The sequence below is a fragment of the Exiguobacterium sp. s189 genome, assembly GCF_018617615.1.
Classification (GTDB): Bacteria; Bacillota; Bacilli; order Exiguobacteriales; family Exiguobacteriaceae; genus Exiguobacterium; species Exiguobacterium aestuarii_A.
Genome location: NZ_JACSKM010000010.1, coordinates 1 through 56648 on the forward strand (window position 1 = coordinate 1; position 56648 = coordinate 56648).

Genomic DNA, 56648 nt, shown 5'->3' on the forward strand with positions numbered 1-56648 from the left:
CCGTGACATCAACGCGAGCATCAACCTATTGATGTTGGCCGACTGACAATCCTTCAGGGTGGGAACCACCCGACGAGCTTGGTAAACAACCGTGGCTAATAAGAGCACGGTCTTCCCAAGAAGCTCCCACTTCAATTTGCAAAGCAAATAAGTGGCGAGTAGTTCACTCATTCTCCTCTTTTTTCAACTTGCGTTGTCTAATACGCCACATCATCGACGTTATAAACGCCGCCCATCCACCGAGTACAAGGATATAAATTGCCAAGAAAAACACAAATTCTCCATAGTCTTCGAGCTTTTCAAATGGATTTTGAATAATCATCGGTTCGGATAATATACCGACCATCATCAATGGAATGAAGAAAAGTAAGAAACGTTTCCAAAAGTAGTGTTTGTATGGTTGTGAGAATGTCTGCTCCATAATCGTACCTCCTCAATTGAATTACACTTATTTACATATATGATAGCATGTTCTCAATTAATGTTGGATGATTGGTCTTTATTTTTTAGGCAATTTCAATTGAAAAGAGGGTGGCCAATTTGTTCAGCCACCCTTCAGTCAATTCATTCACTCGTTACAGCCAGTTCTCCAGTCCCGAACGTCGCACTAAAAGCACGGCACCAAATCACTACGGTGCTATATTCTGACAGATCGATATCTGCCGGAACTAAATAGTTTTGGTTTCCTGTATTCCCTTTAAGTGCTCCAAGTCGAATCCCTTCGGTCGTCTCTTGTCCGGGTTTCATCAAATAGACGAATAAATCAGGTCCGTTTGTCGTCTCGAACTCTTCAAATCGAAGATACGTCCCGTCTTCTGCCTCGACGGAGCGAATCGTGCCGGTTGTCTCATAATTTTTCTCCCCGTCCATGAACACACCCGCTACTTCGGTTTGACTCGGTTGTGCTTCCGGTGTCTTTTCCTCTGTCTCTTCTTCTGGAGCAGGCGTCTCAACAGCTGTCGGTGGTAATCCTTCATCGACTGTCTCTGTCAAGAAAAGCGGTGAGATGAGCCACCAGGCGACGGCGATCACGGCTATGCCGATCACACCGATGATGAGTTTCGTACTTGTATTCATGTATGAGTCCTCCTTTTCGGATGTATGAACCATTATTAGCCTTTTCCCGATTATTGGGCTTATAAAAAGACGCGAATGCTAACATTCGCGCCTGATGACCGTTATACGGTTTCGGTCCAGTTCTCCTCAATGAACTCGTCACGTCCCGAGATGGCCCGGTCTTCTTTATAGTGTTTTGGATTCTTTTTGTGGTAATCCTGGTGATACTCTTCCGCTTCGAAGAATGTCGTCGCCGGAGTGATTTTTGTGACAATCGGTGCGGTGAAACGACCACTTGCAGCTAACACATCGCGACTCGCCTCAGCCGCGATTCGTTGTTCCTCCGTGTGATAGAAGATGGCTGGGGCATACTGAGGCCCACGGTCTTGAAATTGACCACCGTCATCGGTCGGGTCGGTCTGAATCCAATATAGCTCGAGGAGACGCTCATATGAGAACAGAGATGGGTCATATGTGATTTGAACGACTTCTAAATGACCAGTCGTTCCCGTTTTGACTTCTTCATACGTCGGATTGTCGACCTCTCCGCCCATATAGCCGGATACGATTCCTTCAATCCCTGGTAGTTCTTCAAAAGGTGTTACCATGCACCAAAAACAGCCACCTGCAAATGTTGCTTTTTCCATCTTGTCGTTCCCTCCAAATCGTATTTCAACAAAAAAGCGCTCACGTCGGATGACATGAGCGCTCTCGTCATATCGTCCAAGGTTTCCCTTGCTGGTCGTAGCACCTTGCCTGTGGCAGGTTGCTGTGAAGTCATGGAGCCAGATCTCTCGTTCACTCTTGATATCGATATGTAGTTGGTGAGAGCATCATACCACCCTCAAAATACTTTCGTCAATGATTCGGTTTTCGCTTCAGCTGAAAAATCGTCAAGACGATGATGAATCCAATCAACCCGATTGAAATGAACGGACCATAGGGCACATTTTCTCCGTATAACTGCAAGAAAAATAGACCGAAGACAGCGAGTAGCACGAATATGTAGGAGCGTGTCATAGGAACCTCCTGTTTTTTCTTAAGTGTAACAAGAACACATCGACTTGGCGATACGAAAAGGAAATCAGGCATAGAGCACGAATAAAGTGGGAGAGATAAAGGAGGAATGTAGGATGGAACAAATCCAATTACATGAACTGACGATTGAACGTGCACATCGTGGATATAAAGAAGGACAATTCACGGTACGAGACATAACAGCGTATTATCTTAGAAGGATTGCTGCATATAATGAGCGACTTCATGCCGTCATCCAGGTGAATCCGGACGCCCTGTTCGAGGCAGAGGCGGCAGACCGGGCCTATAAAAAAGGAGTACGCAAACCACTCCTCGGCATCCCCGTCTTAATTAAGGACAATATCGAGACAGCCGGTCTGATGCGTACGACAGCAGGTGCCGCCGCCATGCGACATCATTTTGCAGGTCGAGATGCCGAGCTCGTGAAACGATTGCGAGCTGACGGGGCAATCATTCTCGGAAAAGCGAACCTGTCCGAGTGGGCGAACTTTTTAACGGAAGATATGCCGAATGGTTGGAGTGCTGTTGGCGGACAAACGAAGAACCCTTATGGCAACCAATTAGATGTCGGGGGATCGAGTTCTGGATCGGCTTCGGCGGTTGCGGCGAACTTGACACTACTTGCCGTTGGATCTGAGACGAGCGGCTCGATTGTACACCCGAGTGTGCATAATAGTATCGTCGGAATCAAGCCGACCGTCGGCTTGATCAGTCGTTCAGGAATCATTCCAATCTCACGTTCTCAGGATACGGCTGGACCGATGGCGCGTACCCTTCGTGATGCGGTCGTTGCCTTGCAGACCATGTGTGGTGAAGATTCGGCTGATCCTGCGACATGGGAAACTCCAGTCGGACCGCCTTATGTGACATGTCTCGATGTCCGTCAAGCGGTCGGGATGCGTGTCGGATTTATCAAGCCAACTATTTCAGACGAAGAAGTCGGTTTGTATGAACAGGCACTTCGATTGTTGCGTCAAGCCGAGGTTGAACTCGTCGAGATCACGTTACCGAAACACGATGCATTAGAACAGGCAGATATTTTGTTTGATGAATTCAAGCTTGGGATTGAGGCGTACCTTGCGAACACAACTGTGCCATTTAAGACGCTTTCCGACTTGATCGAATGGAACGCGGACCACCCCGAATCGATTCCGCACGGGCAGACCATCTTTGAACAGTCAGATGCACGTTCAGGGCGTCTCATCGAAGCTAGTTATCTCGACCGTCGGATTGATGATGTTCATTTCGCAAAAGTGGACGGAATGGATGAGCTATTAAAAGGGCAAAAACTGGACGCAATCGTCCTGCCACATGACATGAACTATGACATGGCTGCGAAAGCAGGACACCCGACAATCACGATCCCTTATAAACGAAAAGAGAGTGGGGCCCCGTTCGGTCTATCGTTCACGGGAACGAGCTTTGCGGAACGAGATTTGATTCGTGTCGCTTATGCGTTCGAACAGTTCATCACACGACCGACGCCTCCAGATTATTCGTAAGTTGCACCCGTCTCTGACGTCCGCTACAATGGTACGTATGCGGATTAGAGAAAGGACAGGTTAGAATGAAATCATCTATATACGGGTTGACGTTCGATCAGCTCACAAACGAGTGCACGGAAGCAGGATATGGTGCCTTCCACGCACGTCAAGTCTGGGACTCGCTCTACATCGATCGAGTCAAATCGATGGACGCGCTGAACGTCCGTGACGAAGTACGCGATTACTTAACTGAGAAATATGTCATCTCGACACAAGAACTGTTCGTCAAACAAGAAGCGGGCGATGGAACGGTCAAATTCTTACTTAAATTGCATGATGGTCACTATATCGAGACGGTGCTCATGCGTCATAAATATGGTCGCTCGGTCTGTGTGACGACACAGGTCGGTTGTAACATCGGCTGCAGCTTCTGTGCGAGCGGCTTGTTGAAAAAGACACGTGATTTGACGGCTGGTGAGGTCGTCGAGCAGATCATGACTGTCCAACATTTCCTCGATGGAGAAGGAGAAGGGGACCGTGTCAGTCATATCGTCGTTATGGGAATCGGTGAACCGTTTGACAACTTCGATAACTTGGTCGACTTCTTGCGCGTCGTCAAAGATGAGCGTGGTCTTGCAATCGCCCCACGTAAAATCAACGTGTCGACGAGTGGTCTTGCGGACAAGATCTATAAGTTTGCGGACCTCGACTTACGCATCAATTTGGCGCTATCTCTGCATGCGCCAAACGATGAATTACGTACACGCATCATGAAAATCAACCGGGCGTTCCCGCTTGATAAACTCATGCCGTCGATTCGCTATTACGTCGAGAAGACGAATAAGCGAATCACATTCGAGTATATCCTGCTCTCGAAAGTGAACGATTTACCAGAACACGCGGAAGAACTTGCGGACTTGATTGAAGACATCAAGGACAAGTCTTACATCAACTTGATTCCGTACAATCCGGTCAACGAGCATATTCAATATGAGCGAAGCACACCGGAAGATATCATGGCGTTTTATGATATCTTGAAAAAGCGTGGCGTCAATACGGGTGTCCGTCTCGAACATGGCACAGACATCGATGCAGCTTGCGGTCAGCTCCGCAGTAAGCATATGAACGTCGAAGGCGCGAAGTAATCAAATGGCCTCTCCGAATTTTTCGGGGAGGCCATTCGCTTATCGTTTTTGTCCGACATATTGAATCACAGCTGATTCGCCGTGATGCAGTGTTCCTTCTTCTCGCCATACGACATTCTCGTTTAAGACGAGAGGAATGAAATTGTCTTCGAGTTGGTGGAACATCTCTTCGGTGTATAGAAGTGAGAGGTCTTTTGGTCCACCTGTCCCGTATGCGAGTTGATGTGTAGAGTACACTTCAGTCAGGAATACGCCACCAGGTCGTAGTGTTTTTTGAATACCGGCGAGCACCTTTTCTCTGACATGTGGAGGAAAGTGGCCGAAGATGCAGATAACTAGGTCATACGTTTCTTGCGACCAGACCGCTTCATTCAAGTCAATCTGCTTCGTCTGAAGGGAGACGCTTCGTGAAGTCGCCAAGCGCTTCGCTTTTTCGAGTCCTACTTTCGAAGCGTCCCACATCTCGACGTCGAAGCCGAGCGTGGCGAGCCAGACTGCGTTTCGCCCTTCCCCCTCAGCGATGGCCAATACATGTTTTCCTTCAATTTGATGAGACGTGATCCATTCGCGTAAAAACTCGTTCGGCTCTGTTCCATACACATAAGCCTCCGAGCTAAATCGTTCATCCCATTTAGACAAGACATTCACTTCCTCTCTACTTTTCTTTCACTATAGCAAATCGAACGGACGACGGTGAAAATCCATCACGATTTTCTGAATTCATGCATAGTCGAGATGGGAGAAGGGAATAGATTTCTGAACTAATGGATAGAGTGGAGGCTAAGTAATGAAGAGAGTAGATGCGTCGTTATGGATTCGGGTACGAAATACGCTTGGTGAAGGTCCTTGTTGGGATGCTGAGTTAAAGCGTTTTTATTGGGTAGATATCGAAGGTCATACGTTATGGTGGTATGACGAGCGAGAAGACGAGATTTCTTCATTCGAGGTCGGAAAACAGGTCGGTTTTGTCATTCCAAAAGTGACAGACGGTGTCGTCCTTGGATTGAAAGATGGAATCTATGAATGGGATGAAATTAATCGAGACCTAAATAAGATTGTCGAGTTGGATGACCCTGATGGTCGATTACGTTTCAATGATGGGAAAGCTGATCCATATGGTCGTATTTTTGCAGGTACGCTCCATCTTGAGGATGAAGAAAACCAAGCGACATTGTATCGAGTCGATCGAGATGGAACGACAACATCACTCATGGATGAATTGACACTTTCGAACGGGTTGACATGGTCGCCTGACCATTCCGTTTTTTATCATATCGATACACCGACTGAAAAAATTCGGAAATATGATTTTGATTTGAAGTCAGGTACGTTATCAAATGGAAAGGTCGTCATCGATTTCGCGGACGAGGATGGCTTCCCGGATGGTATGACATCAGATACGGAAGGATGTTTATGGATTGCACATTATGCTGGTGGACGAGTGTCACGTTGGGACCCATCGACAGGTAAAAAATTATTGGAAGTGCATGTTCCTGCGCCGAATGTCACTTCATGCGCCTTTATCGGGGATGGGCTGAATCGATTAGCCATCACGACGGCTCGTGAAGGAATGGATGAGGAGGCGCTTGCCGAATATCCGGATGCGGGATCGGTATTTATTATCGACACAGAAGTGAAAGGGATGCCATTGTATCGTTTCGGTCGCTGAGGAGGAAATACGATGGTGAAACGACTGTTGGTTCGAGCAGGTATTGGGTTGGCAGTTGCTGCAGCAGTTAAGATGGGGATTCAAAAGATCCAAGAAAACCGAGCGCGTGAAGAAGATCATTCGTACCTCGACCCGAAGTGGGATGAGGTGCCGAGCGTCGATTCAGACAAAGATGAGGATGAAGTCGGATTGACTCAACTCGACTCGATTTATCGGGCTGAATGGCAGGCGAACGCTTATCCGCGCTCGGAAGCCGAAAGAAGGGCACTTGAAGAATAAATTCCCACATATTCAAAAACACGTCGTTGGACGTGTTTTTTTGTTGACAAAAAGATGTTCCCATTCCATTATATAAAGAGTAATCATTACGATTTAAATGGAGGATATATCATGAAACGAATTCCAATTACGGTACTCTCGGGGTATCTTGGTAGCGGCAAGACGACGCTGCTTAACCACATCTTACATAACCGGGATCACAAGAAATATGCCGTCATCGTGAACGATATGAGTGAACTGAATATCGATGAGAAGTTGATCGAGCAGGGAGGATTCTCCCGGACCGATGAAAAATTAGTCGAACTTTCGAACGGATGTATCTGTTGCACGCTTCGCGAAGATTTGTTGACAGCCGTCTATGAATTAACGAAAGATCGTGAGCTCGACGGCATCATCATCGAGTCTTCTGGTATCTCTGAGCCGATTCCTGTTGCGCAGACGTTCACGTATGCCGATGACGCGCTCGGAATCGATTTGACGAGCCGTGTCTATATCGATGCGATGGTCACGGTCGTTGATGCGTACCGCTTCTTCAAAGATTTCAATTCCGGTGAATCGCTTATGGAACGCCAACAAGCCGTCGATACAGGTGACGTACGTGAAGTCGTCGACCTTCTCGTCGACCAAGTCGAGTTTGCGGACATCATCGTATTGAACAAGGCGGACAGGGTATCTGAAGAAGAACTGCAGGAAATGAAGGGCTTACTGAAAACGCTCAATCCGAGTGCTAAGTTGTTGACGTCGACCTACTCGAATGTGGCGTTAGATGACCTGCTTGACGTCCGGTTGTTCAATTTTGACCAAGCGATGCGCGCTGCAGGTTGGATTCAAGAACTCGAGTCGGAAGAACATACGCCGGAAACGGAAGAGTATGGCATCAGCTCGTTCGTTTACCGTCGGCGTCGACCATTCCATCCTGAGCGTTTGATGAATTGGATGGAACATTACCCTGAAGAAATCGTTCGTGCCAAAGGTTTCTTGTGGATTGCGACACGAAACGACCTTGCTTGTCTGTTTTCACAAGCTGGGTATGCATCAACGCTCGAACATGCGGGGCGTTGGTTAGCGACACTTCCGGAGAGCGAACGAGAGGCTATGTTTGCAACCGAACCGGAACTGCGCGAAGACTACATCGAACCGTACGGAGACCGACAGAACGAATTGGTCCTCATCGGTCAACGAATGGACCGTGAGACGGTCGAGCGGTCACTTGACGCTTGCTTGTTGACGGATGAGGAGATGGAAGCATCGTGGGATTCGTTCCATGACCCGCTCCCTGGTACAGGTCAATTCGTCACATATTCAGATTGACCGTTTACAAAGCTTCGAAACATCGCTATACTGTGACTGCATAAGTAACCGCATATTAATGACTGCACTAGGGGTGCTTCGGCTGAGATGAGAGCATGGCTCCGATCCCTTATAACTCGATCCAGATAATACTGGCGTGAGGAAGTGCGGCACTTTCTCTATGCAAGTTTGTATAGATTTTGCTGCTGCATTCTCATGAATGCGGCTTTTTTTATGCAAACACATTTAGAGGGGGAAATAGAATGAATGAATCATGTGGTACGAGTCCGATTGTCGGGTTTCGATTCACACTAAGCCCGATGACAGACGATTTTGTCGGGACAATCAAAGGTGCACTAAAACGAACGGATCTGTCAGGTGTGTGGAGACATACGGATGATGTGTCTACGGTCATCCGTGGACAAGTCGAGCACGTGTTTGACGTCGCTCGAACGGTGTTGAGTCTTGCTTCGGAGGAAGGAAAGCACGTCTCGATGAGCGGAACGTTCTCTGTCGGTTGTCCGGGAGATTCGACGGGAGACGAGGCACTCGAGGCTCCGAGCGAACCATCAAACAGTGCATCAAGAGACCAGTATGTGTCTTCGCAGTTCGCACTCTATCCGATGGGTGCTGACAATTATATGGAGCTTATCTATGAGGAAATCGAGCAAGCAAAACAGGCTGGTGTCTATAACGAGTCGATGCATTATGCATCAGGCATCCACGGAAACTTAGATGACGTGTTCTCATACTACGAGGCGGCCTTTAAGCGGACGCGCGAAAAGAACCGACATGTTGTCATGACGGTGACGTTCAGCGTAAATAGTCCGTCACATGGAGGGCGACATGCTTAAATCGTGGAAATTGAAAGAAGTCGTCCTCGTCTCCGTATTATCTGTTGTCTTCGCGGTCGTCTATTTATTGTTCGTTCATATCGGTAACTTGTGGGCAGGGTTGATCGGTCCCATCGCCTACGAGTGGATCTTTGGCATCTGGTTTATCGTATCGATTATCTCGGCATACATCATTCGTAAACCGGGGGCAGCATTCATCTCAGAAGTGATGGCCGCAACGATTGAGATGTTGATTGGCAATGCCATTGGACCGCGCATCATCTTGGTCGGCATCGTACAAGGTTTAGGGGCAGAAGCCGTCTTTGCGATGACGGGCTATAGACGTTATGAGCTATGGGTTCTCATGCTGGCCGGATTTGGGTCGGCTGTCACGAGTTTCGTCTATACATATTTCATGAGTGGCTTCGCGATGTTAGAGCCAGGCTATGTGGCGACGATGTTCGGGCTGAGAGCCGTCAGTGGGATGGTCATCGCTGGAATCGGTGGGAAGTTGCTCAGTGACCTATTGCTGAAGACAGGATCACTTCGCGGTTATGCGATTTCACGAAGTGGGAACGTCCATGGTTGAGACAGAGTCACTTCATTTTCGATTCCCAGAGAGTTCTGAGGCGATTCTTAAGGATGTCACGGTATCGGTTCGGCAAGGTCGTACGATGTTATCTGGAGCGAGTGGGAGCGGGAAATCGACGCTTCTCGCGCTATTCAACCGTCTCTATCCGGAGAATTGTGACGGAATCCTTGATGGTAGACTCGAACTACTTGGACGATCATACGACGACTATGCACCTGGCGAGATCAATCAGCAGGTCGGAACGGTGTTTCAAGACCCGGATACGCAATTTGTCATGGAGCGGGTGGAAGAAGAACTGATTTTCACACTTGAGAACTTGTCGGCACCTGTCTCAGACATCGAGCAACGCGTAACGGAAATCCTCGAATCGTTACAGTTGAGTGATTATCGAAACCGCAAAATCGATTCGTTGTCAGGCGGACAGAAACAGCGGATCGCTGTCGCTTGCGCTTTAGTCGGAAGGCCTCAGTGGCTTCTGCTCGATGAACCATTGACGCATCTAGACCCAGTGACCGCAGAAGAATTTGTAAAATGGCTCGACAAGATGAAAGACCTGAATGTCATTGTCGTGGAGCATCGTCCCCATCTATGGGGAGATTACTTTGACTGGCATATTGAGTTAGAGCGAGGGTGTGTCGTTAGGCATGAATCATTCCGTCCGGTCGAGGATTTTGCATTCGTGAAGTCGAACGCGTCACTCTCAGCTATTCAACGCTACAAGGTTAAAGAGGTCAGACGTGATTCGTTTCAGCTCAACGAGACGATGCTCCACGTCCGGACTGGTGAAGTGATTGCCATTCTCGGACCGAATGGGAGCGGGAAGTCGACATTTTTAAGAAGCTTAACTGAACACGATCATCGGGTCGGACTCGTGCCACAATCACCAGAACATCTATTTTTTATGAACTCCGTTGAGCGAGAGTTGCAGTTTGGTCACGAAACATCAATTGAGACCGTGTTATCTGACATGGAGCTTCATAATCAGAGATTCCTCCATCCGTTATCCCTTAGCCATGGTCAAAAACGGAGGCTCGCAGTTGGAATCCAGTCGCTATCGAATAAGCAATTGCTTGCATTCGATGAACCGACTGCAGGTCAGGACGAAGCGTCACTCCATGCCCTCGAGGCGCTGATGAAGCGGCATGCGGAACAAGGGCAGACCATCCTGTTCGTTACGCATGACCTATCGTTCGCCAACATCGCCAATACATTCTATCTGATGAAGGACGGGGAACTTTCGGGACCGTTCGGGGATGAACTATGGCAGAACACAGAGAGGCTCCTTGATTATCGATTGCAAGGGAGGGGAGAACGATGTCACTCCATGACATGAATCCGACAGTGAAATTTGTGACATTGACGCTCATCATGTTCGGTCTGGCACTGTTTTACAACCCTTGGACCCCGCTCGTCATCATTGTCGGTACGCTACTGATTCAACTTGTGGCGACAGACGTATCGTGGAAGAAATGGGGAATGTTCTTGATTCCATTTCTCATCACGGCGATCGGTACGTTTTGGACGACGCTCGTGTTTGGGAAAAATCTTGAGGGAGAGACGTGGATGACTATACTCGGTCAGGACATCACAGTTGAAGAGAGACGTGTCGCCGTTGCCCTTAGTCTTCGCGTCCTGGCGTTCACGGTCCTCTCCCTTCTTTTCATGATGACAACAGATTCAAAGCGATTCGTTATGAGTTTGATGCAACAGGCGAAGTTATCGCCAACAATCGCCTATAGTGCCCTTGTCGGGTTCCGCTTCATCCCTTTGTTGCAGCGTGAGCTACAGCAACTCCAATATGCACATCAGCTGCGAGGTGTACCGTTCAACACGAAATGGGAACGCCTTCGGCACGTTCCGAAATTACTGTTGCCACTCCTGGCAGGTTCGATCCGACGGGCCGAACGCATCGCCTTTTCGATGGAAGCGAGAGGGTTCACGAGTGGAAAACGAACGATTTATGACAAGGTTGAGGTCAAATCAAGTGATTTTGTTTGGTCAGGTGTATTACTCACGTTATTTGGAATCGCCATCTGGGCAGGCATATAAAAAAGGAAGGTGACTCACATGGAGTCATCTTCCTTTTTCGTTTCCTTCACAATCCGAAACTTTGGTTTTACCGATTCATTGTTGAACGCCTCGAGTACCGTGTTCTCGTTGGCCATACGAATCTGTTGCGGTTCGCCTTTAGCAGTCGTACCGATACAGTACATATTGGACTCGTAATCGGCAAAGAGCGATTTATAGGATGTCGCATGGTGCATTAATCGACCAGGCGAGCCCCAACCGACGATAATCATTCCGCCGCTCGCCTCCACCTCTTGTAACGTCTCTTCGACATAGTGATAATTCGTCTCGTCGAGCTGCGATTCCACATATGGAAGATTATCATTGATGGCAAGTGTTGGCACGAGACTGATGACACGCATCTCCCGAATCGGTTGCGACAAATGATTTTGCATCAACATATAAGCACGTTGCGTTGTCGTACCTGATAAAAAGGCATCGCTCATACGCGGTGAATAGATGATGACGGCACAAATCACTCCATCCTCGACATCCGTGAACTCATACGTTCGCAAATAACGTTTCGTTTTGTCTTCGTTGAAAATCGTTTTTACGCGGATGGTTACTTCTTCTATATGCGTATTCATTTCCATTCCTCACTTTTTCATGTAAGCATCAGCCGAGTGTCTTAAACCACTCGACGTATCGAATCGTATAATAGGCGACATGTTGGCTGAAGGTGTCCCGTTCATCCGGGATGACCGTCACACTTGATTCATAATTCTCATAGTATGTCATGACATCAGTGACATACTGCTCACTTCGATTGTACTCGAAGATGGCGTTCCGTATCGATGTGACTGAATCTGTCTTTTTCCCGCCGTGTTCACTTAAATAATACGCCGCCGTGTGGGCAGAATCAACAAGACTATGCGGGTCTGCTTTGCCATCGCCATTTCCGTCACGACCGAGACCTCCGTATTGATCGATTAAAGCTAGATCCGTCAGATCGACTTCGTCTTCAGGAACATCGCCTTTTTGATCATCCGTATCATATTCCCAACCTAGCCAAGTGCGGGGCATAAATTGAAATGGTCCGATTGCCCCAACAGAGGAGCGCATCGAAGAACTGTGCGAGAAGATCGTTTCGACGCGATGTACAGCAGCAAGCAGACGCCAGTCCACGTCGTATGCCTCCGCGGCGTCCTGATACACAGCGAGATTAGCGTTCGGCACGCCGTGTTCGCCGTAATAGGTTCGATACAATCCATTGTTTACTTTATCATGTTGACCGAGCCAGCCAATTGCCCCGAGCAAAAGCACGAGTACAATGATGAAACCGGTCAGTCGCAGCATCATACGTTTCAAGATACCGCCTCCTAGCTTTTAGACAATACCCGAATAGTGTAGCATATAGCTAAGAGGAAGGACAGGAGTGGATATGGATGCTCGAACGATTGATTTTTACAACCATTATTGGGTATATGTTGGTCGTCCAAATCTTTAACGCAAAACTGATTCGTCCATTGATTGAGACGAAAGGACGGACGTGGGTATACGACCAAACCGTTAAATCAGCATGGGGACTGACCTTGTTGATTGTAGCTCTCATTTTTTTATTTCAAGTACCGCCATCGGAAGTAGGTTTGACATTTTCGCCAGAACCAGGCAACGAACAGGCGTGGCAAGTCTTTTTCCTATCATGTATTCTCGTCACAGTAACACTCGTTTTTTATTTGTTAGTCAAGACCTCATCCCGACTACGAGGTATCCTACGTCCTTACTATGAGCTTGATTTAGAAAAGCTTCTTCTGCCTAGAACGAAGAAAGAGGAACAGGAGTGGAGTGCCGTCTCGGTCACAGCAGGTGTGACCGAAGAGTTCATCTTTAGAGGCGTTCTACTTTATACGATCACACTCTATATCGATGGGTCGAACGTCACTCTTGCACTAATTGGTGGAGCACTCTTTGGCATCGCGCATGCCTATCAAGGCCTCAAAGGAATCTTGACGACTGGCACTGTCGGTTTCGGTCTCGGTCTACTATATTTAGGTATGGGTGTCTTATGGCCGGTCATGGTCTTGCATGTACTACTTGACTTGATTGCTGGACCAATCCATGTCGATGCAAAAAGCGATTGACCGCATCTTCATATGCAGGGGCGTCCTTGATCATACAATCTGTATGTTCTGCTCCGTCAATCAAGAGCAAATCGTTTTGGCGGTTCAACGCGTTCATCTCGACTGACATCCACGTCGGGACGAAATCATCTTTTGAGCCGTGTACGAATAAGATTGGGGTCGTCGTTTCAGTGACGGCCTTTTTTGGTTGTACTTGCTTCATGGTGAATCCGGCACGAGACCATAAGAAATAATTGATTCCGGGAATGAAGAACTCTGCCGGTATCCGGTGCAATTCTTTCAATTGGTATCGCATCAATTGCCCCATATCGTCAAACGGACATTCTGCGATGACAAAATCGACGTCTGTGAGCGGAGTCGTTTGAAGGACCGTCGCTGCACCCATCGAGACTCCGTGAAGACCGATTTGTTCGACTGTTTCATTCGTTTTCAACCATTCGACCCAATCAATCATATCGATTTTTTCATGATATCCGTAAGAGGCATAAACGCCTTCGGATTCCCCGTGTGACCTTAAGTCGACAGCAAGCAAGTTATATCCGAGACGATGGAACATGGCGAGATGAGGCGCCATGAAGCTATGTGAAGCGGTATAACCATGTACAAACACAATCCATTTCGTCGAGGCGTCATTCCGATAAATTCGACCATAGAGTCGATAATCGTCCCTCGACTGTATGGAGACGTGTTCAAATGGGACATCATGATAGAAAGCACGGTCCTCTTCCGTGTATGGAGCAAGTAACATCTCCGGTGTTTTCCGTTTCCCTCGAGTCATCCGTTTGAAAGCATAGTAGCTGATTGCGTAATAACCAGTGAAAAGTGAAGCTAATCCGATTTGCCATTTTCGTTGCATATGATCGACTCCTTTCAACGTAATTGTACCCGAAACGAAGAGAAATCGTGCTGTTTTCTGACGTAAGTTGGACTCTTACGTGCCATAACCTCAAAGTTTGTATGACGATACTCTTCTCGCATCACATAAGGATACACGCTATGATCGATAAACAATCTATAAAGGGGATCAGAACAGTGATGGAACGAGCGGATAGCTATCGAATGATTCAATGTGTGTTGAGTAATCCAAATGGAACGCTCGAAAGCGGTGTGACCTTTAGATGGACATGTGACGGCGACGAACGAATCGTCGGTCTCGTGTTCGATTTGTTGCTCGATCGTTATTTTCTACATAACAAATCGAGCCTACACACCGAGGTTCAGGAAATCGCAATGTCGACGGGATGTCGACCAGAAGAGGTCGTCCGTGCGTTTGCCTGTCTCTCGGGTATACGACTCGAATCAAATCATATTGCGGAGCGGTTCATGGTCATTGAAGGTGCCGACATCTCTCAACAGGGAGAAATCGGGGTCACCGTACGTTTCGGTGGCTGGCTTACGCATCAGCTTCGTCAAATCTGTCAGCGTGAACCGATGCTCAGCTATTGACCTCGGTCAACGTACCATCGATGACGCGCAGTATACGATCACATACATCGAGCATACGTTCATCGTGCGTGATGACGACGACGCTACGTCCTTCACGATGTGCTTGTTGTGACAGCAACTCCATCACACGCCGTCCGTTCTCGTAATCTAGACTCGCCGTCGGTTCATCTGCCAAAATGAGTTGTGGTGAATTAATTAAGGCTCTAGCGACGGCGACGCGTTGTTTTTCTCCTCCAGAGAGTGTCGTCGGGAGATGATGTAATCGATGTTCTAATCCAAGCTTCACTAGTAACTGTTTTGCATCGGTATCTTTATTTTCTTGAATGAGCTCGAGCTGTTCGAGTACTGTCAGATAAGGGATCAGATGTGCTTGCTGAAATACGAACCCGACTTCATGTAATCGGAGAAGCCGTCGCTGTTCTTCGTCTAAATCAAACACATCTTGTTCATTCATGGAAAATGTTCCTTGATCTGGTTTTCGGAGTAGACCGAGAATATATAATAACGTACTCTTTCCACTCCCACTTGGACCGACGATGGCGATACATTCTCCAGGTGACACGTGTAAATGAATATCATTTAGAACGAGTTGACCATCGAATTGATGAGATATATGTTCTAGTCTCATGATGCTTTCCCTCCTATAATTTCAATCGCGTCGATTTGGCGAAGCTTCCAGAGCGGAAGGAATGCACCAAGAATCGATAAGATGATGAACATGGAACCAAATAGTGAAACGTGACCGATATCGACGATAAACGGCATCGACGATGGAATCACGGCATCAGCGATATACATCATCCCGATGGACGCCGCGACAGCGGATGATACGATGACGATGACTTGGAAGAGCAATGCCTGTCCGATGATTCGTGGGGAGAGACCGATTGCTTTCAAAATACCGAGTTCAGGTAGCTTTTGTAAGGTGAACAGATAAAAGAATGCGGTCAAAATAAAGGTTCCAATCACCAGTAAGAATGCCCGCATCATCGTAAATGTGCTCTGCTCGGCGCTATAACCGGGAACAGATTCGATGATTTCCTGTTGACTCATTGTGAGTGTATCGGATGCCGTAGCGTTTGCTCCAATCTCGGCAGATACATATGGACGTTGTTCGGAGTAACGTAAATAATCGAACCACGTTTCATTCGTCGTATAGAGGACGGGCCCATGGCTGTATCTTCCAAGGGCTTCACCAGCGATTGTAAAGTCATACGCTGACACGAAGTCGGTCAGCGTATCGCCAATCTTTACGTTCTCTGAAAGGCTCGAATCGAAGACCACTTCACCTTTTCGTAGACCTTCGACTGGTCCAATCTTGCTCCCGCTAGGAAGGGCGAAGAGCGTCACCTCCTCTTTCTTTCCATCAATCGTGACTGTGAGCGGGCGGACACTCATCGTTTCAGTTGAAGCATCAGTTGGGACGTCCAAAAAGGAACGCGTCAACTGACCATCTGAATCTTTGTCGAGTCTATACGTTGAAACGTTCAATTCGTGTAGGGCAGAACCGTTGTCATATGCTAGTCCGTCTGCAAGCCCCGTGATCAAGGTCGTTAACATGACGATCATGAGGGTGATCACGAACAGCATCGAAAACTTTCGTTTTTGTCGCCACATCTCTTTCCATCCTAATTGCATAAAAAAACCTCCTTCGAGTTCTATGAAGGAAGTGTAATCGTTCAATATGAACGGAATATGAACAGCATCAAAAATGAAGATGGAACGTCGTCCCGATTCCTTTAGTCGATTCAAGGGTGATCTGTCCACCGTGCAAAGCGATGATGTCTGATGTGATGGCGAGGCCTAACCCGGTTCCTTGAGTCGTTCGTGCGGCATCGCCTCTGAAAAACCGGTCAAATACATGACGTTTCGTCTCCTCATCCATTCCGATTCCTTCATCGATAAAGGAGACACATATCCGAGGATTGACGGTGCATGTGATTCGGATTGTTCCACCATCGTTTGAGGCATGGATGGCATTGACTAATACATTGTTCCACACTTGTGCGAGGAGGACAGGGTCACTTTTCAATTCGACATTAGACGGGATGTCGGTCATGACGGCAATCCCTTTTTGGTCGAGCAAAAAGGCGTTCATCTGTATGACCTCTGAGATAGACTGTAACACGTTCACATCCGAAGCAAGGGTCGGTGGATGTTCATCTAGACGAGATAACAGTAAAAGTTGTTTGGTCAATTGAGATAAACGTCTCGTTTCTTGTTCGATGACGTGTGCATATTCTTTCGATACACCGTCGGTACCTTCAGCCAACTTTTCCGCATAGCCGACGAGTGACGTCAAAGGTGACTGAAATTCATGAGAAACGTTCGAGACGAATCGACGTTGCCGTGCTTCGGTCTGCTTGATCACATTCGTCATCTCTTGAAACTGTCTCGCTAACGTTCCGATTTCATCTTTTCGTTCAATAGGCAAATGTTTCGGCTCTAGTCTCATGGCCACGTCAGTCGTCGCGGCTGTGAGCGTTTTTAACGGTCGAACGAGTGAACGAGTCGACATCGCAATCAAGCTGAACGCGAGAATGGTTACGAGTGCGAAGAACATGCCGACGAAAAGGTGAAGCTCTCGGATTTGGGCACTCAGGTCAGGTCGAATGAAGACGACATCCCCATTGTCGAGTGTCCATCCGTACGTATTTGTCAATTCATTATCAAACAGCCCTAAAAGGAACAGATGAAATGGGAAATCACGCATTCCTTGATAAGGTGTGCCTGCACGGACAGATGAAATCACATCGTCAGGAATCGATTCATCTCTAAACGAACCACCATAGCGCGATCGTGTATTTGTCGAATCAATCACAACCAATTGGTAACCTGTTGCAGCCAAAAACGAATAAAATGCGTCTTCGTCTGCATCGGTATGTTCTGAGAAATAGGTCGACGCCTGTTTTGCGATTGTCTCGGTCTTCTCACTATAGGAAGGTTGCCACCACGTATAGTATGCGACATTACTAATCAATAAAGAGATGGCTCCAGAAATGAGCAGAATAAAAAACATGGTGAGAATGATTCGAGTATATAATGTCTTCATTTCAATACCTCGAGTGAATATCCGACACCTCGTACTGTTCGAATCGAGAGTGCGGGGTGGTCGAACCTGTGACGGAGTCGTTTGATGTGCACATCGACGGTTCGTTCATCTCCTTCGAAATCAAAACCCCATACGAGTTCAATCAACTCTTCGCGACGATATACCCTGCCTGGGAATGAAGCGAGCTGAAACAATAGTTCAAACTCTTTTTTGGGAAGGTAGAATAATTGGTCGTCGAGCTTCACTTCATATTCGGTTAAATCCAACTGTAGCGGTCCTGCTTGAATACGCGAAGCAGAAGAGCGGTTATAACGCCTTGAAACGGCTTGTAATCGGAATAGTAGTTCCTCCGGGATGAACGGCTTTGTCATATAGTCATCTGCCCCGTGCTCAAACCCTTGACGTTTATCTTCCCATTCGCCGAGTGCCGTCAATAAAATGACAGGAATATCAAGTTCCGTTTTCATGCGGCGACAAACTTCCCGACCATCTAAACCCGGTAACATAATGTCGATAATCGCTGCATCAATCGGCTGAGTCATATATAGCTGCTCGCCTGATTTCCCGTCTGTTGCAATGAAAACATCGTGACCTGCATCTTCAAACGTCTCTTTCACAAGACGTAAAATTGAAGGGTCATCTTCCACGATGAGTAAACGCATGTCAATCGTTCCTTTCTATAAAACTTACACGCGAAACGAGGTGACCCATACGAAGTCACCTCGAGTCGAATCAGTTCAATTGTTTCGTCATTTCCTCGTGCAAGGCTCGAAGCGCACGGATAAATGCATCTTTGAAATACTTATCTTCTTGTGTCTCTAATGTCTGAATCGCTTTTTGATCGCCCGTTGATGCTTTTAAGAGCAAATTCACAACTGTTCCCCAACGTTTGACGTGTTCTGGTCTTGGATGATTAAGGGCGGTTGTCAACGTGAACCAATACGGTTGATCGCGACGTTGAAGGGTGGCAATCATCTGTTTTGCAAGTAGAGCTTCTTTTTCGGAAGGAAGGGTCGCCGTCGCGAACCATCCGAGTAATGAGGCACTCATCGATTCGAGTTCTTGCTTCATCGACTGTTCCATCGGCAAACGTCCGAAATCCGTGACGTTGACAAACACTAAGCGGTCTTTTGGATCGATATGAGTGACCCATCCCGTGACCGATTTCATTTTGTCCCGTTCTTTAGATTGTGCCTTACATGTATACCCTTGTTGTTTTCCGATATAAATACGGAACTGCCCCCGGTCGACATGTTTGTCCACCTTGAACTCAATGTCTTGTCCGACTTGAAACGGTTGGTTCCGCTTATTTAGCGTCTGTCCTTTTTTCAACTCAGGTCGTTTCGAGATGTGACGCAGCGCTTCTTGTTCGGTGCGGTCATCCAACGTCCAAAGGTTGTGGGGCGTCACATTTTTGAAACGATGGCGTCGTACATAAATATATTGGTCAAGCGCGTCAATCGCGTCTGCGGCAGGTAGTGTACCATTCAAATAGTCATCAGCGATGTCTCGTAACGTGAGTGATTCGAGACGGTCGATATATCCTGCGTATGGAATCGTCTCGACGACATATAAAGCGGTCGCAATCAATTCACTTTCACGAGGGGTCAACGGTCGTTTGGCCATGGTGCACTTCCTCTCTAGATTCATACGATTAGTATATCAAAAACCATGCAATCGTTGCGAATTCAACTGAGATTTGGAAAAACATACGGAATGGACAGGATTTCCACATCCCATCACGAATAGTAACGTGTAGAGAATCGGATGAAGGAATGAAAAGTGAGGTGAGACAATGAAGCTCTCCATCGAACCTGGTGATTATGTTGTCTTGATTGAAATCAATAAAGAAGTATTAAAATGTGTCTCCCTCGAAGAAGCGGATCAGGCAGACCGGATCAGATACGAACTAGTCGGACGGATGAGTGAACGGTTACCAGCTGAAGTCATCGTCCCGTCCATCATCGACTACATTCGCTTTGGAAGTGGATATATCGGGGATCATATCGTCTGGGATGCAGAAACAGAGTCTTTTTTTTGTCAGCAGTTTGAGACAATCGACGGCTCTCCGCTCGGAGAAGATTTAGAAGGATTTCGTCCCGACCCAAGTCGAGTTGAACTGGCACGGTATTATACGTATTTGACCATCGGACGAATTGTCGAATATGAGATGTTACATCCTGATGAACCAAGCTATTGGTAAACTATTTAAAAAATAGGTAAATCTGCTATTTGTTTTGCGATAATAAAGTAATCAATCATTTGTTCGAATGGAGTGTGTCAAATGAAGAAACTTTTATTGGGTTTAACGATAGCAGCATTTATCTCTCCTCTGCATTCGTATGCAGAAAAACCTGTCGTGTTAGAGAAACATAGTTATCAAGTGAGTGAACCGAAGTATAAAAATCAATATTATATTAATCAAAGTGAAACGAATAAGGCATGGAATGTTACAAGGGGATCATCTGATATTTTGGTTGCGTTGATTGATTCCTCTGTAGACCATACACATTCTGAGTTAAAAAGTGTTCCTCGCATTCTTAACTCGATGAAGGGTCCTTATAGTGCTGATTATCATGGAACCCATACTTCTGGGATAATGGCAAGTAAACACAATAAATCCGGAATTGCTGGTATGGCACCTTCTGTTCGATATGACTTTTACAATGTCTTTTATGGAAAAAACTCTGAATATACAGATTCTTGGACAGTTGCAAAAGCGGTTGATAAAGCAGTGGCTAATGGTGCTGCTATTATCAATCTATCATTAGGTGGAGACGAATATGATAAAGTTCTTGCAAACTCTATTAAGACAGCAAGATCTAAAGGAGTCATAATTGTTGCTTCTTCAGGAAACGATTCTTCTAATAAAGTATCGTTTCCAGCTAGTATGAAAGAGGTTGTTGCAGTGGGAGCGGTCGATGCTAAGCATCGGATTGCAGGTTTTAGTAACATGAACAAAGACGTAAAAATTGTTGCTCCAGGTGTTAGTGTTTTATCTCTCGGTGTTAAAAATCAGTACGTATACATGGATGGTACTTCAATGGCAGCACCGATGGTCACTTCTGCACTTGCTTTAGTAAAATCAGTAAACCCTTATTTAAATCCGTCTGAAATTGACAACTTGATTGCCAAAATGCCAAAATCGAACGGAAAATCGTATACAGAATTAAATGTGAAACGTCTATTAGATGCAACACCTCAGCCGATTATTGTAAGTTCTCCTCAGAACATATTAGAGCCATATGTACGAAATGTGCGTGTGAAGCTTGGTACTGCTAAAAAAGTAAAAACTAGTTTGGCATTATATCAAGGTTCTAAGAAGATAAAAACACTGCCAGTTAATAAAGAGTTCACAATGTTTGCAAATGGTGATTGGTTATCGAGTGGACAATATAAGTTAGTAGCAAAAGTTCGTGATGGTATTTATAAACGCGAAACAAGTAAAATATTCAACTATGTAAACAATACGAAGACTAAAATTCGAATTAGTGCTAAAGATAAGAAAACGTTTGAGGTTGATCTTTCAAGAAAAGGTAACCTTGAAGTGAGAGATGTTGAAGGGAAAATTGTTTTTTCTGGAAAACGTCCGGTTGGAACATTCTTTATAAATGGTGATACGAATAAAACGATGACATTTGTCTTGAAACCAGATGATCGTCATCAGAAGAGTGTTAAGACGATTTATTACCCATAATATTTGCTAAAGTTATATTTTATGTAAAATAAAGGTGAAAGAGGAAGTTTGTCAATTCTTCCTCTTTCACCTTTTAATTTTAGAGTGAAAAATTCTAATTGATGGTGATGGCTTCTCCACACCAACGGATACTCGCTTCTAATACATTTCCTTGGTCGTCAATATGCTCAAAACTGAGTTTACCATCGCGGATGATTTCGCATAATCCGACACGAACCCGATCACTCCAAGCGCGACGCGTTTCATGGGTTTCGTCGAACACCGGAATCGCGTCAGGGAAACGCTCTTCTAAGTGTGCTAAATTATGATGGTCAAAATGATAAGATCGTTTCGAGAGTTCGTTCGGTGCTTTAATATCGAACGGTTCAAACCCTCGGACGAGACGATTATTTCGGTAGAAGGCGAACACGCCGTTGTTCGGGTGGAGCACTTTAATGTCATCGATTTCTATTACATAAGTCAGACGTTGAATCCAACCGTTTTTTGCATCTTGATGCATCAAAATCCCTCCTTATTCAATGAACACGCCTTATTTTAGCGCTGACTGAACGTAAAATCAAGTTTCGAATTTCAGTTGTCAATCGTTGAAATTTCCGCTACAATGGTTGAAGTGACTATGAGGTCTGGACAATCGCGGGACGCAAGTTTTGAGGAAAGTCCATGCTCGCACAGCCTGTGATGGCTGTAGTGATCGTGCTACACGAAAAGATAAGTGTAGGCAACGCAAGTTGACGGCAGAAGAAACACCTAAGTCCTCGGATATGGTGTACGCTTCTTGAAAGTGCCACAGTGACGAAGTCTGATTGGAAACGTTCAGAGTGGAACGAGGTAAACCCCACGAGCGAGAAACCCAAACTATGGTAGGGGAACTTCCGAACCGGAACCGAACGGGACGGAGGGCGCCGATGTGCGCAGATAGATGATTGTCACTCCATCGTGCCAGGGAGACCGCTATGAGCACCGGAGTACAGAACATGGCTTACAGGACAACATAGTCTCAACTAACAACGACAAGGAGTTCAAGCACATATACTTGAGCTCCTTTTTTCATGATTTTTTTACAATTTACAACATGAATGAAAGATTTTAATGTAGAAAGAAGGCGATTGCAGATGGCAAAACGTAAACTGATTGCGACAGCAGCGATGGGAATCGAGGCGCTCGTTGCAAAAGAAGTAAGAGACTTAGGATACACATGTGAAGTCGAGAATGGTCGAGTTTACATCGATGCGGAGATGGAAGACATTCCACGATTAAATATGTGGTTGCGTACGGCAGACCGTGTCAAACTCGTCGTGGCGGAGTTCAAGGCGACTACGTTCACAGAACTATTCGACGGGGTTGTAGCATTGCCGTGGACAGATCTCATGCCGTGGGACGCTGCGTTCACGGTTGACGGTCGCTCGGTCAAATCGAAACTGTTCTCAATCCGGGACTGTCAAAAAATCACGGAGAAGGCAATCGTCGAAGCGATGCAACGTGGCTATCATAAGGGAGGGGAATGGTTGCCGAAGTCAGGTGCGAAATTCCCGATTGAAGTCGCTTTATTAAAAGATGTAGCGACAATCACAATCGATACGTCAGGACCGCTCCACCGTCGAGGCTACCGTGAGTTGCATTCACAGGCACCACTTAAAGAAACGATGGCGGCTGCAATGATTCAATTGACGAACTGGCGCCCAGATATGCCGTTTTATGACGTCTTCACAGGTTCAGGGACACTCGCAATCGAGGCGGCGATGATTGGACGGAACATCGCGCCGGGTATCAATCGCGAATACTTCGCTCAGGACTGGTCATGTATCCCGAAAAAAGCGTGGTATGCTGCCATGAACGAAGCGAACGAGAAAGCGGAGTGGGATAAACCGCTCAAAATCTATGGAATCGACCTCGACCCGCGTATGGTGAAACTTGCGAAAGACAACGCGGAACTCGCCGATGTCCGTGATGCAATCACGTTCGTCCATAGTGATGCGGCCGCATTGAAACCGAAAGAAGAGTACGGTGTCATCATTGGTAACCCGCCTTACGGGGAACGACTTCAGTCAGAAGAAGAAATCATCGACTTGTACGAGCGCATCGGCGCACAATATGCGAAGTATCCTGGATACAGCGTCTACATGCTGACGAGTTATGAGGACTTCGAAAAAGCATACGGTCGCCCGGCGACGAAGCGTCGGAAGTTGTACAACGGTAACATCGAAACTCAATATTATCAGTACTTTGGAAAACGTCGTCCACGACCAGATCGTGGCGCGTCACCAAAATCGGAGTCATAAACGAATGACCGTTCTAGCGAGCGGTCATTTTTGCTTCCGATGAACAAACTCACTTGTTTCATCATTCGATGAACAGGTTATACATAACATATGTATAATTAGAGGGGGACATGTGATGCAAAAGTATACCGTTGAATATCAATTACACGCGAAAGAACAGAACACTCGGACGGTCGAGGTGGAGATGGACCGGGTGCCAGATTTGAATAATCAAGAAGAACTAAATGCGGCTTACCAGATTGTATCCGACGCGATTCGTGAACCGATCACCAGTTTTGAGATTGTATCTATTACATGAGCCCGAGGCAGTCGCTTCGGGCTTTCTACATATTATTGGAGGAGTGAGTAGATGAAGATATTAGTAGTAGGCATAGGTGACGTGGCCAAAAAAGCGTATCTGCCTGTATACGCTGGATTAAAAAACGTGAACGTGTATCTTGTCTCAAGGGATGAACAGAAGTTACAGGACATCATATCGACCTATCGTTTTGAAAAAGGATATACGGACCTTCAAGACGTACCGATGACACAAATCGATGCGGTCATGATTCATTCGACGACAGCTGTCCATTACGAGCAAGCCGAATATTGTTTACGGAAAGGGAAGCATGTCTTCATTGATAAGCCAATCACATTTAAGCTAGAAGAGACGGAGCGACTCGTTGCACTTGCGAAAGAGAAGGGTGTTCATCTCGTCACGGGCTTCAATCGCCGATTTGCTACGGCGACAGAAGCGCTTAAACAAGTCGAACAAAAGAACATGATACTTATCCAAAAGAACAGGACGTATAAACCGGCGACACTTCGAGAATTTATCATCGAGGACTTTGTGCACGTCGTCGATACGCTTCGTTATTTGACGGACCTTCAAACTGTCGAACGCTTGTCTGTCACGCCGCGATATGAAGGAGATGTGTTGAAGCAGGTGATGATTCATTTTCAGGCGGGTGGAATTGAAGCAATCGGCTGGATGAACCGGGATAATGGATGCACGGAAGAAGTGATGGAAGTCATGTCTCCATCTGTGAAGCGTGTCACGCGGGACGTCGAACGAGTCATAGACTATGGCGTCGACGGAGTAAAAGAGTGGCCGCTTGATCCATGGGAGTCGAATTTAAAGCGTCGGGGCTTTATCGACTTGATTGATGATTTTATCAAACTGTTAAATGGGGAAGCGAACAAGTCAGTCCTAGCTGAGGATAGTTTAGAGACACATCGTTTATGTGAAGAGATTCTTAAAAACGTGCAATGAACCCGCTGTTTCTGTCAGATTCATAGCGGGTAAAAACCCGATAAAAGGAGGCGATTTCGTTGGATATCCGTGAACTTATTATGCAAATCAATGACTATTTATGGTCGTACCTTCTCATCTTCGTGTTGATTGCAGGAGGTCTTTATTTTACGATTCGGATGGGGTTCGTCCAGTTCCGAATGCTACCTGAGATGTTCAAACTATTATTTGTCAAAGGACTCAAACACGAGAAAGGTCAAGTTTCTTCATTCCAAGCGTTCGCAATTGGTACCGCAGCACGTGTCGGTACAGGAAATATTGCCGGTGTATCGACGGCGATTGCATTAGGTGGTCCTGGGGCCGTGTTCTGGATGTGGCTCATCGCCTTGATTGGAGCGGCCTCGGCATTTGTTGAGAGCACGCTTGCCCAAGTGTATAAAGTGCATGATGGCAAGGCTTGGCGTGGGGGACCGGCCTACTACATCGAACGGGCGCTCGGAGAACGGTGGCTCGGCATCGTGTTTGCGATCTTAATTACGTTTGCGTTCGGTTTTGCATTCAATTCGGTACAAGCCAACACCATTGCACTCTCCGTGAACAATGTGTTTGAGGTTGACACGGTATGGGTCGGCTTGATTCTGTCAGTCGTCACCGCCATCGTCATTTTCGGTGGAATTCGTTCTATTTCAACACTATCCGGAATCATCGTACCGGTCATGGCAGGAGGCTACATCTTGCTGGCCATATGGGTCGTCTTGACGAATCTTGATGTCGTGCCACAAGTCTTCTCGGCCATCTTCTCTGAAGGTGTACTCGGTTTCCAACAATTGTTCGGTGGTGCGGTCGGTGCGGCTGTCCTTCAAGGAATTCGACGTGGGCTATTCTCGAACGAGGCGGGGATGGGTTCCGCACCGAATGCGGCAGCTACGGCTGAAGTCAGTCACCCTGTCAAACAAGGATTGATCCAATCGCTCAGCGTCTTTGTGGACACGTTGTTCATTTGTACAGCGACGGCGATGATCGTCTTAATTTCGGGTGTTGAAGGGTCCGAGTCGTTCCAAGGGATTGAACTTGCGCAAGAGGCACTTCTCGTCGAGATTGGACCGATTGCGACGACGCTCATGACCATCGCCATCTTACTGTTCGCCTTCAGTTCCATTTTGGCGAACTACTATTATGGTGAAACGAATATTGAGTTCATCTCGGAAAAGAAACGCTATCTCATCATCTATCGGATTGCAGTCATCGGTATGGTCATGTTTGGTTCAGTACGGTCGGCAGGACTTGTCTGGTCCATCGCTGACATTTTTATGGGACTCATGGCGCTCGTCAACATGTATGCGATCTTCCGCTTGAGTAAAGTCGCGAAGACGTTACTCGATGACTACATGGCCCAGAAGAAAGAAGGGCGAGACCCAGAATTCTTTAAAGAAGGCGTCGATCTTCCCGGAAAAGAACACATCGAGGCGTGGGAAGCGAAAAAAGAAGAAATCAGTTAACCGATATGAGAGTGCTTCCGTTACCGGAAGCCTCTCCTTCATTTCAACAATAATATTTCAAATACCGTATTTATATTATATTAAGGAAAGTAGAGAATGAAGATGAAACAAGTTTTATCGACAGTCGTCAAGCGTTTTTTTACAGAACGCTTCTTTGACCAAGCTGCCATGTTGGCCTATTACTTCATATTATCCACGTTCCCGTTCTTATTATTCGTATTAGGGATTGTCGGGTTTTTACCATTTACGAGCGGTGATGTGATACAAGCGTTATCACTCATTATGCCTGAAGCGAGCTATCGGCTGTTAGAAGGGAATATCGAAGCGATTTTCGATAACTCTAAATTGAAATTGGCATCATTCAGTATCTTACCCGCACTTTGGATTTCATCGATTGCTGTGCAGTCGTTGGTCCGGGCATTAAACGATGCTTATCGGGCGGTCCGAAATAAGGCTTTTTGGAGAGGTGTCTTGCAAGACATCGCAATCACATTGGCACTCATGTTTGTACTCCCGTTCTCATTACTCGTACCGGTGATCGAAACCGCGTTACGTGAAGTGTCTTCATATATCTTGTTCATCGATGAGATCGTCACAACCTATGCCCAAATATGGTTTTACTTTAGATGGATTGTAGGGACTGGTTTACTCTTTACCGTATTTATCTTCGTTTATAAGTGGTTACCGAGTGTGTCAGGTACATTCAAGAATAGTTGGACTGGGGCGGCATTTGCGACTGTAGGAATCCTCATCGTTTCAAACGTGTTCAGCTACTATTCCCAGTTCGCGAACTATGAACAGTTTTACGGTCAACTTGGAGCGTTCATCGTCTTGTTGATTTGGTTTTATCTTGCTGCTTCTGTGATTTTACTAGGAGGACTCTTAAACGCAACTTTAATCGAGAGGAAAGAAAAACTTCGTTAGACGTGTAAATGCTAGTTATCATTTAAAAGAATAGGGAATGGTAACGTAAGGTCACATCATCTAAGCGGAGGTGGGAAACATGGATATGCAACGGCTCGTACACAATCGTCGTTTCATCGATCAATCATTGTTTTACCTCGCCTTACATCTGTGGAAATGGATCCTCCTATTACCTGTCTTATTCTATTTGGATGTATCGTTTCGTCATTCGCCATTCTCTGAGTTTCTAATTGTGAGTATCATATTGTATCTCATGTTTCGCGTGATACAATATGTCATCGCTAGTCGTGCTTCTTTCATGGAATTGGTTGAGTTTGGCTATTCAGTTTTGTCACTCGTTCTCGTCTTCACATTCTTGATGGAAATTGGAGCTCCACCTATCGCCATCGCGATCGTTGGGGCAGCATATTTGAGTCATCCGATGCTCGCGCTACATCATTATCAAAATTTCTCAGAACGCAAATGGCTCAATAAACAATTTCAATTGTTTAGCCCGATGTTACGCCAAGGAGAAGTACCCGTTCACGTCCTCGTATTGACGGAAGATGAAATTGTGATTACTGTAGAGAGTGGAAAAGAGTTTACGTACCGTCATATTTATTGGGGCGGTTTTTATGTAGAAAATGCTTCTTAAAAGGTGGTTACTCAGTTGTTTAGTGGATTCGACAATATCATTGTCATTGTGTTCTGGATTGCGACATTCATTGCGTTCTTCAAAGGTGCATATGACATGTGGCGTGAATATCGATCAACGAAGGAAAAGTCGGTTCTGTATTACTTGATTGTCCTGATTATTACGTGGTTCTGGTTCAATCCATATGAGCTAGTCGCACTTCATCCGTTCGTTTTGATGGCGTACTATTGGAATCGGAGCAAATGGATGCGTAATGCGATGCTCGTATTGGTGCTCGTACCGTTTGTGATTCGTGTCTGGTTAATCGCAGCATCGATGTAATACAAAAACTCGGTCCCTCTGAAGGGAACCGAGTTTTTAAATTGGTCTGAATTATTCTTTTTTCGCAGCTGCCAATTCAGCTTCCATTTCACCGAATTCACGGTTGATACGTTTCTGTTCTTTCTGGCTTGTAAAGTTACTGACAAGCACGATTGCCAACATACTTAAGAAGAAACCAGGAACCATTTCGTAAAGGACAGTTGAGAGTCCAGTCACGATCCAAAGGATAACCGTGATGGCACCTACAAGAATACCAGCGAGGGCACCTTGGCGTGTCATCTTGTTCCAGTAGAGTGATAACAGGATTGCTGGTCCGAATGCAGAACCGAAACCGGCCCAAGCATAACCAACGAGTGTCAAGATTGTACTAGACGGGTTGAGTGACATAAGTGTCGCTACAAATCCGACGAGCAAGACACCGATGCGTCCAGCACGTACCATTGTTTTTTCACTTGCTTCTTTGTTGAAGAACTTACGATAGAAGTCTTCTGTCAAAGCAGATGACGTAACGAGCAACTGTGACGACACGGTAGACATGACGGCTGCAAGAATTGCGGCTAACAAGAAGCCAGTGATAAACGGGTGGAACAAGACTTCAGAGAATCGAATGAAGACTGTTTCCGGGTCACCAAGTGGATTTCCTTGTCCGCGGAAATAAGCGATTCCGACAAACCCTGTCATGACGGCACCAATGATTGAAACGGTCATCCAACTCATTCCGATTCGGCGAGCCGTTTTCAATGATTTCACATCACGAATCGCCATAAAGCGAACGATGATGTGTGGCTGACCAAAGTAACCAAGTCCCCATGCAAGAAGACCGATAATCCCTAGTGTCGACGTCCCTTTGAATACATCAAACAAATTAGCGTTAATTGTCGTTGCAGAGTTGACAGCAGTGTCTACTCCACCAATATCTGTTAAAGCGACAAGTGGTACAAGTACGAGTGCCAAGAACATGATGACACCTTGTGCGAAGTCTGTCCAACTAACTGCCGTGAACCCACCAAAGAGGGTATACAAGATCACGACACTGATTGTAACGATCACACCTGTCTGATAGTTTAATCCGAATGAGCTTTCAAACAACTTCCCGCCAGATACAAGTCCGGCTGACGTGTAGAACGTGAAGAAGATGATGATGACGGATGCAGATAGGATCCGTAGCCAGTTCGAGTGATCTCGGAACCGATTCTCTAAGAAGTCTGGAATCGTAATCGAATCGTTCGCCATCTCTGTGAAGACGCGAAGTCGTGGAGCAACTAACAAGTAGTTCAAGTAAGCTCCGATGACCAATCCAACGGCTAACCAAATTGCTGATAGTCCAGTTGCATACATTGCACCCGGTAGTCCCATTAACATCCAACCACTCATATCCGAAGCTCCGGCTGACATGGCTGTAACTCCTGGCCCCATTTTACGGCCACCTAACATATAATCTGATGAATCGGTCGTTCGTTTATACGCAACGTATCCGATAAGAAGCATCATCACGAGATAAAGCGCGATCGATACCCATTCTTGCCATAGCATTGAATTACCTCCTATTAAGTTAAGAAAATCTATTTTATCAAACTCGTTCGCGATTGTGTGAACACATCACACAGTCAATAACAAAAGTTGAAAAGGCGAACTTGTGTCTTACCTTACCGAACGATTTAAATGATTGCAAACTGTCACCTTTTCAGAAAAATGGCTCTAAAGCCCATCATATCAACGGATGAGAGTGAAAATAAGGCGCTAAAAAGTTTAAATATTCTGAATATTTGAAATGTTGAGGACTTCTTTCTGTAACATCCCTGTAACATTAAGCGATGATTTTTCTGAAAAAAACGAAAAAGAGCATGGATTTACATGCCCTTTTCTTACGTTATTTAAAAGCCTTCTCTTCGACCAGACGCATCGTCGGGAAAGTTTGCCCGGATTTTGCCTGCATCGTGACCAAGATATACGTTTCGTTTTGATATTTCATGATAAACACCATCGTATAGCCCGACTCATCGGTATACCCCGTTTTCGTAGCGGTCACATACTTTGAGTAGTGGATACTTCTCTCATTGACGGATGAGCCGAGGTGATACCACCAGCGTCGTTTGCCATTTCCGTCTTTGTCATTGAATTCCGCTTTAAATTCATATGTACCAGCAATCTCAACGAGTTCAGGATATGTACTAAATGCGTATGCGATTTTTGCCATATCGTTCGCCGTCGTGTAGTGATTTGGATCAGAATAACCGTGAGCATTCACAAAGTGGGTACCTGTCAATCCAAGAACTTTTGCCCGTTCATTCATCAATTGAACGAATGCTTCTGTCGAACCGCTCGTATACTCTGCCAGGCTGTTTGCGGCATCATTCCCTGATTCAAGAAGCGTGGCGTATAGCGCCTGGCGTACCGTTAATGTATCACCAATCTCAAGATGCGCGATGTGGCTATCCCAAGGGATGTCGAGTGTTGAGGTCTGGATCGAAATGAGCGGCTGGTCGAGTTCGTTTGCCGCCGATGCTTTCTCGTAAGCGAGTAAAGCCGTCATCAGTTTTGTCGTGCTGGCTGGGAAGACACGGTCGTCAGCATTTTTATCAATCAAGATTTCCTGTTTGTCCACATTTACGAAAGTCATGGCACCGACTGGAATGTCCTCGTTATGGAGTAACATCGTTTCACTTGGGTGCCAAGTTCCCATCTTGATGTCGGGGAACACGGGACCTTGCTTCATCGGTTCGACTTTGGGAGCCGCAGTTTCAGCGGGTGTTGGTGCTTCTTTATCCTGCTTAAATCCGACCAATGTCGGGATCAGTGCGACGATTCCGAGCAACACGACCGCTGCAACCATTCTTCGCATGATGTACGTTCTTCTTCGGTGTCTCCTTCTACGGGTCAAAACAAGTCCCTCCTTTATCGTTACTCTATAAAGATAATAGAAAACGCATATTTATTGCGCCGATAAAATAAAGAACTAGGTCAATGATTGATGATGAAACGATGGTGTATCGGGTATAGACGTAAGAATGCCATTTTTGAGAGGGGAATATGCCATGCAACGTTATCCGTTCACGAACTCCATCTGGCGACAACATGACGCAGGAACACTGTATCCGCCACTAACCGCTTCGGAATCTTCTGATGTCGTCGTCATCGGAGCCGGTATCGCCGGGCTAGTCTGCGCCTATGAACTCCAAAAGCGTGGAAAACAAGTTACGCTCCTAGAAGCGCTAGAGATTGGTCACGGCACCACGGGACACACGACGGCGAAGTGTTCTGTCCAACACGGAGCGATTTATCAGAAGCTGATTCGACATTTCGATGAGACGACTGCCCGACTCTACTACGAATTTAACGCGGAGGCACTCGTTTATCTCCAAAAACAAATCGATGAAGGATTTAAATGTGACTATTCGATAGAAGACTCGTTTTTATATTCAACGGATCCGAGTGAAGAACTGTCCAGAGAACTGGATGCTTATCGTCGGTTGAAACTTGATGGAGGAGAGGCGACGGAGGAAGTCAGAAACACGCTTCCCTTCTCAATTAATCAAGCGCTAGTCATTCGAAAGCAAGCACAGTTCCACCCAGTCAAGTATTTACGTGAATTGGCAGATCGATTCGTCCGGCTGGGTGGAAGGATTTATGAACAGACGAGGGCGCTAGATGTGAGTCAAGGTCCACGCCCGATTGTCACGACTGCTACAGGAAGAAGGGTTCAGGCCAATCAGGTCGTGATTGCGACCCATTATCCATTCAATGACCTACGAGGTTTATACGTGTCAAAATTTTCAGTAGAGCGGTCCTATATCGTCGCTTGTGAAACGGATACAGCTCCGCTGAAAGGGATGTATTTAAGTGTTGACCGAATCAGTCGATCGTATCGGTCATATGTGGTTGATGGAAAAACGTATTTATTGATCGGCGGAGAAGGACATACAGCAGGACAGGTGACGGACACACGAAGTCGTTATGATCATCTTGAGCGCGATGGCCAACATCACTTTGAAACGAATCGGGCGTCGTATCGCTGGTCCTCTCAAGATCTCATCACGTTGGACTCGCTTCCCTATGTCGGGCAAATGTTCAAACGGGAACCAGACATCTTACTAGCTACAGGATTTCTAAAATGGGGGATGACTAATGGGATTGCAGCGGGGAATTTACTCGCAGATCAACTTACCGGTCAGCCGAATCGATTTTCGGAGTTGGTGTCTCCACTTCGGAAAATCGTCAAACCAACTGATGTCAGATCATTTGTTAAAACCAATCTCGATACGGCGACACAATTCGCAAAAGGGACCGTGGAACGCGTACTCGAACGCAGGGACGTGGAGGACCTTCAACTAGATGAAGGTGGAGTCGTGCAAGTGGACCATCAGACAAAAGGAGTATATCGAGATTTAGACAACCATTGTCACGTAGTCAATTTGACATGCACCCATCTCGGTTGCACGGTGAAATGGAACAATGCGGAACGGACATGGGACTGTCCCTGTCATGGGTCTCGTTTTGATGCTAAAGGAGCCGTCCTAGAAGGTCCTGCGACAAAACCACTTCCCTACAAGATGCGAGAAGATTTGTAAACTAGTATAGGCAAAGGTTGACAGCTATAATAAAGTAGAAAGAGAACAGAACAACACATAGGGGTGAATGACAGATGGAACTAACAAAAGAATGGCGTGAACATTTTAAGCAATTGCGTGCGTTCGATGAAGCAATCTCTCTCTTATATTGGGATATGCGTACTCAGATGCCGGAACAGTCGGCACCGCTCCGTGCGGAAACAATCGGATATTTGTCGACCGAGGCGTTCAAACGACAAACGAGTGAGTCGTTCGCTTCTTTACTAGGACGCATGTCTGAAGAAGGTGGATTGTCTGAAGTCGAATCGCGTTCGCTTGAAATCGCAAAAACGCAATATGACCGAAACGCAAAGATTCCTCATGATGAGTATCAAGCGTACGTGACGCTCGTATCTGAAGCGGAAACGGCTTGGGAGAAAGCAAAGAATCAAAACGATTGGGACATGTTTGCTCCATATTTGAAAAAGATCATCGGATTCCAACAAAAATTTGCGGAATATTTCGGCTATGAGAAACATCCATACGATGCCCTGCTTTATGATTATGAACCGGGGATGACAGTTGAATTGTTAGATCAGCTGTTTGCTTCTCTCCGAGATGAACTGGTGCCGCTCATTCAACAGCTTCCAAAAGAATCACTTTCACTAGATTGGTCGATGCCGGCAGACATCCAAGAAAAGATTTGTCATGACTGGATGAATGTCGTTGCATACGATTTGTCCCGTGGTCGTCTCGACGCGACGGTGCACCCGTTTGAGATCACGATCAACCGTCGCGACGTACGAATCACGACGAAATATGATGAGGTGGATTTCCGTAATGCCTTGTTCGGAACGATGCACGAGGCAGGGCACGCGACGTATGAACAACAAATCGACCCAATGCTTGACGAGCTCGGGCTAGGCGGTGGCGCATCGATGGGAATCCATGAATCGCAGTCGCTCTTCTTTGAAAACTTTATCGGTCGGAGTGAAACGTTCTTGCGTCGCGTCTATCCGAAACTTCAAGAGCTCTACCCGGTATATGGTGACATCGATTTTGATACGTTCTATCGTGGAGTAAACGAGGCAAAACCTTCACTTATCCGAATCGAAGCGGATGAACTGACGTATAGCCTTCACATCATCATCCGCTATGAACTCGAGAAAGCACTCATTCAAGGAACGTTATCCGTCGACGAGCTTCCGGCCGCGTGGAATGAGAAGTATAAAGAGTATCTCGGACTCGATGTTCCAACAAACGCTAAAGGCGTACTTCAAGATGTACATTGGGCTGGTGGTTCGTTCGGATATTTCCCAAGTTATGCGCTCGGCCTCATTTATGCAGCTCAGTTGACGGAGGCGTTGAAAGTAGACCTACCTCAATTTGAGACACTAATTCAAGATGGTGAGATTGAGCCAGTCAAAACATGGCTCCAAGAAAACGTCCATCAATATGGAAAACGTCTGACACCAAATGAACTCATCCAAAAAGTGACGGGTCAAGAAATCTCGGTTCAACCTCTCGTTCGCTATTTGACGGACAAGTATCAGACTGTGTCCAAATGAAACGATTTGCGCACCGTGGTGTGATGGCACTACAACCGGAGAATACGATGTCGGCATTCAGACTCGCGCTGGATGCGGGGGCAGATGGAATCGAAACAGATGTTCACTTGACCAAAGATGGTGAGCTCGTTCTCATTCATGACGAGACACTGGAACGTACGACGGACGGGAGCGGTTTGGTGTCTTCATACACGCTCGACGAACTGAGAAGGTTTAACGCCGGAGTTCGATCTTCTCAACAAGAGGTCATCCCGACCCTGCAAGAACTTCTCGAACTTGTGAGAGGTGAATCGATTCGATTAAATCTTGAAGTGAAGACGGATGTGCTACGATACGTTGGAATCGAATCCCGGTTGCTCGACACTATCGAGTCGTCGGGCATCAACCCGTCTCGTATCCTCTTCTCTTCATTCAATCACGAGACAGTTCACCGATTGAAAAAGATGAGACCGGACATCGAGGCGGCCATTTTACTCGCGCAGCCACTATATGACACCGTTGAATATCTGGAATCGGTTGGTGCCGATTCAGTTCATCCGCATATCGATCGCATCACGGATGAAGAGGTTCGTTTGTTGCAACGACATGGTGTGCCCGTCAGACCCTATACGATCAAGACAGATGCACAACTCGAGCGCTGCCAGGCGTTACAAGTCGACGCCATTTTCGTCAATGATATCGAATGGGCAAGTAAAACCCTTTAGTCGCAGACTAAAGGGTTTTACTTTGTCGAGATTGGGAATCACCAATAATGTAAAGGTTGCGCTTTCATGCACTAGCATATTGGAGCACATTCAGGACATAGTGTCCCCTTTACGTCACTGTCGGATTGTCTTAAGTTTAAGATGTCACCGAGCTACATAGCAATCAGATGTAGCACACCATGTAGCACTGCATCACACTTGTTGTATGCAAGTCGTAGGTTACCGTAGACAAAAGGAGGAAATTTCACATGAAGAAGTTGATGTCTTTACTGGGTACACTAGCACTGGCCTTCGCTTTCATCCTACCGGTTAGCGCCGATGGACATGAAAATGCGATGGTCCGTGTGCTACATGCTTCACCTGATGCACCGGCAGTTGACGTGTATGTGGATGGGGAAGTCGCGGTCGAGGGAGCAGAGTTCAAGGATCTCACTGACTACTTGACACTTCCTGCAGGGGATTACAACGTTGAGATCAAGCCAGCAGGTGATGCAGAAACAGTCGTCGTCGCAACAGACCTTTCAATCGAAGCAGGCAAATTCTACACAGCTGCTGCGATCGGTCAACTTGAAAACATCGAAATCGCTGCAATGGAAGATGATGCGAACTTCGAAGACGGTAAATCAAAAGTCCGCGTCGCACACTTTGCACCGGATGCGCCTGCAGTAGATGTCGCACCTAAAGGTGGAGACCCACTCTTCTCGAACCTCGAGTTCAAAGCGGTGAGTGATTATGGCACACTTGATGCTGGTACGTACGACCTTGAAGTTCGTCCAGCAGGAGCGACTGATGTCGTGAAAGCACTTGACGGTGTCGCACTCGAAGGTGGTAAGAACTATACAGCATTCGCAATCGGACTCCTTGAAGGAGAACCAGCGTTTGAAGTACTCCTTGCCGCTGATGGTGGAGAAATGGCAATGGCCCCTGAAACAGGACAAGGTGGCCTCGCTCAAACAGCATCAATGAACTGGTTGCTCGCAGCAGCAGTAGTTGGAGCAGCAGCGGCTGGATTCTACGTCTTTCGTCGTCAGAAGCAAGACGCTTAAACTGATTTTTCTAGGTACCATCACTTTTCTAGTGATGGGTGCTCAAGCAGAAGCACCAGACAAACCATTTGTCATGCCGACGGCCGAATTCGCTGAACCACTCGTATTGACCTCTAAACAGGTCGACAGACAATCGTTTCATTCGAAAAGTTTCATCCCGAAACGACTCGTCATTCCATCAATTGATGTCGATGCATCGATTGAAGCGGTCGGGAAAGATGAGGCTGGTCGAATGGATACACCGTCTAAAGTGGATCAAGTCGGTTGGTATCAGTATGGTGCGAAAGCAGGGGCGACTGGAAATGTTGTCTTGTCGGGTCATCTTGATGACTTGAACGGTCCCGCCATCTTTGCAAACCTTGGTCAACTTCCGCTAGGAGAACTGGTGACGCTCCGTGCGGAAGGTCAAGTCGCAACGTATGAAGTCGTCAGTGTGAAGCAATATCGCCTTGATCAAGTCCCGCTTGCATCAATCTTTGCGGCGACTCAGGCGAAACGGATTCAACTGATTACATGTGCAGGGCCATACGATGAAAATCTTGGGTATCGTGACCGAATTGTTGTCACGGCACACCTGATTGAAACGAACTAACAGCAAGGAGATGCAAACACACGTTTTGCATCTCCTTTTTCATGTCTCATAAAAAATAGACCCCAACCATTATGGCTGAGGTCTGTTCATGGCTTAAGCATCCATGCGGTCTAATAATTTTGAAAGTAAAATGAGTTCTTCATCAGAGAAATCAGTAAATACATCCATCAAGTATTCGATTTTCATGCTCTCTAACATCTCGAATAACTCGCGACCTTCGTCTGTCGCTTGAAGTTCGACGACACGGCGGTCTCGTTCGCTGCGTTCACGAGAGATTAATCCTTTTTTCGTCAACTCATCAGCGAGTGCTGTGATCATCGAAGCTGAAAATTGAAACTCATTCGACAAAGCAGAGGCGATTTGAGGACTCTGTTGACAAAGAGAACGTAGAATGAAGAATTCATTACGAGTCAAATATTGTGAGAACATCGAACGGAGATTTTTTTTCACTCCGCGATAGTTCATCCGGATCCCACGTTCAGCATCAGCGACGAGCTGACGACGTGAAGCAGTTGGTACAGGTGTTGTCATCCTCGAAACTACCTCCTAGTGATAATATTATTCATATATACTTCAGAACATAGAAACATTCTACATTAAAAACATGTTGTCTGTAAAGTTATAAAGGCTCCTCATTCTTACGAATTTGTTGAATGATGTCCTCGTAATGTTTCAAGTCTGGATAGAATCGTCTAAAGAAGAATTCAATCTGCGGATCATCACCTTCTGCCAATAGTTTGGCCAGGACGGCATAGACGACACCCATCCCTTGTCTCGGCAGAAGGGAAGAAGGCAGTAAGGTCGCACATTGAATGGCTTGCGTATAATAAGTTGAAAGCGTGTCGTTCAAGTCTTTGAACGTTCGGATGTCTGCATAATGAAACATTCGAGTCAATTCGACGATTGCTGAGAGATCAGTCTCGAGCAACCATTCGCTTTGGAAGATGGCTTGATCCAATTTTTCAACGGTCTGGTCGTTGGCAATGTAATAGTTTAAATTGTCCCGAGTAATCGCCACTTTTTCAGGAGAATCGAGAATTTGTTCAACTGTTTCTTGTTCGAATGTCCGAAGTTGTTTACGGATGTTCACAAACTCAGAATCAGCAATCTCGAGAAGCCCGGCGACACGACTGAAACTACGTTTGATTTCAGGTGGAACAGCATTCGGGTTTTTGTAACCGAGGTCATGCTCAATTTCAGCCCAAGCATGTTGTAGAATCGAGCGGACTTGAATTTCCGCTTCCTTTTCGGCAAAACGTCGATATTCCCCGAGAGCAAGTCTTTTCTCGCTTAGTTCCACGACATAGTGGACAGATAAATAACCGAACTCATTGGAATCAAGGAGTGTAGATTTATCAATCGACTGTTCGCGGTCGATGGTGAACTCATCTTCTAATATTTGCGCAACAGTCCGTACATCATCATGGAAGTAAGTAACGATCCGAATCCCGGCGAGGTCTTGGACGTCGCGTAACGAACGGTATTGGTATGGTTTACGGGATAGTTTGGCATAGAGACTATCCGCTTCTTTCGCACGGGCGACAATCGAATGAAACTGGATCCCGGCTTCCGTTAACAATTCACTGAGGAGCGCTTTCAGTTTTGTGGCAAACGCTTCATAATCTTCTTTTTCATTCAAGTATTCTAGCATGATTGTATTTAGATCTTGTTTAGGCACGTCACTCACTCCTTTTCGCTGTCTTTAGTATATCATCTCCATTACGAAACGATATGGTAGCATATATACAGAGGGGGAATGAACATGAACCATACATTTCGGTCATCCGAGAGAGAGAAACTAGAGATCATCGCTGGTCTATTGCAACAGGCAGATTATCGGATATCCCGTATCCGAGAAGATGGGAATCAATTCGTTGTGACCGCGCGACTATTGGGTCGGGCTACCAAAGAAGGGGAACGCGAGCGTATCAAGGGAATCGTGCAGCATTTTGATGTGGAAGAATGGACGTTTCATGACTAAACGATGACGATTTATGTTTATCACCTCATTTTTCGGGAATAACAAAAACAGTGAATTACACGACTGTGAACGTTTAGGAGGATGGGGCATGTTAGAGACAAGGGTAGTAAATGATATGACAACGGTAGACCATGAAGTGAACGAAATGGTCTCAGGAGGGTGTGTGAACGAACACATCTATTTGTTTGCTAAAGACGAAGAACTAACGATTCGACTGGCAGCGGAAGCCGGTGTCCAACCGTACCGTATCCCTGAGAAGGGAATGTTTGAGTCGTTGCTCTCGAAATTTACGAGCAACTCAGAAGATCGCATGGAACAGATGGAAAGCCTCGGTCTTACGAAAGAGATGGTCGACTCACTCGAGCGCGAAATCAAAGATGGAAAAATCGTATTAGTCTGTGATAAATGACAATGGACCGGAAGCCCGGTCCATTTTTTTAGTGTTTTGTTTGATAATAGGCATTCACGATCCGTCGCAACGACTGCTGGTCGAGGCGCAGTGGAGAGAATCCCGCATCTTTCAACAATTGTTTTGTGTTTTCGTCATGGAAGGTGATGTTTCGATTCAAATATGGATTGAATACTTTCACCATGTCGTTAAATGACTGTTCGACAGAGCTGAGTGTAGACGACGGCGTCTCCGTGATCGTCAAATGCGGGAAAGAGAGCGACTCTTTCATATAGTCGAGCATCATCTCATTGCGTGGTGGCGTATCATTTGTGACATTGTAAATCGTGCCCGCTTTCGCATGCTCGATAGCGGCCAGAAGTACATCCGCGACATAATCGACCGGTACAAGATTTGAGGTACCCGTCGCCGATCCGATTAAACGGATGGATTCAAAGTCATGACCGCGGCGCTCCAATTTCCGTTTGAACAGCTCGAGTGCGCGCATATAGCCATACATCGTGAATTTTGAATCCGCTTCTCCGGTCTTCGAGTCACCAACGATAATGGCTGGACGGAAGATGGAAACGTCGAGTTCATCCCGTGATTGCCAGACCGCCTGTTCGGCGTGCGCCTTGCTCTCTTCGTAAGGATTTAGAAACGATTGAGACACATCATATAACGTCTCGCCACCGACTTCTTTTGCCCCGAGTGTATAGGCGGTACTTACATGGAAAAACCGAGGAACGTCAATCAACTTGGCCAATCGAAGAGCTTCTTTCGTCCCCGTTACATTTGTTTCAAACAATTCATCGCGTAACTCTTCATCAAATTTGACGAGTGCTGCCATGTGTAGGAATAAATCGATTTTTCCTTTATGTGAATCGATAAATTGTTCATTAGCACCGAGTGCGTGTGCCGTCAAATCGCCAGGCAACACATCGATTGATTTTCTTTCTTCCACCGTGAACTGAGCATTTACTTTTTCCGGTGTTCGGGCGAGCATGCAAAGCCGATGCCCCCGTTCAATCAACTCTTTGGCGAGTCGACCTCCTAAAAATCCAGTTCCACCAGTCATAAAAATATACAATCGCGTTCTCCCTCTCTGTGACATTCTGCATCCATCATATCAAGTCTTACGTCATGTAGCCACTTTACGTCTTTCAAAATTTCATGTTTAGAAAAAAACGAAGTCGGTTATGAACTATAGAGAAGCGTACGAAAGGTGCGTAACGACAGCTTGCCTGTCAAATCCATTGAAGTGAGGTTTTTAAGAATCATGGCAAATCTATTCGGAACAGACAAGGATGACGTAGCAAAGAAGCAACAAGAAATTGAGAAAACGGTACAAGAGAAAAATATTACCCAAATCCATCTCTACTTTTCAGATGTACTCGGTGATTTGAAACTCTTGACGCTTTCGGCAAAATTGTTGCCAGAGGTTTTTGAAGGAAAAACAATGTTTGATGGCTCTTCAATCAACGGATTCTCTTCCATCAAAAACTCCGACTTATTCTTGAGACCGGATTTAGATCGTCCACGTTATGAGCAAGATGGTGATGAGAGTATTTTGGCGTTCTTCTGTGATGTTTGTACACCAGAGGGTGAGCGATATGAATACGACCCACGTAATGTGTTGAAGGATGCACTCGAGCGAGCTGCACGCGATGGCTACTCGGTTTTCGTCGGCGCAGAGCCTGAGTTCTTCATCTTTGATGAAAATGGAGAGTTTTATGATGAGGCCGGTTACTTCTCGACTCGTTCAGAAGACAAAGGTTACGAAGTACGTCAGCATATTGCAAACCGTTTGAGCAATGTCGGATTCAACATCGAAGCGGTCCACCATGAGGTCGCTCCGGCACAACATGAAATCGGAATCAAATATGACGATGCGCTCCATACGGCAGATAACATTCAGTTTTTCAAAGAAATTGTCAAGATCGCGGCGAAAGAAAAAGGGGCATCTGTCTCGTTCTTACCGAAGCCGTTGCGTGACGTGAACGGTTCTGGGATGCATTTGAACATCTCGGTATGGAAGAACGACGAAGCGGGCAAGGCGACAAACAATGCGTTTGACGAGGCTGACGCCGATTACGGCCTCTCTCAAACAGCTCGTCATTTCATCGAAGGGATTTTAAAGCATGCCCGTGCGACGGCCATCTTTACAAACCCGCTTCCTGAGTCGTATGAGCGTCTCGTTCCTGGATTCGAGGCACCGGTCAACATTTGCTGGAGTCCATCGAACCGTAGTTCGATGATTCGAATCCCCGCTTCTCGTGGAAGTGCGACTCGAGTAGAGGTCCGAAATCCTGACCCGAGTGCAAACCCATACTTGGCACTTGCTGCCCTCATCTACGCTGGTTTAGAAGGAATCGAGCAGAAGCTTGAACCGTCTAAGCCGAACGAGGACGACTTGTTCGAGTATTCAGCGAAACAAATCGAAAGTCAGGGAATCGCATCACTTCCTGCGACATTCCATGAATCGATTCAATCGCTGAAACAAGACAACTTCCATGATTACTTTAACCACAATATGATTGACCGCTACTTGTCACTCATTCAAGTACGCAAATAAAAAATGACGCCAGCCGATTCGAACGGCTGGCGTTTTTGATGATTAGTGGATTCCGCGCATATATACTTTGATTTTTGGTGCGAGTGCGAACAGAATCAAACTTAAGATGATGGCGACACCGCCGATGACTCCGAAATAGAGCATCTCATTTTCTGGTGAGTAGAACTTGACAAGCTGGGCGTTGATTCCTTGCGCCGCAGCGTTCGATAAGAACCAGAGTGACATCGTTTGAGCAGAGAACGCAGCGGGTGCAAGTTTAGTCGTAGCCGACAAACCGACCGGCGACAAGCTCAACTCGCCCAAGACGACGATGAAGTAACTCAAGACGAGCCAGAGTGGGTTGACGAGGGTATCCGGACCGCTGAAGTAAGCAGGGAGTAGGATGACCAAGAAACTGACCCCTGCAAACAAGATCCCGAAAGCGAATTTCGTCGGGATACTCGGCTCACGGTCACCAAGGCGAACCCACAACCAAGCGAATACCGGTGCGAGCAAAATGATAAAGAGCGGGTTCAACGACTGGAACCATGCTGGTGACAATGTAAATCCGAAGAATTCAAGGTCAGTCCGTGTATCGGCATAACTCGCAAGGATCGTTGCCCCTTGTTCTTGAATTGCCCAGAACATGACTGAGGCGATGAAGAGCGGGATGTAGGCGATGATGCGCGAACGCTCGACCTCTGTCGTTTTCGGACTACGATACATGATGATAAAGTAAATCGTCGGAATCGCAATCCCGAACACTCCAACGAGCGTGATGAACGTGTTGATCGTGAACCAACCGAGCGGGATCAAGATGGCAAGTAAGACAGCGATTCCGATTGTGACGAGACTGACGATTCGAATCGTTTTCTTCTTCTCGTCCGGAGACAACGGGTTCGGTACATATGAACCAGCAAGTCCAAGGTTCGTCTTACGTGTCAATACGAAGACAACGAGTCCGACGAACATCCCGATTGCTGCAAGGGCAAAGCCCCAATGGAAACCGTAGTCTTTTTGTACTTGTCCAACGATAAGAGGCGAAATGAATGCGCCCAAGTTGATACCCATGTAAAAGATACTGAATCCAGCGTCGCGACGGCGATCCGTTTCGCTATACATATCTCCGACAATGCTTGATACGTTCGGTTTCAATAGACCTGTACCAATGACAATCAATGCCATTGAGATGAATAAGAAGACGACGCTACCTGGAATCGAGAGGACGATGTGCCCGAGCATGATGAACACACCACCGTAGAAGACTGCGCGTGACGTCCCGAATACTCTGTCCGCAAGCCATCCCCCAATGACTCCTGACATATAAACGAGCGCACCATAGACGGACATGATGGAGAGCGCAACGTTGCGGTCGAGCCCGAGTCCACCTTCAGAAACCTCATAGTACATATAGAATACGAGGATAGCCCGCATGCCATAGTACGAGAAACGTTCCCAAAACTCTGTGAAGAATAGTGTGAACAACCCTTTCGGTTGTCCGAAGAAGCCTTTTTGTGGAACACTGTCCACGATTGTCTGTTTATCGATCCTTTCCATGAAAGATCCCTCCTTAACCGTTTTATCATAAAAAGGATTATTATGATTGTAAAGTGAATTGAATGATAATTTCAAATTTTAATAAGAATGAAAAGAATGAAAAGACCACACTTTCTAAAAAACAGAGAGTGTGGTCAATGAGTGATTACGCGGATTTTTGCTTTGCTTCTGTCGCTTGAACGTGACGTCCGAGTTGCCAGTAAATAATACCTGACAGACAACTCGCGCCGCCGATCAAAATCAGTGCGATATGTCCGGCACGATGATCGAAGAAGACACTCGAGATAATCGGTGCCGTCACACCGCCAATCAGCCACTGGACACTCGCAGCACCATTGTAGGCACCGCGCATGTTCTCTGGCGCAATCAAGGCGATGAATGTCTGTTGGACAGGAGACATGATCATCTCACCAAACGTGTAAAACGCGTAGACGGCGAGTAAGATCCCGACGAGCGGGAGATAAGGGACATCAAGTGCGTACAATGCTCTCGGGACGATCGCAATCAAGATCATCCCAATCCCGAATACGGTAGCTCCAGCAAACATGACTTTCCCAAAAGGCTTATTCCCAAGCTTCGATGCAATCGGGAACTGGAAAAGAACGACGAGGATCCCGTTAAGTGCCAACAGGTAAGGGAATGGGTTTTGTTGATCCGTATACGTTGGGAGCGACTCTTTCAAAAAGAGCGGCAACATACTTTCGACGACCGAGAACCCCATTGATATGAATATACCCGCAAAGATAAAGATCAGAAACACGCGGTCGTTATAGAATACGCGCAACACTTCACGGTTGCTTGGGGTCTCATCTTCCGTGAACTCCGGCAACGACTCGTGAATAAATGCCCCAAGCACGAGGGCATATAGTCCAAAGATGAAAGCAGCCGCAAAGAAAATGAGCTCCCTGTCGATGAACAGTACCGCACTCCCGAGAAGCGGTCCGAATGCGGCTCCGATGTTATGCCCCATTCGTAAGAGACCGAACGCCTCGTTCATGTGCTCGGGTTCCGTGACATCAGCGACCATTGCACTGGCAGCGGGGTGGAACAATGAATTGGTCAAGCCGAGCATGGCATTGAGTAAGAGCAACGGCCAAAACGAGTCGGCGAACGCAAAACCGATGAGAGCGAGCGCGTCACCAACGATGGCGATCATCATAATTGGTTTGCGTCCGTATAGATCAGCAAGCCGTCCCCCAATCATCGAGCCGAGGAGCGCCATGATCGGTCCCGTCGCCATGATGATTCCGACTTGAAGATAGCTGTCTAACTGGTCACTATAATAAAGGACTAAGAATGGGGCAATCATGAACATCATGATTCCCGTGATCGTTTCTCCTAAGAAACGTATCCAAATGTTGCGGTCGAGTTGCTTGAGTGATTGAAACATACAGGTCACCTGCTTTATTTAATTTTAGACACAAAAGGGACGTCATATGCATGAAGGCATACGACGTCCCACGTTGTTTATGCATGCCTAGTTAGGCAGGCATCTTAGATATGAATCAATCGAAGAGGTGCCTGCCAATCAGTATGAACTTGAATGAATGGTTTCGAAGATACTACTGACATGGGAACCTCTCCTTTCTGTTAATTGTTGTTCTTCTCTTCAACTGTATGACACATTTCATCAATGTGTCAACAAATTAGTGGGAGGATTTAGAGTAATTCATTTAAATTTTTTCGGTTTAAACGATAATCAATCAGTCTAGACAAGACCACTTGAATCATCGCCGTAATCGGAACACTCACAAACATGCCGACGAGACCAAATAGACTTCCTCCGATGATAATCGATGTGATGACCCAAAATGGAGTGATTCCGACGCTGTCGCCCAAAATCTTCGGTCCGAGCCACAATCCGTCAAATTGTTGCAACAAGAAGATGAACAAGAGCACCAATACGGCGGTGAACGGATCATAAAAGTAAGTGATGATAAACGCTGGAATCATCCCTAATAGCGGACCGACGTATGGGATAAAATTGAGCACACCGACGATGACACCAAGAAGTAACGCGTATGGAGCCCCGATGATTAAGAGTCCGATGACAGCGAGAACACCGATGATCAGACAATCGAGTGATTTACCGATGATGTATCGTTTAAAAATGTAGTCCATCTCCTGAAAGATATCGATTGTCGTCTTCGCAGTGCCCACTGGTAAGAGCGCGTAGAGAAGGCGTTTGAACATGCGAGCGAAGACTTCTTTGTCCTTTAACAGATAGATGGAGATGACAATCCCGATTAAGAAGTTGATCAATGTCATCGTGAAACTAGAGACATAACTGACAGAAGAGAGGACGGCCGTCTCGACCCATCCGGAATAACGATCCTCGAAGCGTGCAAAATCAATCGCCTGGGCGATCGTCGCGTTATAGTCTTTCAGGTAATTGTTTACATCACCTAAGAACGCATCGATTTGACGGATGTAGACGGGTAACTCCTCGATGAGTGATGAAAGACTCGAGTAGATCCGCGGGAACAACGTGACGACCGAGATTGCTAAAATCCCGATAAACGTGATATAGACGATGAGCAGACCTTGATATCGCTTCAAATGGAACCGTTCTTCAATATAAGAGAGTACGGTGTTAAGTAATAAAGCGATGGCAATCCCCATGATGATTGGGGTCAGTAACTGAAACGTGTACTGCAAAACACGTGAGATGGTATCCGGTTCACTGATGACCCGCCATAAGACGAGTAAAATCAGACCGATCACACTGAGTTTCCAAATAAGTTGACGATTAAGCTCCAATGCTCTATCCCCTCATACAAATATAATTTTTCTACTCTTTTACTATGAATGTTTTTTGAAAAGGATTCAATAGATGTTCACTTTGAAAAAATGTTTGACACCGTTGGAAATGTCTGGTTAACTTAGGAACATACAAAAATTACATAGCGAATAACACTTTCTATCAAGAGAAGCGGAGGGACTGGCCCGATGAAGCTTCAGCAACAGATTGCAAAATACTGTGCTAATTCCAGCAAGGTGACCTTGAGAGATGGGAAGGTGGTTGACTACATACGTCTGTATTGAGCACCCCTTTCCTCAGAAAGGGGTGTTTTTTCGTATCAGGAGGAAGAATCATGGCAGACAGACGTTCACAATTATTAAAATCCTTACCGACGCAACACTTCGTCGGATTAGCAGAAGAGGTCGCAGCGGTAGAGGCAAGCGGGAAGAGCGTCATCCGACTCGGGCAAGGGACACCCGATTTACCGACGCCCGCTCCAATCTGTGAGGCGCTCGAACGTGCCATCACGGACCCGACCACACACCAATACGGTCCATTTCGAGGACAGACCCGATTGAAAGAAGCGGTCGCATCATTTTACTCTCGTGAATATGGTGTCGAACTCGATCCGGAACGAGAAGTCGCGATCTTGATCGGTAGCAAATCAGGTTTGATCACACTCCCACAATGTCTTCTCGAACCGGGTGACGGGATTTTACTCCCGAACCCGGGTTACCCGGATTACATCTCGGGGGCGCGTCTGGCTGGTGCGGAAATCATCGATTTGACGTTAAAAGAGGAACATGGCTTTCTTCCGGACTATTCAACACTCGACCCGTCCCACGCGAAACTCATGTATTTGAACTACCCGAGCAATCCGACTGGGGCTGTTGCGACGCCGGCATTCTTTGAAGAAACCGTCGCGTTTGCGAAGAAGCATGATGTGATGGTCGTCCACGATTTCGCTTATGGAAGCATTGGGTTCGACGGTTATGTTCCCCCGAGCTTCCTTCAGGCAGATGGTGCGAAAGAAATTGGAATTGAAGTATACACGATGTCGAAGGCGTTCAATATGTCGGGGTGGCGTGTCGCGTTCGCGGTCGGGAATGCCGATATCATCGAAGCCATCAACACGTATCAAGATCATGTCCACGTGTCTGTCTTCTCAGCCATTCAAGAGGCAGCGATTGTGGCGTTAGAATCCCCGCGAGACTTGCGTGATGACCTAGCCTCACTTTACGAAACAAGACGAAACCGATTGATTAATGGATTACGCCGGGCGGGGTGGGAGATTGAGGCACCGAAGGGTTCGTTCTTTGTATGGGCGAAAGTACCTGAGGGGGATGCAAAATCGTTCTCGAAAAAGTTACTCCACGAGGCGGGAGTCGCCGTCACACCAGGCTACTTCTTCGGAACAGAGGGAGAGCACCACATCCGTTTCGGTCTCGTATCGTCTGAACAGAAGATTGATGAAGCGGTAGAACGGATTGAGAGACTGTTTGCAGCTTATGAGGAGGTACATTTGTGATACGTCAGGCCGTGCTCGAATATGACCATTCGGATGATGCGCTCGAGGACCTTCATACGGTGATTGGAAACCGGAAGGCACTCGTTTTGAAAGGATTGAACGGATACGGTGAAGCGGTTCACGTGTTCCCTCGTCTAGCAAATCTTCCGAGTGTACAGTTCAACGGGGAATGTTCAGACGAAGAAGTTAATCGTTTGAATGCCTATCGACCCGACGTATGGATTGCCGTCGGCGGAGGTAAATTGATTGATACGGCGAAGCGGATTGCATTCGCTCAGTCAGTTCCGCTCATTGTCGTCCCGACCCTCGTGTCAAACTGTGCCGCCTTCACCCCACTCAGCGTCATCTACACTGAGGAAGGGTCTTACATTCGCTATGACACGTTTCCGGTCGTCATCGAGCGCGTCATCGCAGATGAACGACTGTTACGTGATTCACCTTATGACTATTTCAAGGCTGGCGTCATCGACACGGTCGCAAAGTGGTTCGAGGCTCGTTATATTAGCGGGACGACTTCAAAGGATGCAGGGATTCAGTCAGGGTTATCACTTGCTGCGCAGTGCGGTAAATTGATGGACTTGTCGATTCATGAACAGGACTTTCGTCATTATGGGCCAGACATCCGATATATCGTCGACCATGTCCTCGCAATCGGTGGTGCGGTCGGTGGGTTCGGGGGTGCCGGCACACGTGTTGCCGTTGCGCACGCCGTTCATAATGCACTCAGTCGCTTTGATTCGACTCATCATTGGTTACATGGGGACAAGGTCGGGTTCGGATTGATTGTTCAAGAACGGTTGATTAGATCCGATGACACCTTCCTGCTCGAGGACTGGCTTCAATCCATCGATGCGCCGACTTCGCTAACACAACTTGGGATTCATCCTGATCAAGTCGATGAATTGGTCACTTCGATTGTTGAAGAAATCACGATTCAAGGGATTCGGAATCTTGAAGATTCAGAGCAGTTAAAAGAAATTCTCATCAATCTACAAGAATTAGTTTACAAATAATGCTTTTATCAGTAATATAATAACAAAATAATAGAACCGATTGCTTATCAAGAGTGGTGGAGGGACTGGCCCGATGAAACCCGGCAACCAGATCAGTATGATCATGGTGCTAATTCCAACAGACGTGACGTCTGGGAGATGAGCGTGTCCGACTTTCACTTGTCGTGCCCGCCGCTCTTCGTGAGTAGCGGGCTTTTCATTTGGAGGAGGAACTATTCATGAACATCAAACAAAAAACACTTTTGGCAGGTACATCATTCCTTGCAGCAATTGCACTTTCTGCGTGTGGGCAATCCGAGGCGAGCGAAACGCTCAGCACGGAAGAACTGACAATCGGCGTGACCGGTGGCCCACACGAGCAGATTGCAGAGAAAGTACAAGAACTCGCGAAAGAGGACGGTCTTGAGATCGACATTAAAGTATTCAATGATTACAACACACCAAACACCGCTCTCGACGAAGGAAGCCTCGACGTGAACAGTTATCAGACGCTCTCGTTCTTAGAGCTCCAAAAATCGGATAAAGGCTATAAGATCGACGACGTATTCAAAACGGTCGCATTCCCGATGGGGCTATATTCTGAGAAGTTGACAGATATCAAGGATTTAAAAGAAGGGGATAAAGTGGCCGTACCGAATGACCCGGCGAACGAACTGCGAGCATTACGTCTTTATGAAACGGCAGGCCTCATCACATTGAAAGAAGGCTTGACAGATAAAGCGACGAAACGGGATATCGCTGAAAACCCGCTCAATCTCGAATTCATAGAGCTCGAAGCGTCGCAGCTCCCGACACAACTTCCGGAAGTGGCCCTTGCAGCCATCAATACGAACTTTGCGATGGGTGCAGGTCTCTCCATCAACGAGGATCCCCTGTTCCATGAGGACACGGTCGACAACCCATATCCGAACTATGTGGTCGTCCGCTCGGTCAACAAAGAAGATGAGGTCGTTGAGACATTGAAGTCTTACTACCATTCGGATGAAGTACGTGCCTTCATCGAAGAGGAATTCAATGGATCTGTCGTACCAGCGTTCTGAGGAGGGATTCGATGATTGAACTGAAACAAATCACCAAGCAATTTCACGTCAATGGAGATACAATCACAGCGCTTGACGACGTCTCCCTCACAATCGAAAAAGGGGAAATCTTCGGCATCATCGGGCGAAGCGGTGCTGGGAAGAGTACTCTCATCCGGATGATCAATCTATTGGAGCGCCCGACAGCAGGTGTCGTTGAGATTGAGGGACAAGACATCACACAATTAAAGAAAAAAGAACTCTCTTCGCTACGTCAGCGAATCGGCATGATCTTTCAACATTACAACCTATTAAAGATCGCGACCGTCGAAGAGAATGTCGCCATCCCGCTCCGCCTCGAAGGGCTCGGAAAGCAAGTCATCCGTGAACGGGTCGACCGCTATCTCGACATCGTCGGTTTATCTGAACATCGGAACCATTATCCTGAACAATTGTCAGGCGGACAAAAGCAGCGCGTCGCCATTGCACGAGCGCTCGCCCATGAACCGGACATCCTGCTCAGCGACGAGTCGACGAGTGCGCTCGACCCTGAGACGACCGAGTCGATCTTAGAGTTGTTGCTCGAAATCAACCGAGAACTCGGATTGACCATCTTCTTGATCACGCATGAGATGGAAGTGATTGAACGGATCTGTGACCGGGTCGCCGTCATCGATCACGGCAACATTATTGAACAAGGCAATGTGTTGGATGTCTTCTCAAACCCGAGACACGAAACGACGCAGCGGTTCTTGAAGACGAATCTCGATGTTCCGGAAGAAGTGGTGTCGGAATTACAGACGCGAGGCACGCTCGTTCATTTATCATTCATCGGTAGTCAAACGGAACAAGCGGTGCTCGCGCAGTTGACGAAACGATTCGGGATCTTACCGAACATCATCGGAGGCGGGATCAAGAAATTGAAAGCGGGTCTTGTCGGAAATCTGCTCGTTCACCTTGACGGAGACCATGAACAAACAGAACTCGCTGTCCGTTATTTGAAGACGAGCGGTGTACACGTAAGGGAGGTGTCGAACCATGCAACAGTTCTGGACAGACTGGGGTGACCTCATTTGGACGGGAACGATTCAAACATTGACGATGACGAGTATCGCGCTCCTCATCTCGACCTTGATTGGACTTCCGCTCGGGACGTTGCTTGTACTGACGAGACCGGACGGGCGTCTCGCGAACCGGTTCGTGTACGGCGGATTATCGAGCGTCATCAACGTCATCCGTTCGATTCCGTTCATCATTCTCTTGTTTTTCATCTTGCCGTTCACACGTTTCATCATGGGTACGACAATCGGGGTCCAAGGTGTACTTCTACCACTCATTGTCTTCACCGCCCCATACATCGCACGGCTCATGGAGTCTGCTCTTCTTGAAGTCGACCGCGGGGTCATCGAGGCGTATGAGGCGATGGGCATCTCGACGAGAAAGATCATCTGGTACGTCCTCATCCGTGAGGCACGTTCTTCCATCGTTCTCGGATTGACGATTGCAACGATCGGTTTGATTGGTGCGACTGCCATGGCAGGTCTCGTTGGAGCCGGTGGGCTTGGAGATATCGCATATCAATACGGACACCTTCGTTTTGAACCGGAAGTGATGTATGTGACGATTTTTGTCCTCATCCTACTTGTTCAATCGATTCAGTCATTCGGAAACCGATTGGCAACCAAATTAAAACGAGCCTAAAAAAGAATCGTGTCGCCTTGGCGACACGATTTATGCGTTGTGGAGCAACCGTTTTAGTTCAGCGATGCGGTCATGCCGAGGAATGAACGTCCGAATCTCTTTCTCACTGAAACCGACCTGGATACGATGATGGTCGAAGACAATCGGACTCTTCAGGATTTGTGGGTTTGATGCGACAAAACTGTACAGTTCGCGAATCGACATCTCGTTGAGTTTCTCAGCCGCTTGCTTATATACGCTCTTCTGTACCGACAGCAAGTCGGTCGTCCCATTCTCAGTCAGACTTAGCATTTCTTTAAATTCACCAAAGGATAAGCCTTGGTCTGTCAATTTCTTTTCGATGAAGGGAATCTTTTGTTCCCGCAACCAATCAATCGTTTTTCTGGAAGAACTGCAGCTCGTATGCGTGAATACCGTGACCGTCACGACAACCACTTCTCCTTTACATCAGTTTGGTTCTAACTATTATCTCTTTTTATACGTTACGTTTCGTGATTATGTTTCAAATCACATACAGTTTCTTTTTGATTGAAAGCGACTTCGTTCGGGTACAGATTTCAAGAGGAATCACATAAGGAGGAATGAAGATGTTTGATTATACTGTACAGTCTGACCGTACTGTTGAGGACGTCATCGCCCGTCTTGGAGAAGCGCTGAAAGATGAGTCATTCGGTGTATTATGGGACTTTGATTTGAGCGACACGTTAGAGAAAAAAGGGCAGGCCATTGAAGGGAAGTATCGCATCTTAGAAGTGTGCAACCCGAAGGCAGCAAAAGAAGTGCTGTCACAACAGTTAGAGGGAGGCTACTTCCTCCCGTGTAAAATCGCAGTGTTCGAAAAGGACAATCACACACAGATCGGCATGCCGAAACCGACAACGTTGATTCGTCTCATTGACGACAAATCGCTACAAGCCGTCGCAGCGGACGTCGAATCTAGACTGCAACGTGCGATCGACCAAAGTAAATAATCGATGTACCATCCGTTCATGAAACATGAGCGGATTTTTTTCGTATAGGACAGTTAGATAATGGTAAAATTGGATAGAATGTTGACTGGAGGAGATATTTTGTTTAAAAGAGGGATTACAATAATACTTGGCGCTTCGTTGTTAAGCGCATGTGGAGCATCTGACATAGAAGTCATTCAATTAGATCACATAGAAAATCAATGGAATCTCGAGAGTTACACGAAAGAAGGAGAATTTGTTCAAGTACACGAAACGAGAGAAGTGCTCGAGGCATGTGAGGGTGAACGAACGGCGGAGCTAAATGGAGATGTCACTGTATATCAGACAGTGTTCGCAGGACGAAACGGGGTCGTGTCATCCATGGATCCGTACTCGATGAAGGTAGTTACCTATTTAGAAGGTGACGAACGATATGTTGTCTGTCGCGAAGATTATACGAATCAATGGATGGCGGAGACGATCGATAAGTTCCCGGACTTTGTAAATACATCTGAAGGAATCAGCGTCCCCCGATTACCTAGCCTTCATCAAACATCTTTATCCTCAAAAGATAAGCTAATGAAAACAGACGAACTGAACATCGATGAAATCGACATCATCCCGTTCCGAGATACATTACTTGAAATTGAACCGGCTCTATTCGGAGAGCTTGAACTAGAACTCGATGGTAAAGCGACGAGACATTCGCTCACTAGTTTTCAACCGACCGGAATCGATATGCCGCATCGACAGATTGCCATCGGACTCGATCGAAAAACATCTCAACCGTATATTCTTTTTTCATTCAATGAACGCTTTGTTTATCAGCAATTACAGTTTGAAGAACTAGAGGATCCTGCGTCAATAGAACAACAGTCCTTTGAAGAGTTAAGCGTCGACACCATCATCGAACCTGGAGAGATAAAAAAAGGAGAAGCGGTTCCCTTATATTCATTCCACTACATAAAAGATGGTGAACCAGTGACTGAAACGATGACGGTTCGCTTTATTGAAGGTACGTTACTGAAAGAAGGCGAAGAACCCGATTCGATGCTTGAAGAGTGGGTGCTGGACCAAGAAGACGGTTCAAGAGTCATTGCGCACCGTAAACCGTTTGATGGGAATTCACTCACTTATCCTGATTTCATCGAAATCTCGACGGAAGAATCTGAACAAGTCATGGAAGTATTGAAGGAGGCAGAACCGGTCGGCCGTAAGGGTGAACCTGCAGACTATCGATACTTGACGTTGATGGAAGGATGGAAAGGGCAAGAATTTGAAATCAGCTATAAACAGCGGTCAAAAAAAATCGACATCTATCTGACAGACCCGCTTCGCGAGCAGACATTTAAATTATCTAGTAAAGGGGCGGAAGTGTTCTTGGATATTTTCCCGGAGTACGAAAAATCATGATGAAACGACTATTATTCACGTTATGTACAGTTGGAATATTATCGGGTTGTGGTGGAGAAGAGGTAAATGTCGTCAAACTGGACCATATGCCATCACAATGGGATGTACGAGACATGAACAGCTTTACTACCGGGCCGGAGACGTGGGCGAGCGATTTACTCCTTGCATGCACCGATGACCCGATTCCCCAAATTAATGAAGACGTCACGGTCTATCATTCGTATGTTTTGAACCGAAAAGCCATGATTTCGGACTACGATGCACATGCCTATAAGCTAGTGACGTATGTAAAAGGCGAACAGAATTATGTCATTTGTCAGGACGGCTTTTCTCCAAAGATGAGAGTCGGACTTGTTAAGAAGTTCCCTTCGTTTGTACAGGCTTCTGAAGGTGTCACCATCCCAAGTAACCCGACAATTGCAAATGGAACTCCGGAACAAGAAGAGAGTTTGAAGGAAAGCGATTATTCCGATGTTTTCGAGGATCCCGTCCATCTCATTGACGAAACGATGATTCAAGTGACCCCTTCCTTGAATGGAAGTATCCATTTAACCATCGGAGAGGACGAAGGGATCTTTCCGCTCTCAATCATTGAACCTTATCACGCGCAAATGGGAAGCATGACAATCGCACTCGGCTACGACGAACAATCCAAAGAGGCTTACATTTTCGCTAAGTCTGAAGGGGGCTTACTTTCCTATGACCCGGTCGTCATGATTTCCGAAAATGATTATTGGCAACCAAAGCAATTTGAAGGGCTCAAAGTCGAGCGGGGACTGCAAGCAGACTCGCTTGAACCCGGAGTCGAGACACCGGTTTACACATTCTCTTACATGGAGAACGGAAAACGTGTGACGGAAGATGTCCGTCTCACGTACACCGGTCGCGAATTTGCGACGGATGAATCGATCGAAGCAGACATAGAATCGAATCCCGCCGTACCAAGTGGTCCGTTCGTGTTCGTCCATAAGACTCCTTTAGACGAAAAGGCAACGATTGGTTACCCGAACGTGCTGCGGGCTGCAGGAATCGACATGTCTGATTTGATGGATGGAATCGATGAGGCAGAGCCGGTCAAGCGAAAAGGGGAGATAGAAGAGTACACGATGCTTACGATCATCGACGGATGGGTCGGTCAGGAGTTTCAATTAAGCTTTCAGAGACGTTCGAAAAAGGTGGATGTGTACTTAACCGATCCAAAGCGAAAGCAGACGTTCAAATTGTCGAGTATGGGTGCAGAGACATTCTTCAGCTATTTTCCCGATTTGAAAGAGTAAAGGCGCCACTCGGCGTCTTTTCATTTGGTAAATATTTAAAATTTAAGATATTGACCTTCTATACAAAAAGGATGCAATGGATTGCTTCACAATACGTTACACTGAGGTTCACGATTTAATACGAATATCCTACGAAGAAGAAAGGTTGCTATCTTTAATGAGTACATTGAACCAGAAAATGATCCATTCAGATGACGTATTCCGGTCCATCGAGACGAACATGGCGATGATTCGATTTGATCGTCAACGCCGGGTCGTCGATGTGAACGATACGTTCGCAAAAGCGATGAAATATAGACGCGAAGAGATGGTTGGCATGCAACACCATTTGTTCTGCCCTTCTTCCTTTGTCAATAGTCCGGATTATTCGGCATTTTGGGAGAAACTTTGGAGCGGATTCAGTTTCTCGGATAAAGTGGAGCGAGAGAATGCAAAAGGGGAAACCATTTGGCTCGAGGCGACGTATATGCCGATTTTCGAAGGGGATGATGTCGTAGGTGTCGTCAAAATCGCATCGGATATCACGGAGCGGCAACAGGTGATTGAGGATTATGCGTATCGCTTCAAATCGATGACCGATGTGCTCGATGAACGGGCGAAGACAGGTATGCAAGATACGAAAGTATTGAATGAGACGATTGAACGGCTTGCTAAAGATGCGGCGGACAACCTCCATGCCCTTCAGAACTTGCGTCGTCAAGCCGATGATATCGCGAAAATCGCACTGTCCATCAAAGAGATTGCCGCACAAACAAATCTATTGTCCCTGAATGCCGCCATCGAAGCCGCTCGCGCCGGTGAACATGGACTTGGATTTAATGTCGTGGCGACGGAAGTGCGGAATCTCTCCCGTATGGTTGAACGTGCGGTCGTCGACGTCAATTCAAATACGGAAGGGATGAACTTTGAACTACGAAAAATTGTAGAAGGTGTCACCGCATCCAATCAAGAAATTCAGTTGAGTGCAAAGACGATGGAACAAACGATGGATCGATTCCATGCGTTCGAGCAGGCCGCAGCCGAATTACATGATACGGCTGACACGTTCACTTCTAACTTATGAACCGATTGACCCTTTGATGGGTCAGTCGTTTTTTTTGAATTGTAATGTATGGCCGTTCTCCTTCAACCAAGCTTTCGCTTGATCTGTTTCTGGATATACGGTACGTAACGTGTTCCAAAATGAGGCAGAGTGGTCGAAGTGGACGAGATGCACCCATTCGTGAGCGATGACGTAATCCATCATTTCTTTTGGTGCGAGCATAAGGCGGACGTTGATGGAGATGGTCCCATTTGAACTACATGACCCCCAACGTGTCTTTTGGTGACCGATTCGAATCTTTTCCGCTTTCACGCCTAAGATTCTTTCGTAAGTCGGTGCCCGCTCAATCACATATTCAAGCGCACGTTCGCGTAGCCATGCCTCATAATGTTTAGACAGGGTGTTTTC

General features: G+C 46.6%; 61 protein-coding genes, 1 other RNA gene and 4 riboswitches (1 of these 66 running past the window's edge). Of the genes, 38 read left to right on the forward strand and 24 right to left on the reverse strand.

What is annotated here, in order from left to right:
* Positions 1-163: 163 nt before the first annotated feature.
* From KNO99_RS11990 to KNO99_RS12005, 4 genes are all read right to left on the reverse strand, one after another.
* On the reverse strand, positions 164-421 hold the full coding sequence (locus KNO99_RS11990; protein WP_214748894.1) for a hypothetical protein: 258 nt from the start codon (positions 419-421) through the stop codon (positions 164-166).
* Between the two features lie 143 nt (positions 422-564).
* Positions 565-1077: a DM13 domain-containing protein gene (locus tag KNO99_RS11995; RefSeq protein WP_214748896.1), complete on the reverse strand. Its 513-nt coding sequence runs from the start codon at positions 1075-1077 to the stop codon at positions 565-567.
* A gap of 101 nt (positions 1078-1178) precedes the next feature.
* Positions 1179-1703, reverse strand: coding sequence for a peptide-methionine (S)-S-oxide reductase MsrA (gene msrA, locus KNO99_RS12000; protein ID WP_214748899.1), 525 nt, complete (start codon positions 1701-1703; stop codon positions 1179-1181).
* A gap of 67 nt (positions 1704-1770) precedes the next feature.
* A riboswitch (SAM riboswitch) is annotated at positions 1771-1870 on the reverse strand.
* 44 nt (positions 1871-1914) lie between these two features.
* Entirely contained in the window at positions 1915-2076 is a 162-nt protein-coding gene (locus KNO99_RS12005) for a hypothetical protein (RefSeq protein ID WP_214692576.1), read from the reverse strand.
* A 113-nt stretch (positions 2077-2189) separates the two neighbouring features.
* On the opposite strand from KNO99_RS12005, the gene KNO99_RS12010 reads away from it, so the two are divergent.
* Complete coding sequence (locus KNO99_RS12010) at positions 2190-3596, forward strand: amidase family protein (protein ID WP_214748902.1); 1407 nt, start codon at positions 2190-2192, stop codon at positions 3594-3596.
* Between the two features lie 65 nt (positions 3597-3661).
* Positions 3662-4723 (forward strand): dual-specificity RNA methyltransferase RlmN, encoded by a 1062-nt coding sequence (gene rlmN, locus KNO99_RS12015; RefSeq protein ID WP_214692573.1) that lies wholly within the window; start codon positions 3662-3664, stop codon positions 4721-4723.
* Positions 4724-4762: 39 nt separating this feature from the next.
* On the opposite strand, the gene KNO99_RS12020 is transcribed toward rlmN, so the two are convergent.
* The gene (locus KNO99_RS12020; RefSeq protein ID WP_214748904.1) at positions 4763-5362 is read right to left on the reverse strand and encodes a class I SAM-dependent methyltransferase; all 600 of its coding nucleotides are present in this window, start codon (positions 5360-5362) and stop codon (positions 4763-4765) included.
* 148 nt (positions 5363-5510) lie between these two features.
* On the opposite strand from KNO99_RS12020, the gene KNO99_RS12025 reads away from it, so the two are divergent.
* The 7 genes from KNO99_RS12025 (at position 5511) to KNO99_RS12055 (ending at position 11435) form a co-directional block, all read left to right on the forward strand.
* Complete coding sequence (locus tag KNO99_RS12025; RefSeq protein ID WP_214748907.1) at positions 5511-6392, forward strand: SMP-30/gluconolactonase/LRE family protein; 882 nt, start codon at positions 5511-5513, stop codon at positions 6390-6392.
* 12 nt (positions 6393-6404) lie between these two features.
* Positions 6405-6671: a hypothetical protein gene (locus KNO99_RS12030; RefSeq protein ID WP_214748911.1), complete on the forward strand. Its 267-nt coding sequence runs from the start codon at positions 6405-6407 to the stop codon at positions 6669-6671.
* A gap of 111 nt (positions 6672-6782) precedes the next feature.
* On the forward strand, positions 6783-7982 hold the full coding sequence (locus tag KNO99_RS12035; RefSeq protein WP_214748914.1) for a GTP-binding protein: 1200 nt from the start codon (positions 6783-6785) through the stop codon (positions 7980-7982).
* A gap of 59 nt (positions 7983-8041) precedes the next feature.
* Positions 8042-8142, forward strand: a riboswitch (TPP riboswitch).
* 82 nt (positions 8143-8224) lie between these two features.
* A complete protein-coding gene (locus tag KNO99_RS12040) occupies positions 8225-8815 on the forward strand; it encodes a Ykof family thiamine-binding protein (RefSeq protein ID WP_214748917.1) in 591 nt (196 codons plus the stop codon).
* On the forward strand, positions 8808-9383 hold the full coding sequence (locus KNO99_RS12045) for an ECF transporter S component (protein WP_074034359.1): 576 nt from the start codon (positions 8808-8810) through the stop codon (positions 9381-9383). Before KNO99_RS12040 ends, KNO99_RS12045 begins: the two co-directional genes overlap by 8 nt.
* Positions 9376-10719, forward strand: a complete 1344-nt coding sequence (locus tag KNO99_RS12050; RefSeq protein WP_214748921.1) for an ABC transporter ATP-binding protein — start codon at positions 9376-9378, stop codon at positions 10717-10719. Before KNO99_RS12045 ends, KNO99_RS12050 begins: the two co-directional genes overlap by 8 nt.
* Entirely contained in the window at positions 10701-11435 is a 735-nt protein-coding gene (locus tag KNO99_RS12055; protein WP_214748924.1) for an energy-coupling factor transporter transmembrane component T family protein, read from the forward strand. The genes KNO99_RS12050 and KNO99_RS12055 overlap by 19 nt, the downstream gene beginning before the upstream one ends.
* Positions 11436-11449: 14 nt before the next feature.
* On the opposite strand, the gene KNO99_RS12060 is transcribed toward KNO99_RS12055, so the two are convergent.
* Positions 11450-12040: a DUF1643 domain-containing protein gene (locus tag KNO99_RS12060; protein WP_214748927.1), complete on the reverse strand. Its 591-nt coding sequence runs from the start codon at positions 12038-12040 to the stop codon at positions 11450-11452.
* A gap of 28 nt (positions 12041-12068) precedes the next feature.
* Entirely contained in the window at positions 12069-12752 is a 684-nt protein-coding gene (locus KNO99_RS12065) for a lytic transglycosylase domain-containing protein (protein WP_251129845.1), read from the reverse strand.
* A gap of 86 nt (positions 12753-12838) precedes the next feature.
* On the opposite strand from KNO99_RS12065, the gene KNO99_RS12070 reads away from it, so the two are divergent.
* On the forward strand, positions 12839-13534 hold the full coding sequence (locus tag KNO99_RS12070) for a CPBP family intramembrane glutamic endopeptidase (RefSeq protein ID WP_214748933.1): 696 nt from the start codon (positions 12839-12841) through the stop codon (positions 13532-13534).
* Here KNO99_RS12070 and KNO99_RS12075 read toward each other — a convergent pair.
* Positions 13467-14390, reverse strand: a complete 924-nt coding sequence (locus tag KNO99_RS12075; protein WP_214748936.1) for an alpha/beta hydrolase — start codon at positions 14388-14390, stop codon at positions 13467-13469. The genes KNO99_RS12070 and KNO99_RS12075 overlap by 68 nt on opposite strands.
* A gap of 179 nt (positions 14391-14569) precedes the next feature.
* Here KNO99_RS12075 and KNO99_RS12080 point away from each other — a divergent pair, with 179 nt between their 5' ends.
* Positions 14570-14980, forward strand: a complete 411-nt coding sequence (locus tag KNO99_RS12080; RefSeq protein ID WP_214748938.1) for a hypothetical protein — start codon at positions 14570-14572, stop codon at positions 14978-14980.
* On the opposite strand, the gene KNO99_RS12085 is transcribed toward KNO99_RS12080, so the two are convergent.
* From KNO99_RS12085 to KNO99_RS12105, 5 genes are all read right to left on the reverse strand, one after another.
* Positions 14970-15608: an ABC transporter ATP-binding protein gene (locus KNO99_RS12085; RefSeq protein ID WP_214748942.1), complete on the reverse strand. Its 639-nt coding sequence runs from the start codon at positions 15606-15608 to the stop codon at positions 14970-14972. The genes KNO99_RS12080 and KNO99_RS12085 overlap by 11 nt on opposite strands.
* Positions 15605-16618 (reverse strand): ABC transporter permease, encoded by a 1014-nt coding sequence (locus KNO99_RS12090; protein ID WP_214748946.1) that lies wholly within the window; start codon positions 16616-16618, stop codon positions 15605-15607. Before KNO99_RS12090 ends, KNO99_RS12085 begins: the two co-directional genes overlap by 4 nt.
* A 67-nt stretch (positions 16619-16685) precedes the next feature.
* The gene (locus KNO99_RS12095; RefSeq protein ID WP_214748949.1) at positions 16686-18032 is read right to left on the reverse strand and encodes a sensor histidine kinase; all 1347 of its coding nucleotides are present in this window, start codon (positions 18030-18032) and stop codon (positions 16686-16688) included.
* Complete coding sequence (locus KNO99_RS12100; RefSeq protein WP_214748952.1) at positions 18029-18694, reverse strand: response regulator transcription factor; 666 nt, start codon at positions 18692-18694, stop codon at positions 18029-18031. Before KNO99_RS12100 ends, KNO99_RS12095 begins: the two co-directional genes overlap by 4 nt.
* A 70-nt stretch (positions 18695-18764) precedes the next feature.
* Complete coding sequence (locus tag KNO99_RS12105) at positions 18765-19658, reverse strand: hypothetical protein (protein WP_214748955.1); 894 nt, start codon at positions 19656-19658, stop codon at positions 18765-18767.
* A 169-nt stretch (positions 19659-19827) separates the two neighbouring features.
* Here KNO99_RS12105 and KNO99_RS12110 point away from each other — a divergent pair, with 169 nt between their 5' ends.
* Positions 19828-20235 (forward strand): type III PLP-dependent enzyme domain-containing protein, encoded by a 408-nt coding sequence (locus KNO99_RS12110; RefSeq protein ID WP_214748958.1) that lies wholly within the window; start codon positions 19828-19830, stop codon positions 20233-20235.
* 81 nt (positions 20236-20316) lie between these two features.
* A complete protein-coding gene (locus KNO99_RS12115; RefSeq protein ID WP_214748961.1) occupies positions 20317-21729 on the forward strand; it encodes a S8 family peptidase in 1413 nt (470 codons plus the stop codon).
* A 94-nt stretch (positions 21730-21823) separates the two neighbouring features.
* On the opposite strand, the gene KNO99_RS12120 is transcribed toward KNO99_RS12115, so the two are convergent.
* Complete coding sequence (locus KNO99_RS12120; RefSeq protein WP_214748965.1) at positions 21824-22228, reverse strand: hypothetical protein; 405 nt, start codon at positions 22226-22228, stop codon at positions 21824-21826.
* Positions 22229-22348: 120 nt separating this feature from the next.
* On the opposite strand from KNO99_RS12120, the gene rnpB reads away from it, so the two are divergent.
* The 8 genes from rnpB (at position 22349) to KNO99_RS12160 (ending at position 28617) form a co-directional block, all read left to right on the forward strand.
* Positions 22349-22716: RNase P RNA component class B (gene rnpB, locus KNO99_RS12125), an RNA gene on the forward strand.
* 125 nt (positions 22717-22841) lie between these two features.
* Positions 22842-24008 carry a THUMP domain-containing class I SAM-dependent RNA methyltransferase gene (locus KNO99_RS12130; protein ID WP_214748968.1) on the forward strand — a complete coding sequence of 389 codons (1167 nt, stop codon included), beginning with the start codon at positions 22842-22844 and terminating at the stop codon, positions 24006-24008.
* A 115-nt stretch (positions 24009-24123) separates the two neighbouring features.
* Complete coding sequence (locus KNO99_RS12135; protein WP_074034388.1) at positions 24124-24306, forward strand: hypothetical protein; 183 nt, start codon at positions 24124-24126, stop codon at positions 24304-24306.
* Between the two features lie 51 nt (positions 24307-24357).
* The gene (locus KNO99_RS12140; RefSeq protein WP_214748971.1) at positions 24358-25260 is read left to right on the forward strand and encodes a Gfo/Idh/MocA family protein; all 903 of its coding nucleotides are present in this window, start codon (positions 24358-24360) and stop codon (positions 25258-25260) included.
* 59 nt (positions 25261-25319) lie between these two features.
* Positions 25320-26738 carry an alanine/glycine:cation symporter family protein gene (locus tag KNO99_RS12145; RefSeq protein ID WP_214748974.1) on the forward strand — a complete coding sequence of 473 codons (1419 nt, stop codon included), beginning with the start codon at positions 25320-25322 and terminating at the stop codon, positions 26736-26738.
* 96 nt (positions 26739-26834) lie between these two features.
* The gene (locus KNO99_RS12150; RefSeq protein ID WP_251131053.1) at positions 26835-27662 is read left to right on the forward strand and encodes a YihY/virulence factor BrkB family protein; all 828 of its coding nucleotides are present in this window, start codon (positions 26835-26837) and stop codon (positions 27660-27662) included.
* A 79-nt stretch (positions 27663-27741) separates the two neighbouring features.
* Positions 27742-28296 (forward strand): hypothetical protein, encoded by a 555-nt coding sequence (locus tag KNO99_RS12155; protein WP_214692517.1) that lies wholly within the window; start codon positions 27742-27744, stop codon positions 28294-28296.
* Between the two features lie 15 nt (positions 28297-28311).
* On the forward strand, positions 28312-28617 hold the full coding sequence (locus KNO99_RS12160; protein WP_251131054.1) for a hypothetical protein: 306 nt from the start codon (positions 28312-28314) through the stop codon (positions 28615-28617).
* Positions 28618-28668: 51 nt separating this feature from the next.
* Here the strand turns inward: KNO99_RS12160 and putP are convergent, their stop codons facing one another.
* Positions 28669-30150, reverse strand: a complete 1482-nt coding sequence (putP, locus tag KNO99_RS12165; protein WP_214748977.1) for a sodium/proline symporter PutP — start codon at positions 30148-30150, stop codon at positions 28669-28671.
* 337 nt (positions 30151-30487) lie between these two features.
* Positions 30488-31459 (reverse strand): D-alanyl-D-alanine carboxypeptidase family protein, encoded by a 972-nt coding sequence (locus tag KNO99_RS12170; RefSeq protein ID WP_214748979.1) that lies wholly within the window; start codon positions 31457-31459, stop codon positions 30488-30490.
* A 193-nt stretch (positions 31460-31652) separates the two neighbouring features.
* Here KNO99_RS12170 and KNO99_RS12175 point away from each other — a divergent pair, with 193 nt between their 5' ends.
* The 5 genes from KNO99_RS12175 (at position 31653) to KNO99_RS12195 (ending at position 37074) form a co-directional block, all read left to right on the forward strand.
* Complete coding sequence (locus KNO99_RS12175; RefSeq protein WP_214748982.1) at positions 31653-33185, forward strand: FAD-dependent oxidoreductase; 1533 nt, start codon at positions 31653-31655, stop codon at positions 33183-33185.
* 74 nt (positions 33186-33259) lie between these two features.
* The gene (locus tag KNO99_RS12180) at positions 33260-34732 is read left to right on the forward strand and encodes a carboxypeptidase M32 (protein WP_214748985.1); all 1473 of its coding nucleotides are present in this window, start codon (positions 33260-33262) and stop codon (positions 34730-34732) included.
* Positions 34729-35436, forward strand: coding sequence for a glycerophosphodiester phosphodiesterase (locus KNO99_RS12185; RefSeq protein ID WP_214748988.1), 708 nt, complete (start codon positions 34729-34731; stop codon positions 35434-35436). The genes KNO99_RS12180 and KNO99_RS12185 overlap by 4 nt, the downstream gene beginning before the upstream one ends.
* A gap of 248 nt (positions 35437-35684) precedes the next feature.
* Positions 35685-36482, forward strand: a complete 798-nt coding sequence (locus KNO99_RS12190) for a DUF4397 domain-containing protein (RefSeq protein WP_214748991.1) — start codon at positions 35685-35687, stop codon at positions 36480-36482.
* Positions 36483-36516: 34 nt separating this feature from the next.
* On the forward strand, positions 36517-37074 hold the full coding sequence (locus KNO99_RS12195) for a class F sortase (protein ID WP_251131055.1): 558 nt from the start codon (positions 36517-36519) through the stop codon (positions 37072-37074).
* Positions 37075-37167: 93 nt separating this feature from the next.
* Here KNO99_RS12195 and KNO99_RS12200 read toward each other — a convergent pair whose 3' ends face one another.
* Positions 37168-37605, reverse strand: coding sequence for a MarR family winged helix-turn-helix transcriptional regulator (locus tag KNO99_RS12200; protein ID WP_214748994.1), 438 nt, complete (start codon positions 37603-37605; stop codon positions 37168-37170).
* An 88-nt stretch (positions 37606-37693) separates the two neighbouring features.
* Positions 37694-38752 (reverse strand): GTP pyrophosphokinase, encoded by a 1059-nt coding sequence (locus KNO99_RS12205; RefSeq protein WP_371743094.1) that lies wholly within the window; start codon positions 38750-38752, stop codon positions 37694-37696.
* Between the two features lie 84 nt (positions 38753-38836).
* Here KNO99_RS12205 and KNO99_RS12210 point away from each other — a divergent pair, with 84 nt between their 5' ends.
* Together KNO99_RS12210 and KNO99_RS12215 are read left to right on the forward strand one after the other, a co-directional pair.
* On the forward strand, positions 38837-39055 hold the full coding sequence (locus KNO99_RS12210) for a hypothetical protein (protein ID WP_214748996.1): 219 nt from the start codon (positions 38837-38839) through the stop codon (positions 39053-39055).
* Positions 39056-39143: 88 nt separating this feature from the next.
* Positions 39144-39464 (forward strand): YflT domain-containing protein, encoded by a 321-nt coding sequence (locus KNO99_RS12215; protein ID WP_214692491.1) that lies wholly within the window; start codon positions 39144-39146, stop codon positions 39462-39464.
* A gap of 28 nt (positions 39465-39492) precedes the next feature.
* Here KNO99_RS12215 and KNO99_RS12220 read toward each other — a convergent pair whose 3' ends face one another.
* Entirely contained in the window at positions 39493-40533 is a 1041-nt protein-coding gene (locus KNO99_RS12220) for an SDR family oxidoreductase (RefSeq protein WP_214748998.1), read from the reverse strand.
* 189 nt (positions 40534-40722) lie between these two features.
* Between KNO99_RS12220 and KNO99_RS12225 the strand changes: the two genes are divergently transcribed.
* The gene (locus KNO99_RS12225) at positions 40723-42018 is read left to right on the forward strand and encodes a glutamine synthetase family protein (RefSeq protein ID WP_214748999.1); all 1296 of its coding nucleotides are present in this window, start codon (positions 40723-40725) and stop codon (positions 42016-42018) included.
* Between the two features lie 42 nt (positions 42019-42060).
* Here the strand turns inward: KNO99_RS12225 and KNO99_RS12230 are convergent, their stop codons facing one another.
* From KNO99_RS12230 to KNO99_RS12240, 3 genes are all read right to left on the reverse strand, one after another.
* Entirely contained in the window at positions 42061-43554 is a 1494-nt protein-coding gene (locus KNO99_RS12230) for a peptide MFS transporter (RefSeq protein WP_214749002.1), read from the reverse strand.
* Positions 43555-43699: 145 nt separating this feature from the next.
* Positions 43700-44944: an MDR family MFS transporter gene (locus KNO99_RS12235; RefSeq protein ID WP_214749005.1), complete on the reverse strand. Its 1245-nt coding sequence runs from the start codon at positions 44942-44944 to the stop codon at positions 43700-43702.
* Positions 44945-45213: 269 nt separating this feature from the next.
* A complete protein-coding gene (locus tag KNO99_RS12240; protein WP_214749008.1) occupies positions 45214-46314 on the reverse strand; it encodes an AI-2E family transporter in 1101 nt (366 codons plus the stop codon).
* Positions 46315-46471: 157 nt separating this feature from the next.
* Positions 46472-46571, forward strand: a riboswitch (SAM riboswitch).
* Positions 46572-46649: 78 nt separating this feature from the next.
* Here KNO99_RS12240 and KNO99_RS12245 point away from each other — a divergent pair.
* From KNO99_RS12245 to KNO99_RS12265, 5 genes are all read left to right on the forward strand, one after another.
* A complete protein-coding gene (locus KNO99_RS12245; protein ID WP_214749011.1) occupies positions 46650-47825 on the forward strand; it encodes an aminotransferase class I/II-fold pyridoxal phosphate-dependent enzyme in 1176 nt (391 codons plus the stop codon).
* Complete coding sequence (locus KNO99_RS12250) at positions 47822-48838, forward strand: iron-containing alcohol dehydrogenase (RefSeq protein ID WP_214749014.1); 1017 nt, start codon at positions 47822-47824, stop codon at positions 48836-48838. The genes KNO99_RS12245 and KNO99_RS12250 overlap by 4 nt, the downstream gene beginning before the upstream one ends.
* A gap of 41 nt (positions 48839-48879) precedes the next feature.
* A riboswitch (SAM riboswitch) is annotated at positions 48880-48983 on the forward strand.
* Positions 48984-49056: 73 nt separating this feature from the next.
* Positions 49057-49878 carry a MetQ/NlpA family ABC transporter substrate-binding protein gene (locus tag KNO99_RS12255; protein WP_214749017.1) on the forward strand — a complete coding sequence of 274 codons (822 nt, stop codon included), beginning with the start codon at positions 49057-49059 and terminating at the stop codon, positions 49876-49878.
* A gap of 11 nt (positions 49879-49889) precedes the next feature.
* Positions 49890-50924 (forward strand): methionine ABC transporter ATP-binding protein, encoded by a 1035-nt coding sequence (locus KNO99_RS12260; protein ID WP_214749020.1) that lies wholly within the window; start codon positions 49890-49892, stop codon positions 50922-50924.
* Positions 50896-51558: a methionine ABC transporter permease gene (locus tag KNO99_RS12265; RefSeq protein WP_214749023.1), complete on the forward strand. Its 663-nt coding sequence runs from the start codon at positions 50896-50898 to the stop codon at positions 51556-51558. The genes KNO99_RS12260 and KNO99_RS12265 overlap by 29 nt, the downstream gene beginning before the upstream one ends.
* A 30-nt stretch (positions 51559-51588) precedes the next feature.
* On the opposite strand, the gene KNO99_RS12270 is transcribed toward KNO99_RS12265, so the two are convergent.
* A complete protein-coding gene (locus tag KNO99_RS12270; protein WP_214749026.1) occupies positions 51589-51984 on the reverse strand; it encodes a Spx/MgsR family RNA polymerase-binding regulatory protein in 396 nt (131 codons plus the stop codon).
* A gap of 161 nt (positions 51985-52145) precedes the next feature.
* Here KNO99_RS12270 and KNO99_RS12275 point away from each other — a divergent pair, with 161 nt between their 5' ends.
* From KNO99_RS12275 to KNO99_RS15460, 4 genes are all read left to right on the forward strand, one after another.
* A complete protein-coding gene (locus tag KNO99_RS12275) occupies positions 52146-52529 on the forward strand; it encodes a DUF302 domain-containing protein (protein ID WP_214692464.1) in 384 nt (127 codons plus the stop codon).
* 99 nt (positions 52530-52628) lie between these two features.
* Positions 52629-53921, forward strand: coding sequence for a hypothetical protein (locus KNO99_RS12280; protein ID WP_214749029.1), 1293 nt, complete (start codon positions 52629-52631; stop codon positions 53919-53921).
* The gene (locus KNO99_RS12285; RefSeq protein WP_214749032.1) at positions 53918-55198 is read left to right on the forward strand and encodes a hypothetical protein; all 1281 of its coding nucleotides are present in this window, start codon (positions 53918-53920) and stop codon (positions 55196-55198) included. Before KNO99_RS12280 ends, KNO99_RS12285 begins: the two co-directional genes overlap by 4 nt.
* Positions 55199-55355: 157 nt before the next feature.
* Entirely contained in the window at positions 55356-56261 is a 906-nt protein-coding gene (locus KNO99_RS15460) for a methyl-accepting chemotaxis protein (protein WP_214749035.1), read from the forward strand.
* Between the two features lie 21 nt (positions 56262-56282).
* Here KNO99_RS15460 and KNO99_RS12295 read toward each other — a convergent pair whose 3' ends face one another.
* A protein-coding gene (locus KNO99_RS12295) for a M48 family metallopeptidase (protein ID WP_214749038.1) crosses the window boundary here: on the reverse strand, positions 56283-56648 show its 3' portion. The gene runs 288 nt beyond the window's last position; the window shows 366 of its 654 coding nt (coding positions 289-654); the start codon falls outside the window, past its right edge; the stop codon is at positions 56283-56285.

Excerpts from the sequence above, each read along its gene's own strand:
- KNO99_RS11990 (WP_214748894.1), bottom strand. The coding sequence starts at position 421 with ATGGAGCAGACATTCTCACAACCATACAAACACTACTTTTGGAAACGT.
- KNO99_RS11995 (WP_214748896.1), bottom strand. The coding sequence starts at position 1,077 with ATGAATACAAGTACGAAACTCATCATCGGTGTGATCGGCATAGCCGTG.
- msrA (WP_214748899.1), bottom strand. The coding sequence starts at position 1,703 with ATGGAAAAAGCAACATTTGCAGGTGGCTGTTTTTGGTGCATGGTAACA.
- KNO99_RS12005 (WP_214692576.1), bottom strand. The coding sequence starts at position 2,076 with ATGACACGCTCCTACATATTCGTGCTACTCGCTGTCTTCGGTCTATTT.
- KNO99_RS12010 (WP_214748902.1), top strand. The coding sequence starts at position 2,190 with ATGGAACAAATCCAATTACATGAACTGACGATTGAACGTGCACATCGT.
- rlmN (WP_214692573.1), top strand. The coding sequence starts at position 3,662 with ATGAAATCATCTATATACGGGTTGACGTTCGATCAGCTCACAAACGAG.
- KNO99_RS12025 (WP_214748907.1), top strand. The coding sequence starts at position 5,511 with ATGAAGAGAGTAGATGCGTCGTTATGGATTCGGGTACGAAATACGCTT.
- KNO99_RS12030 (WP_214748911.1), top strand. The coding sequence starts at position 6,405 with ATGGTGAAACGACTGTTGGTTCGAGCAGGTATTGGGTTGGCAGTTGCT.
- KNO99_RS12035 (WP_214748914.1), top strand. The coding sequence starts at position 6,783 with ATGAAACGAATTCCAATTACGGTACTCTCGGGGTATCTTGGTAGCGGC.
- KNO99_RS12040 (WP_214748917.1), top strand. The coding sequence starts at position 8,225 with ATGAATGAATCATGTGGTACGAGTCCGATTGTCGGGTTTCGATTCACA.
- KNO99_RS12045 (WP_074034359.1), top strand. The coding sequence starts at position 8,808 with ATGCTTAAATCGTGGAAATTGAAAGAAGTCGTCCTCGTCTCCGTATTA.
- KNO99_RS12050 (WP_214748921.1), top strand. The coding sequence starts at position 9,376 with ATGGTTGAGACAGAGTCACTTCATTTTCGATTCCCAGAGAGTTCTGAG.
- KNO99_RS12055 (WP_214748924.1), top strand. The coding sequence starts at position 10,701 with ATGTCACTCCATGACATGAATCCGACAGTGAAATTTGTGACATTGACG.
- KNO99_RS12060 (WP_214748927.1), bottom strand. The coding sequence starts at position 12,040 with ATGAATACGCATATAGAAGAAGTAACCATCCGCGTAAAAACGATTTTC.
- KNO99_RS12065 (WP_251129845.1), bottom strand. The coding sequence starts at position 12,752 with ATGATGCTGCGACTGACCGGTTTCATCATTGTACTCGTGCTTTTGCTC.
- KNO99_RS12070 (WP_214748933.1), top strand. The coding sequence starts at position 12,839 with ATGCTCGAACGATTGATTTTTACAACCATTATTGGGTATATGTTGGTC.
- KNO99_RS12075 (WP_214748936.1), bottom strand. The coding sequence starts at position 14,390 with ATGCAACGAAAATGGCAAATCGGATTAGCTTCACTTTTCACTGGTTAT.
- KNO99_RS12080 (WP_214748938.1), top strand. The coding sequence starts at position 14,570 with ATGGAACGAGCGGATAGCTATCGAATGATTCAATGTGTGTTGAGTAAT.
- KNO99_RS12085 (WP_214748942.1), bottom strand. The coding sequence starts at position 15,608 with ATGAGACTAGAACATATATCTCATCAATTCGATGGTCAACTCGTTCTA.
- KNO99_RS12090 (WP_214748946.1), bottom strand. The coding sequence starts at position 16,618 with ATGCAATTAGGATGGAAAGAGATGTGGCGACAAAAACGAAAGTTTTCG.
- KNO99_RS12095 (WP_214748949.1), bottom strand. The coding sequence starts at position 18,032 with ATGAAGACATTATATACTCGAATCATTCTCACCATGTTTTTTATTCTG.
- KNO99_RS12100 (WP_214748952.1), bottom strand. The coding sequence starts at position 18,694 with ATGCGTTTACTCATCGTGGAAGATGACCCTTCAATTTTACGTCTTGTG.
- KNO99_RS12105 (WP_214748955.1), bottom strand. The coding sequence starts at position 19,658 with ATGGCCAAACGACCGTTGACCCCTCGTGAAAGTGAATTGATTGCGACC.
- KNO99_RS12110 (WP_214748958.1), top strand. The coding sequence starts at position 19,828 with ATGAAGCTCTCCATCGAACCTGGTGATTATGTTGTCTTGATTGAAATC.
- KNO99_RS12115 (WP_214748961.1), top strand. The coding sequence starts at position 20,317 with ATGAAGAAACTTTTATTGGGTTTAACGATAGCAGCATTTATCTCTCCT.
- KNO99_RS12120 (WP_214748965.1), bottom strand. The coding sequence starts at position 22,228 with ATGCATCAAGATGCAAAAAACGGTTGGATTCAACGTCTGACTTATGTA.
- KNO99_RS12130 (WP_214748968.1), top strand. The coding sequence starts at position 22,842 with ATGGCAAAACGTAAACTGATTGCGACAGCAGCGATGGGAATCGAGGCG.
- KNO99_RS12135 (WP_074034388.1), top strand. The coding sequence starts at position 24,124 with ATGCAAAAGTATACCGTTGAATATCAATTACACGCGAAAGAACAGAAC.
- KNO99_RS12140 (WP_214748971.1), top strand. The coding sequence starts at position 24,358 with ATGAAGATATTAGTAGTAGGCATAGGTGACGTGGCCAAAAAAGCGTAT.
- KNO99_RS12150 (WP_251131053.1), top strand. The coding sequence starts at position 26,835 with ATGAAGATGAAACAAGTTTTATCGACAGTCGTCAAGCGTTTTTTTACA.
- KNO99_RS12155 (WP_214692517.1), top strand. The coding sequence starts at position 27,742 with ATGGATATGCAACGGCTCGTACACAATCGTCGTTTCATCGATCAATCA.
- putP (WP_214748977.1), bottom strand. The coding sequence starts at position 30,150 with ATGCTATGGCAAGAATGGGTATCGATCGCGCTTTATCTCGTGATGATG.
- KNO99_RS12170 (WP_214748979.1), bottom strand. The coding sequence starts at position 31,459 with ATGCGAAGAATGGTTGCAGCGGTCGTGTTGCTCGGAATCGTCGCACTG.
- KNO99_RS12175 (WP_214748982.1), top strand. The coding sequence starts at position 31,653 with ATGCAACGTTATCCGTTCACGAACTCCATCTGGCGACAACATGACGCA.
- KNO99_RS12180 (WP_214748985.1), top strand. The coding sequence starts at position 33,260 with ATGGAACTAACAAAAGAATGGCGTGAACATTTTAAGCAATTGCGTGCG.
- KNO99_RS12185 (WP_214748988.1), top strand. The coding sequence starts at position 34,729 with ATGAAACGATTTGCGCACCGTGGTGTGATGGCACTACAACCGGAGAAT.
- KNO99_RS12190 (WP_214748991.1), top strand. The coding sequence starts at position 35,685 with ATGAAGAAGTTGATGTCTTTACTGGGTACACTAGCACTGGCCTTCGCT.
- KNO99_RS12195 (WP_251131055.1), top strand. The coding sequence starts at position 36,517 with ATGGGTGCTCAAGCAGAAGCACCAGACAAACCATTTGTCATGCCGACG.
- KNO99_RS12200 (WP_214748994.1), bottom strand. The coding sequence starts at position 37,605 with ATGACAACACCTGTACCAACTGCTTCACGTCGTCAGCTCGTCGCTGAT.
- KNO99_RS12210 (WP_214748996.1), top strand. The coding sequence starts at position 38,837 with ATGAACCATACATTTCGGTCATCCGAGAGAGAGAAACTAGAGATCATC.
- KNO99_RS12215 (WP_214692491.1), top strand. The coding sequence starts at position 39,144 with ATGTTAGAGACAAGGGTAGTAAATGATATGACAACGGTAGACCATGAA.
- KNO99_RS12225 (WP_214748999.1), top strand. The coding sequence starts at position 40,723 with ATGGCAAATCTATTCGGAACAGACAAGGATGACGTAGCAAAGAAGCAA.
- KNO99_RS12230 (WP_214749002.1), bottom strand. The coding sequence starts at position 43,554 with ATGGAAAGGATCGATAAACAGACAATCGTGGACAGTGTTCCACAAAAA.
- KNO99_RS12235 (WP_214749005.1), bottom strand. The coding sequence starts at position 44,944 with ATGTTTCAATCACTCAAGCAACTCGACCGCAACATTTGGATACGTTTC.
- KNO99_RS12245 (WP_214749011.1), top strand. The coding sequence starts at position 46,650 with ATGGCAGACAGACGTTCACAATTATTAAAATCCTTACCGACGCAACAC.
- KNO99_RS12255 (WP_214749017.1), top strand. The coding sequence starts at position 49,057 with ATGAACATCAAACAAAAAACACTTTTGGCAGGTACATCATTCCTTGCA.
- KNO99_RS12260 (WP_214749020.1), top strand. The coding sequence starts at position 49,890 with ATGATTGAACTGAAACAAATCACCAAGCAATTTCACGTCAATGGAGAT.
- KNO99_RS12265 (WP_214749023.1), top strand. The coding sequence starts at position 50,896 with ATGCAACAGTTCTGGACAGACTGGGGTGACCTCATTTGGACGGGAACG.
- KNO99_RS12275 (WP_214692464.1), top strand. The coding sequence starts at position 52,146 with ATGTTTGATTATACTGTACAGTCTGACCGTACTGTTGAGGACGTCATC.
- KNO99_RS12285 (WP_214749032.1), top strand. The coding sequence starts at position 53,918 with ATGATGAAACGACTATTATTCACGTTATGTACAGTTGGAATATTATCG.
- KNO99_RS15460 (WP_214749035.1), top strand. The coding sequence starts at position 55,356 with ATGAGTACATTGAACCAGAAAATGATCCATTCAGATGACGTATTCCGG.